Annotated in this window: 45 protein-coding genes (1 of these 45 running past the window's edge); 24 read left to right on the forward strand and 21 right to left on the reverse strand. The window is 69.3% G+C overall.

Translation table 11 applies throughout. The features are described from left to right. Positions 1-1,452 (forward strand): L,D-transpeptidase (locus tag E8A74_RS25055; protein WP_136931594.1); only part of this gene is annotated, 1,452 nt, incomplete at its 5' end. Positions 1,453-2,396: 944 nt separating this feature from the next. Here the strand turns inward: E8A74_RS25055 and E8A74_RS25060 are convergent. The 3 genes from E8A74_RS25060 to E8A74_RS25070 all read right to left on the reverse strand — a co-directional run bounded on the left by E8A74_RS25060 (position 2,397) and on the right by E8A74_RS25070 (position 8,285). Continuing rightward, complete coding sequence (locus tag E8A74_RS25060; protein WP_136931595.1) at positions 2,397-4,118, reverse strand: reverse transcriptase domain-containing protein; 1,722 nt, start codon at positions 4,116-4,118, stop codon at positions 2,397-2,399. A 355-nt stretch (positions 4,119-4,473) separates the two neighbouring features. Continuing rightward, entirely contained in the window at positions 4,474-6,582 is a 2,109-nt protein-coding gene (locus tag E8A74_RS25065; protein ID WP_136931596.1) for an SWIM zinc finger family protein, read from the reverse strand. Then, a complete protein-coding gene (locus tag E8A74_RS25070) occupies positions 6,579-8,285 on the reverse strand; it encodes a hypothetical protein (RefSeq protein ID WP_136931597.1) in 1,707 nt (568 codons plus the stop codon). The genes E8A74_RS25065 and E8A74_RS25070 overlap by 4 nt, the downstream gene beginning before the upstream one ends. Positions 8,286-8,460: 175 nt before the next feature. Here E8A74_RS25070 and E8A74_RS25075 point away from each other — a divergent pair, with 175 nt between their 5' ends. From E8A74_RS25075 to E8A74_RS25095, 5 genes are all read left to right on the forward strand, one after another. Next, positions 8,461-9,810: a pectin acetylesterase-family hydrolase gene (locus tag E8A74_RS25075; RefSeq protein WP_170229352.1), complete on the forward strand. Its 1,350-nt coding sequence runs from the start codon at positions 8,461-8,463 to the stop codon at positions 9,808-9,810. An 82-nt stretch (positions 9,811-9,892) separates the two neighbouring features. Continuing rightward, the gene (locus tag E8A74_RS25080) at positions 9,893-10,489 is read left to right on the forward strand and encodes an LOG family protein (RefSeq protein WP_136931598.1); all 597 of its coding nucleotides are present in this window, start codon (positions 9,893-9,895) and stop codon (positions 10,487-10,489) included. Between the two features lie 34 nt (positions 10,490-10,523). Next, on the forward strand, positions 10,524-11,810 hold the full coding sequence (locus E8A74_RS25085; protein ID WP_136931599.1) for an ABC1 kinase family protein: 1,287 nt from the start codon (positions 10,524-10,526) through the stop codon (positions 11,808-11,810). Positions 11,811-11,863: 53 nt separating this feature from the next. After that, a complete protein-coding gene (locus tag E8A74_RS25090; protein ID WP_136931600.1) occupies positions 11,864-12,448 on the forward strand; it encodes a hypothetical protein in 585 nt (194 codons plus the stop codon). Between the two features lie 166 nt (positions 12,449-12,614). Further along, on the forward strand, positions 12,615-13,919 hold the full coding sequence (locus E8A74_RS25095; protein WP_136931601.1) for a sigma-70 family RNA polymerase sigma factor: 1,305 nt from the start codon (positions 12,615-12,617) through the stop codon (positions 13,917-13,919). Positions 13,920-13,949: 30 nt separating this feature from the next. Here the strand turns inward: E8A74_RS25095 and E8A74_RS25100 are convergent, their stop codons facing one another. Both E8A74_RS25100 and E8A74_RS25105 read right to left on the reverse strand, forming a co-directional pair. After that, complete coding sequence (locus tag E8A74_RS25100; RefSeq protein ID WP_136931602.1) at positions 13,950-14,753, reverse strand: SDR family NAD(P)-dependent oxidoreductase; 804 nt, start codon at positions 14,751-14,753, stop codon at positions 13,950-13,952. A gap of 75 nt (positions 14,754-14,828) precedes the next feature. Then, positions 14,829-16,310, reverse strand: coding sequence for a flavin-containing monooxygenase (locus E8A74_RS25105; protein ID WP_136931603.1), 1,482 nt, complete (start codon positions 16,308-16,310; stop codon positions 14,829-14,831). Positions 16,311-16,421: 111 nt separating this feature from the next. Between E8A74_RS25105 and E8A74_RS25110 the strand changes: the two genes are divergently transcribed. After that, positions 16,422-17,120 carry a TetR/AcrR family transcriptional regulator gene (locus tag E8A74_RS25110; protein WP_136931604.1) on the forward strand — a complete coding sequence of 233 codons (699 nt, stop codon included), beginning with the start codon at positions 16,422-16,424 and terminating at the stop codon, positions 17,118-17,120. Here E8A74_RS25110 and E8A74_RS25115 read toward each other — a convergent pair whose 3' ends face one another. From E8A74_RS25115 to E8A74_RS25130, 4 genes are all read right to left on the reverse strand, one after another. Next, positions 17,121-20,963 (reverse strand): serine/threonine-protein kinase, encoded by a 3,843-nt coding sequence (locus E8A74_RS25115; protein ID WP_136931605.1) that lies wholly within the window; start codon positions 20,961-20,963, stop codon positions 17,121-17,123. A gap of 120 nt (positions 20,964-21,083) precedes the next feature. Further along, positions 21,084-21,995: a hypothetical protein gene (locus E8A74_RS25120; RefSeq protein ID WP_136931606.1), complete on the reverse strand. Its 912-nt coding sequence runs from the start codon at positions 21,993-21,995 to the stop codon at positions 21,084-21,086. Positions 21,996-22,141: 146 nt separating this feature from the next. Continuing rightward, entirely contained in the window at positions 22,142-23,140 is a 999-nt protein-coding gene (locus E8A74_RS25125; RefSeq protein ID WP_232379735.1) for a flippase-like domain-containing protein, read from the reverse strand. 192 nt (positions 23,141-23,332) lie between these two features. Then, positions 23,333-24,004, reverse strand: a complete 672-nt coding sequence (locus E8A74_RS25130; protein WP_136931607.1) for a hypothetical protein — start codon at positions 24,002-24,004, stop codon at positions 23,333-23,335. 185 nt (positions 24,005-24,189) lie between these two features. Between E8A74_RS25130 and E8A74_RS25135 the strand changes: the two genes are divergently transcribed. Further along, the gene (locus tag E8A74_RS25135) at positions 24,190-24,969 is read left to right on the forward strand and encodes a YgaP-like transmembrane domain (RefSeq protein ID WP_136931608.1); all 780 of its coding nucleotides are present in this window, start codon (positions 24,190-24,192) and stop codon (positions 24,967-24,969) included. A gap of 35 nt (positions 24,970-25,004) precedes the next feature. Further along, positions 25,005-26,180: a zinc-dependent alcohol dehydrogenase gene (locus E8A74_RS25140; RefSeq protein ID WP_136931702.1), complete on the forward strand. Its 1,176-nt coding sequence runs from the start codon at positions 25,005-25,007 to the stop codon at positions 26,178-26,180. Positions 26,181-26,193: 13 nt separating this feature from the next. Here E8A74_RS25140 and E8A74_RS25145 read toward each other — a convergent pair whose 3' ends face one another. Further along, on the reverse strand, positions 26,194-26,775 hold the full coding sequence (locus E8A74_RS25145; RefSeq protein ID WP_136931609.1) for a hypothetical protein: 582 nt from the start codon (positions 26,773-26,775) through the stop codon (positions 26,194-26,196). Positions 26,776-27,024: 249 nt separating this feature from the next. Here E8A74_RS25145 and E8A74_RS25150 point away from each other — a divergent pair, with 249 nt between their 5' ends. Continuing rightward, the gene (locus E8A74_RS25150; protein ID WP_136931610.1) at positions 27,025-27,486 is read left to right on the forward strand and encodes a hypothetical protein; all 462 of its coding nucleotides are present in this window, start codon (positions 27,025-27,027) and stop codon (positions 27,484-27,486) included. Positions 27,487-27,512: 26 nt separating this feature from the next. On the opposite strand, the gene E8A74_RS25155 is transcribed toward E8A74_RS25150, so the two are convergent. Continuing rightward, positions 27,513-29,207, reverse strand: coding sequence for a mechanosensitive ion channel family protein (locus E8A74_RS25155; RefSeq protein ID WP_136931611.1), 1,695 nt, complete (start codon positions 29,205-29,207; stop codon positions 27,513-27,515). 107 nt (positions 29,208-29,314) lie between these two features. Here E8A74_RS25155 and E8A74_RS25160 point away from each other — a divergent pair, with 107 nt between their 5' ends. Together E8A74_RS25160 and E8A74_RS25165 are read left to right on the forward strand one after the other, a co-directional pair. Beyond that, the gene (locus E8A74_RS25160; protein WP_136931612.1) at positions 29,315-30,001 is read left to right on the forward strand and encodes a thioredoxin family protein; all 687 of its coding nucleotides are present in this window, start codon (positions 29,315-29,317) and stop codon (positions 29,999-30,001) included. A 78-nt stretch (positions 30,002-30,079) separates the two neighbouring features. Beyond that, entirely contained in the window at positions 30,080-31,954 is a 1,875-nt protein-coding gene (locus E8A74_RS25165) for a serine/threonine-protein kinase (RefSeq protein ID WP_211365444.1), read from the forward strand. Between the two features lie 9 nt (positions 31,955-31,963). Here E8A74_RS25165 and E8A74_RS25170 read toward each other — a convergent pair whose 3' ends face one another. Continuing rightward, on the reverse strand, positions 31,964-33,607 hold the full coding sequence (locus tag E8A74_RS25170; protein ID WP_136931613.1) for an AMP-binding protein: 1,644 nt from the start codon (positions 33,605-33,607) through the stop codon (positions 31,964-31,966). Positions 33,608-33,751: 144 nt separating this feature from the next. On the opposite strand from E8A74_RS25170, the gene E8A74_RS25175 reads away from it, so the two are divergent. Further along, the gene (locus tag E8A74_RS25175; protein WP_136931614.1) at positions 33,752-34,534 is read left to right on the forward strand and encodes an SDR family NAD(P)-dependent oxidoreductase; all 783 of its coding nucleotides are present in this window, start codon (positions 33,752-33,754) and stop codon (positions 34,532-34,534) included. Positions 34,535-34,550: 16 nt separating this feature from the next. Here the strand turns inward: E8A74_RS25175 and E8A74_RS25180 are convergent, their stop codons facing one another. Beyond that, entirely contained in the window at positions 34,551-35,996 is a 1,446-nt protein-coding gene (locus E8A74_RS25180) for a hypothetical protein (protein WP_136931615.1), read from the reverse strand. A gap of 76 nt (positions 35,997-36,072) precedes the next feature. Beyond that, the gene (locus E8A74_RS25185; RefSeq protein ID WP_136931616.1) at positions 36,073-36,675 is read right to left on the reverse strand and encodes an NUDIX hydrolase; all 603 of its coding nucleotides are present in this window, start codon (positions 36,673-36,675) and stop codon (positions 36,073-36,075) included. 88 nt (positions 36,676-36,763) lie between these two features. On the opposite strand from E8A74_RS25185, the gene E8A74_RS25195 reads away from it, so the two are divergent. Next, the gene (locus E8A74_RS25195; protein WP_170229353.1) at positions 36,764-38,245 is read left to right on the forward strand and encodes a DUF7305 domain-containing protein; all 1,482 of its coding nucleotides are present in this window, start codon (positions 36,764-36,766) and stop codon (positions 38,243-38,245) included. Positions 38,246-38,255: 10 nt separating this feature from the next. Here the strand turns inward: E8A74_RS25195 and E8A74_RS25200 are convergent, their stop codons facing one another. Further along, the gene (locus E8A74_RS25200) at positions 38,256-39,476 is read right to left on the reverse strand and encodes a methyltransferase (protein WP_136931618.1); all 1,221 of its coding nucleotides are present in this window, start codon (positions 39,474-39,476) and stop codon (positions 38,256-38,258) included. Positions 39,477-39,583: 107 nt separating this feature from the next. Between E8A74_RS25200 and E8A74_RS25205 the strand changes: the two genes are divergently transcribed. From E8A74_RS25205 to E8A74_RS25215, 3 genes are read left to right on the forward strand one after another with little or no spacing between them, the layout of a single operon-like run. Then, a complete protein-coding gene (locus tag E8A74_RS25205) occupies positions 39,584-41,233 on the forward strand; it encodes a serine/threonine-protein kinase (protein WP_136931619.1) in 1,650 nt (549 codons plus the stop codon). Between the two features lie 49 nt (positions 41,234-41,282). After that, positions 41,283-44,066, forward strand: coding sequence for an FG-GAP repeat domain-containing protein (locus tag E8A74_RS25210; protein ID WP_136931620.1), 2,784 nt, complete (start codon positions 41,283-41,285; stop codon positions 44,064-44,066). Further along, positions 44,063-45,298, forward strand: coding sequence for a PEGA domain-containing protein (locus E8A74_RS25215; protein WP_136931621.1), 1,236 nt, complete (start codon positions 44,063-44,065; stop codon positions 45,296-45,298). The genes E8A74_RS25210 and E8A74_RS25215 overlap by 4 nt, the downstream gene beginning before the upstream one ends. A 9-nt stretch (positions 45,299-45,307) precedes the next feature. Here the strand turns inward: E8A74_RS25215 and E8A74_RS25220 are convergent, their stop codons facing one another. Next, positions 45,308-45,985 (reverse strand): hypothetical protein, encoded by a 678-nt coding sequence (locus E8A74_RS25220; RefSeq protein ID WP_136931622.1) that lies wholly within the window; start codon positions 45,983-45,985, stop codon positions 45,308-45,310. A gap of 85 nt (positions 45,986-46,070) precedes the next feature. Between E8A74_RS25220 and E8A74_RS52660 the strand changes: the two genes are divergently transcribed. Further along, positions 46,071-47,345: a hypothetical protein gene (locus E8A74_RS52660; RefSeq protein ID WP_211365445.1), complete on the forward strand. Its 1,275-nt coding sequence runs from the start codon at positions 46,071-46,073 to the stop codon at positions 47,343-47,345. On the opposite strand, the gene E8A74_RS25230 is transcribed toward E8A74_RS52660, so the two are convergent. Further along, entirely contained in the window at positions 47,346-47,975 is a 630-nt protein-coding gene (locus E8A74_RS25230) for a phenylalanine--tRNA ligase beta subunit-related protein (protein WP_136931623.1), read from the reverse strand. A gap of 251 nt (positions 47,976-48,226) precedes the next feature. Between E8A74_RS25230 and E8A74_RS25235 the strand changes: the two genes are divergently transcribed. The 3 genes from E8A74_RS25235 to E8A74_RS25250 all read left to right on the forward strand — a co-directional run bounded on the left by E8A74_RS25235 (position 48,227) and on the right by E8A74_RS25250 (position 51,351). Further along, positions 48,227-49,690 (forward strand): pyridoxal phosphate-dependent decarboxylase family protein, encoded by a 1,464-nt coding sequence (locus E8A74_RS25235; protein WP_136931624.1) that lies wholly within the window; start codon positions 48,227-48,229, stop codon positions 49,688-49,690. A gap of 95 nt (positions 49,691-49,785) precedes the next feature. Next, on the forward strand, positions 49,786-50,535 hold the full coding sequence (locus E8A74_RS25240; protein ID WP_232379736.1) for an alpha/beta hydrolase: 750 nt from the start codon (positions 49,786-49,788) through the stop codon (positions 50,533-50,535). Positions 50,536-50,574: 39 nt separating this feature from the next. After that, positions 50,575-51,351 carry a hypothetical protein gene (locus tag E8A74_RS25250; RefSeq protein ID WP_170229355.1) on the forward strand — a complete coding sequence of 259 codons (777 nt, stop codon included), beginning with the start codon at positions 50,575-50,577 and terminating at the stop codon, positions 51,349-51,351. A 6-nt stretch (positions 51,352-51,357) separates the two neighbouring features. Here the strand turns inward: E8A74_RS25250 and E8A74_RS25255 are convergent, their stop codons facing one another. Continuing rightward, positions 51,358-52,263, reverse strand: a complete 906-nt coding sequence (locus tag E8A74_RS25255) for a hypothetical protein (RefSeq protein WP_136931627.1) — start codon at positions 52,261-52,263, stop codon at positions 51,358-51,360. Between the two features lie 41 nt (positions 52,264-52,304). On the opposite strand from E8A74_RS25255, the gene E8A74_RS25260 reads away from it, so the two are divergent. Then, positions 52,305-52,604: a hypothetical protein gene (locus E8A74_RS25260; protein WP_136931628.1), complete on the forward strand. Its 300-nt coding sequence runs from the start codon at positions 52,305-52,307 to the stop codon at positions 52,602-52,604. 119 nt (positions 52,605-52,723) lie between these two features. Here the strand turns inward: E8A74_RS25260 and E8A74_RS25265 are convergent, their stop codons facing one another. Beyond that, a complete protein-coding gene (locus E8A74_RS25265) occupies positions 52,724-53,644 on the reverse strand; it encodes a LysR family transcriptional regulator (protein WP_136931629.1) in 921 nt (306 codons plus the stop codon). Positions 53,645-53,760: 116 nt separating this feature from the next. Between E8A74_RS25265 and E8A74_RS25270 the strand changes: the two genes are divergently transcribed. Both E8A74_RS25270 and E8A74_RS25275 read left to right on the forward strand, forming a co-directional pair. After that, a complete protein-coding gene (locus E8A74_RS25270; RefSeq protein WP_136931630.1) occupies positions 53,761-54,633 on the forward strand; it encodes an SDR family oxidoreductase in 873 nt (290 codons plus the stop codon). Between the two features lie 208 nt (positions 54,634-54,841). Further along, the gene (locus E8A74_RS25275; protein WP_136931631.1) at positions 54,842-55,882 is read left to right on the forward strand and encodes a trypsin-like peptidase domain-containing protein; all 1,041 of its coding nucleotides are present in this window, start codon (positions 54,842-54,844) and stop codon (positions 55,880-55,882) included. Positions 55,883-56,085: 203 nt separating this feature from the next. Here E8A74_RS25275 and E8A74_RS25280 read toward each other — a convergent pair whose 3' ends face one another. Both E8A74_RS25280 and E8A74_RS25285 read right to left on the reverse strand, forming a co-directional pair. Next, positions 56,086-56,538, reverse strand: a complete 453-nt coding sequence (locus E8A74_RS25280; RefSeq protein WP_136931632.1) for a hypothetical protein — start codon at positions 56,536-56,538, stop codon at positions 56,086-56,088. Positions 56,539-56,617: 79 nt separating this feature from the next. Continuing rightward, positions 56,618-57,671 carry the end of an Lhr family helicase gene (locus tag E8A74_RS25285; protein WP_136931633.1) on the reverse strand. Its footprint extends 3,695 nt past the window's final position, so the window shows 1,054 of its 4,749 coding nt (coding positions 3,696-4,749); its start codon lies off the right edge, out of view — the gene reads right to left on this strand; the stop codon is at positions 56,618-56,620.

A 57,671-nucleotide genomic window follows, 5' to 3' on the forward strand; every position in this document is an offset into this window, starting at 1 on the left:
GCCGCCGCCCCCGCGACGGCCGCCGCGCCCACAGCCGCGCCCGCCGCCGCTCCCGCGCCCACAACCGCGCCCGCTGCGCCGCGCATCTGGTCGAAGGGGCGGTTTGCCTGGATCCACCCCGAGCCCGGCGCAAGCCGCGCCTGGATCGGATACCTCGCGCTCGGCAGCTCCGTGCCGCTCAAAGGCGGCAGCGTCGAAGCCGCGCACATCAAGGGGTATGGTGGCTGCGACGCCTGGTACGCCGTCGAACCACGCGGCTACGTCTGCGCAGGCGCCACCGCGACGATCGACGAAAAAGACCCGGCGATCGTCATCCTGCGGCGCGACGCAGCCGATGTGAGTTCGCCCTGGCCGTACCAGTACGGCGAATCCATTGGCGCTCCGCGTTATGACCACATCCCCACGCGCGCCGAGCAACACGAGGCGGAATGGGACCTCGAAAAACACGAGGCCAAGGTCGAAAAAGCACGCGCCGCCGCAGGGGACACGGCCGCGATCGCCGCGATCGACAAAGCCCTCGTCGGCGTCGACCTCGCCCCCTCCGGCGAGGGCCCGCCCGAGCTCGTGCCCTTTGGCCCGCTCGTCCGGGAAAACCGCAAGTTCGTCCAGCTCGGCTCGACGATCGCCTTCGTGCGGGCCTTCGAGTCCGGCGGTCGCACGTTCGTCCTCACGGCCGACCAGGCGATCCTCCCGAAGGATCGCCTCAAGCCTTACCCGCGCTCCACGTTCCACGGCGTGTCGCTCGGCGACGACGTGAAGCTCCCGCTCGCGTTCTTCCGCCAGAAGCCACGCCCGAAATGGAAACGCGAAGCCGAAGGCAAGCTCGTGCAGACCGACGAGACGTTCCCGCGGCTCGGCTGGGTCGGCCTCACCGGCACGCGGATCGAGCAAGACGGCAAGGCGTTCGTCGAGACGAAGGAGAGCGGCATCTACGTCCTCGCCGAGGACGCGCAGATCGTCGAGGCCGTCCCCGAGGCGCCCTGGCTCGCCGACAAAGATCCGACGAAGAGCAAATGGGTCGACGTGCGCGTCTTGAATGGCACGCTCGTCGCCTACGAGGGCCTACGCCCAGTCTATGCGACGATGATCTCCCCGGGCCGCGGCGGCGTGCCGTACCCAGGCATCGAACCGCTCAAGACCGCCTCCACGCCCGTCGGCCTCTTCCGCGTCGACGGCAAGTTCCGCACGGCGTCGATGGTGTCGAGCTCGGACGAGAACCTCGTACATGCCGAGGTGAACTGGGTCCTGAACTTCAGCGGCCCCCACGCGCTGCACGGCGCCTACTGGCACGACGCCTGGGGCGAGCCAAAGAGCGGCGGCTGCGTGAACATGGCGCCGATCGACGCCAAATGGGTCTTCGACTGGACCGACCCGACCGTGCCCGAAGGCTGGCACGGCATGCGCGCCGTGCAGGCCTTCGGCCAGAGCACGATCGTGCGGATCCGGCGGTAGAGCCGGCACGGCGTTGCGCCGGGGTTTCACCCCGGACCCCGACCAGGGGTTGTCCACCCCTGGACCCGGACCAGCCAGGGGCTGGACCCAGGCTCGATGAACTGCGCTCCGCGCAGTTCATCGAACAGGCCCGGTCAAGACCAGCAACGACCCTGCCAACCAAACCAGCCGCGTGGCGGGTTCGGCTGGCACCCTGGGTTCTTCGTCGGCCTGTTTGAAAAACTGCGCACCGCGCAGTTTTTCAACCCTGGGTCCAGCGCCTCGCTGGTCCGGGGTCGAGGGGGCGGACAGCCCCCCGCGGGGACCGGGGCAGCGCCCCGGGGCGGACAGGGCTCGCCTGGCCCCGTGCGCTTCGTCGAGGGGCTTGGATCACGGCTCGCCTGGCCCCGCGCGCGTCGTGACCACGGGAGGGACGGGGCGTCCTGCCAGGGAACATGGCGTGACCACCGGAGGATCACGGCTCGGCTTGGTGGGTACGGGGGCAGCGCGGGGGAGGATCGGAGCGTCCTTCGTGTGGGATGGACGCGGAGTGGGAGAGGGACGGGGTCACCTGGCCGCTATCGGTCGCGGAGCGGGGGTGGATCACGGCTCTGTGCATCGGTCTCCTCTCGAAGCCGCCTCGCTGGGGCTTTGCCCCAGGCCCCAGCAGGGGCTGTCCGCCCCTGCACCCGGACCAGCCAGAGGCTGGACCCAAGCTCGATGAACTGCGCGATGCGCAGTTCATCGAACAGGCCCGGTCAAGACCGGCAGCGGCGTTCCCCACCAAGACAGCCGCGCTGCTGGCTCGGCTGGCACCCTGGGTTCTTCGTCGGCCTGTTTGAAAAACTGCGCTCCGCGCAGTTTTTCAACCCTGGGTCCAGCGCCTCGCTGGTCCGGGGTCGAGGGGGCGGACAGCCCCCTGCGGGGTCCGGGGCAGCGCCCCGGGTGCGGCGCTTCCTCGCGTGTCAGCGCGGAATTTCGAGGAATGCCTTTGCGAGTTGCATCGCTCGCTCGGGGTCGACCATGTTCAGGTAGGCGATCTTCCCCTGCAGATACGCTTCGAAGTGGGGGATGTTCTCGCGGTTTTGCGCGGCGAGCCCGGTCTTCTTTGCGGCGTGCAGGATTGCGCGGAGCTTGCGGACCTCCTCGCGTGGCATCCCGAGTTTGTCGTTCACCACGATCCCGGTGACCTCTTGCCGCCCGCCTGCGTGCTGCACGCGCCCCTTCTTCGGGTTGATGGCAAACCCCTCCTCTTGCACGATGTGCCGCACCCGCGCGAGCAGGATTCCGAGGTCGCCCCGACCCTTCTTCTGGCCGCCCTTGCCGTCGTCCACGACCTCGTTTGCCGCGGAGAATGTGAGGTCGTCTGCGTACCGCGTGTACGTCCAGCCCATCTTGCGCGTCATGCCTGTGAGACGCCGATCGAGCTTGCGCGCGACCAGGTTCGAGATTGCTGGGCTCGTGCATGCGCCTTGCGGCAATCCCCGCTCGCCCACGGCCACCCAGTATGTCGTCCCGTCGTACACGACCTTCCGGCGCGGCGACTCCGTGCAGAGCAGCGCGAAGATCGTGGCCACTGCGGGCGAGTACCCGATCGACTCGAAGAGCCCGCGCACGCGGCCGAACGTGATCGTCGGGAAGAAGTCCGAGAGATCGAGGTTCACCACGATCCCGCGGCCGAGGTGGGCTCGCGCGTTCGTCACCGTCGAGCGGCCCTTCACGAACCCGTGTGCCTCGGCCTCGATCGAGAGCTTTGCGAGCACGTTCTGGAGGATCCACTGCTGCGCCTTCGAGAGCGCCTCGTGCGGCGCCGAGAGCAAGCGCATGCCGCCCGAGCGCTTGGGTACCTCGAAGTACACGTAATGCGGCTTCTCGACCGCGTCGTTGTGGTAGCAGAGCCAGCGCAGACGCGGGATCGGCAGGCCCAGCGCCTTCGCGACCTCCGCCGGCGTCGAGAGCAAGGGCAACCCCTGCTTCTGCAACGACTCGACGTTCGCGCGCCGATCGCCGAGGCTGCCGGACACGCCGCGGCCGAGGAAGATGATGTCTTCGGCGCGACGCTTGGCGACGGCTTCCGCGTGCTTCTTCTTGCGCTCGGCCGCGAGGCGCTTCTTCTCCGCCTTGCGCTCGGCCTTCTGGCGGCGCAGCTCCTCGATCGCCTCGTCGGCCTTCTTCCGGGCCACGGTGGACGCCAGGCTCGTGGCCTCGTTGTGCTTGAGCCAGAGATCACCGACGCGGTGGATCTCCTCGATCTGCGCCTCCGTGAGCAAACCGCGCAGGATGAGGCCCCGATCGATCAGCGCCGTGCGCTCGTCGCTCTGCGGCGGGATCGTGTCCACGCGCCCGATCCACGCCGTCTGGTACGGGTTGATCTTGAGCGCGCGCTTGCGCATCTCGTCCGCCGACAACCCGAGGATCCCCGACGTGTCGTACGGGTCCTTCGGCTTCGGTTTGTCCTTCTTCTTCGCCGCAGGCGCGGGGCTCGTCGAGGTAAACGTCGCGACGGCGGTCGTCGCGCTCCCCGTCGCAGCTCCCGTCGTCGTCGACTTGGTCGACGATGACGATGAGGACGAGGTCGTCGAAGCCGATGCCGCCTTCGGTTTGTCGTCCGGCTCGTTTTTCCCGGGCTCGCCCTCGCCGGGTTTGCCGGTGCCGATGAAGGACTTGACTTTGTCCCAGAAGCCCACGGCAACTCCCGCTAGATCGAGGTTGCGATGCGCATCGCCCGAGAGCTCGGGCGAGCGACCCTTGATGCACCGTTCGACGCGCCGTCCAGCCCTCCAAGGAAGCCCGTCCGCCCGACTACTCGCCTAGGACCACGTCCGATCACCGAGGCCCTAGGCCCCCTACCGGCATCCAGACCCAAGGGTCCGCTGAGTGGATGCTGGTAGGGGGCTTTAGGGCCAAAAGAACATCGGGCGCGGGGACGCATGGGGGAACGAACTCCGCCACGGCGGAACGCCGCAGCATGGTGGGCTCGGGCGGACGGACCTCCTTGCAAGGCTGGACGCGAGCGCGTCGAACGAGACGACAAGACCATTCCTACAACGACTTCCTACCCAGAAGCCAGGCCAGACAGAGGACGGATGCGCGCTCGGCGCGGAACCGATCCGCGACGCGCTTCACCTCGGCGAGCACGTCGGGCGGGAGCGCGAGCCGCTCCTCCACGGCGTCCGCCGGTACACGTGTGGCAAGGGAACGCGCGAGCGTGACATCCGCGAGCGCGAGCGCCGTGGTCCACGATCGCTCCGCCTGGATCCGCGGCATCGCCACGTCCCACGCCTCCTCCAGCACCCGCGACACCGTGGTGTTTTTCCGGTTCGCCACCTTGCGGATGTCGTCGAGGATCTGGCGGGGGATCGGGAAGCTCTCGCCCGACGACCACTTCGACGCCTTCGGCGCCTCGGGCGCGGGCTCGGGCTTCGGCGCCTGCGGCAGGGCGCGGCTCGAGAGCACCATCTTGAGCGCGAGCAAATGCCGGCAAGGCCCGGCCCGAAGGCCACTCTTGTAGAAGTACGAGCACGAGCACTTCGCCTTCTTGATCGCGAGGTCCTCGTCGAAGATCGCCTCGCACGCCGTGCCCTTCGCCTTGCCGACGACCGCGCGCCGGCCGTCGGAGAGGAGCTCGTCCCGATCGATCGTCACCGCGTTGCTCCGGGCCATCGCGCGGCCCTCGACGAGCTCCGGGTGCTCCGGCCCGAGGAAGGCCTCGCTCAGCACGGCGGGCATCACCTGCCGGTAGCGATACACCTGATCGGCGTGGTCGAAGATGAGCTGTCCGCGCTTCGCGAGCAGGTGCAGCGCGGGCACGAGGCTCTCCTCGGACGCACCCGTCGCCGCGGCGATCGCGGGCAACGTCGCGCGCTGCTCGTTCTGGAGGAACCGATCCGCCTGCAGCATCGTGCGCGCATCCGGCTCGGTCGCGCCCGCGAGCAGGTCGAGCCCTGAGCCGCTCGTCCAGTCGTTGGTGGTCCACCCGCTCAGCGCGAGCACGAGCCGCATGTCGCCCATGTGCGCGATCCAGATGCTCGGCAGGCCCGATCCGAGCAGCCGCACCTCGACGCGATCCGTGAGCGGCAGGACGCGGGCGAGCGCGAAGAGCCGCCGCCGGCCCCAGATCTTGACCTCCTCGGTGATCTCGCGACCCGCGGGCGCCGAGCGATACGGGCCCAGCTTGCCGCCCGCGCTGCTCCCGCCGATCTCGAGCCCGCCGTCGTACACCGGCCCGCGCGACGGGATCTCGATCCCCCACGGATCGAGGATGATCTTCGGCGCCTTGCCCGGCGTGAGCACGAACCGGATGCTGCGCGGCCCGGTCTTCTCGCGGTGGCGCTTCAAATGCGCGAGGATCGCGTACACGACCTCGACGGGCAGATCCACGCGGCGGCTCGGCAGGCACGTCGAGGCCTGGATCTGACCGAATCCACGCAGCCACGAGGGCGGCAGATCGATCTTCTCTTCGCGGTAGTCCGCCACGCCCTCGACCTTCACGTCGAAGCCGGTCGGGTCCACGGACAGGCGCGTCTTCCGGTAGCTCCGCAGCGTCTGGAAATGCTCGTAGAGCGCGATCGAGTAATCGACGTTCGTCGTGCCGAGCCCCGCCTCCTGCGCGCCCACGAACGAGTCGCGGTCCACGGACAAACAGCCGTAGCTCGACTCGTCCTTGGAGAAACACTCGAAGAAGACCACGTCGGGCGCGACGGTCACGACCGGGTCGCACGGCACGAGGTGGCGGAAGAGCTCCGGATCGTGCCGCGCCAGCTCGTTCGCCCACTTGACGCGCGCGTCCCAGTAGAGGCGATGCATCTTGCGGAAGTCGCGATCGAGGTTCGGCGGGATCGGCTCCTTCGCGAGCCGCGCGAGCTCGGCGCGCTTCGCCTGATCGAAGAGCTGCGCCTTGAGCTGCGCCTCGCGCTCTTCTTCGGCCTTCTTCCACGCCTGGTACGCGGTCTTGTCTTTCTTCCGGAACTTGAGGTCGCCGACGACCACGTCGTGCAGCGCGCTCATGGCCTCGCGAAAGCGGATCGCGTCCTTGAGCTCGGCGTCGAAGAAGGTCTTCGGCCGCGCGAGGTTCGGGGAAAAACGCACGAGCAGGCTCTGCGCCGCCCCGAGCACGCCGCTCTTGCCCAGATAACGGAGGTCGACGTTCACGCCCTCTCCTCCTGGAAAAGCGAGAGCTCCGGCAACTTGCGCCCGATCGCGCTGCGAAGCGCCGGCGCCTGGAACGCCGCGCGCGAGACGGCCGCGAGCGCCGCGCGCCGCTCCGGCGGCCGCACGCTGCGCAGCGCATACCCGAGCAGCCCCACGAGCGGCTCCGCCTCGGCCGGATGTTCCACGATACGCGCCGCGATCTGCGAGAGCGCCGTGCGCTTCTGCTTCGAGCCGCGGTGCACCGCGAGGATCGTCGTCGCCCAGATCCGCTCGAGCGTCGCCGGACCGAGCGCCTTCTCCCGCTGCACGAGGTGCGCGAGCAAGAACGCGCGCACGTCGTCGTAGGGGCTCTCCGAGAGCGCCGACCAGAGCGCCGGATCATCCTTGAAGCGCACGTCGCGCTCGAAGAGCTGCAGGGCCTCGCGGCGCACGTCGTCGTAGCGCGCGTCCACGAGATCCCGGACGTGTGTCATGCGCGCCTCCTTGGCGGTCGAGAGGATCGACACGACCCACTTCGCCGCGGCCTCACGCACGCGCGGCGCGCGCGCCGTCGCGAGGCGCAACGTCGCCTCGATCGCCTTGATCCCAGCCGCCTTCTTGGTCATCGCCCAGTCGAGCCCGAGCTCGGCGACGGGCGCGACCGGCGAACACGCGAGGTCCACGCACTGATCGAGCGTGAGCCGCGCGGGCGAGACGTGCTTCTTGATGGCCTCGCAGAGGAAGCCGAGCGCCGTCGGGTTGTCGATCTGGAGCAGCTCCAGCCACTCGGCCACCGTGAGGCTCGAAATGCCCTCGGCCGTGCGCAGGAGATCGGCCGCGAAGATCTGCACCTCTTCGTTCGGGTTCGCGATGAGCGGGCGCAGGCGCGCCATCGTCAGCGCGCCGAGCTCACGCGCGTACCCGGCCTTGAGGAGCTCCACCGCGAACACGCGCACCGTGCGGCCCTTCGCGCTCGTCACGAGCGCGAGCACGTCCTCGAAGCAGCCCTGCCACGCCTCGGGCCAGAGCGGCGCGGGGGCGAGCTCGGCGAGCGAGTGATCCTTCGCGACGCGGATGCCATCCGGGAGCCGATCGAGCGCGGCCGCGCCGTGGTAGAGCACGTGGAGCAAGCTCCACGCGTCGAGCAGGCGCTCGGGTTTGTCCAGATGATCGTCGCGGTAGAGCACGAGCGCCTTGCGGATCGCCTTGCCGTACCGGACGGGGTCCTTGCGCCCGACGTCGCGGAAGTAGCGCAGGACGCGGCGGCGCAGGTAGTTGCGCGTGGCCTTCGAGAAGTGCGGCGCGCTGTCGTTGCGGCCCCCGAAGTGGGCCGGGTGGTTGCCCGTGCCCACGAGGACACGCACCTTGCGCGACTGCTGGCTCGACCCGTCGTAGCGCGACTTCTCCACGAGCTTGCGCTGCACGAGCCTGTCGAAGGCGACCATGAAGTGGCCGAGGAGCTCGTCGTCGTGCGCCTTCTCGGCGAGCTTGAAGAGGCTCTTCACGAGCGGCCGGTGGTGCGGCCTGTCGCAGCCGTCGGCGATGTACGCGAGCAGCGTGCGGCGCGCGAAGGGCCGGCTGTCCTTGAGCCACCGTTCGGCGAGCGATTTGAGCTTCTTGCCGGCCGTGAGCGAGAGGACCTCGTCGACGAAACGGTCGTCCCCCGACTCCCAGTATTCGTCGAGGAGCAGGTTCGATCCGGCCCTCGTGCGCGCGTTCGCCATGCGAGGGTCGAGACGATAGGCAAGTCGGGCGCGCGAGGTCAAGGGGCACGGCCTTCGGGGCTCCACACCACGGACGCCGCCCCGCCCCTTTCCACCCCCGCTTTTAATCTTCCACCCGAACGGTTCGTCCACGATCCGCGTTGAGCGCGCGCGATCAATCCTTTACCGTGGCTCCATGAGAGCGCTTCGATTCTCACCCAGCACGCTTGCCATTCCTCTCGTCTCGCTCCTCGCCGCGGCCGGCTGCGGCGGCGGAGACGGCGATGCCGATCAACTCTTCACGAGCACGTCGAGCTCGAGCGGCGGCACGTCCGTGGGCGGCTCGGGCGGCGCCGGCGGGGACGGCGGCGGAATGGGCGGCACGGGCGGAGACGGCGGGAGCGGCGGCGCCGGCGGGGACGCCGGGGCGGGCGCCGGTGGAATGGGCGGCTCCGGTGGGACGGGCGGCTCCGGCGGCGGCGGGCCCGCGTGCGCGCCCGAGGGGCCGTTCGACGGCGCGCCCGTCGAGGCGCAGGCCGGGCAATGGACGTGGGTGCCGGTCCCCGAGGCGAAATGCCGGGGCGGCAGCTCCACCGGCTTCGGCGTCCGCATCAACCCGCAATCGACGAAGCTCGTCATTTTCCTCGAGGGCGGCGGCGCGTGCTTCAACGGCACGACGTGCAACCTGAACCCGAGCTCCTACGGGCAGAACAACTTCGACAACTGGAAAAACGGCGGCGGGAAGAACGGCATCTTCAGCACGGTGGAGGAAGAAAACGCCGTGAAGGACTGGAGCTTCGTCTACGTCCCCTATTGCACGGGCGACGTGCACGCCGGCAATGCCCCGGGCGCCGACGTGCCGGGCGGGCTCTCCCCCAAGGGCCAGCAGTTCGTCGGGTACGCGAACATCGGCCATTACCTGAAGCGCATCATCCCCACGTTCAAGAACGTGACCGAGGTCCTGCTCACCGGCGTGAGCGCGGGCGGGTTCGGCGCGTTCTACAATTACGACCGCGTGGCGCAGGCGTTTTGCCCCACGCCCGTCGCGCTGATCGACGACTCGGGCCCCCCGATGGGCGACACCTACATGGCGCCCTGCCTCCAGAAGCGCTGGCGCGATCTCTACAACTTCCCGGACACGCTCCCCGCCGACTGCGTCGAATGCACGCTCCCGAACGGCGGCGGCCTCGCCAATGCCTGGAAGCTCCTCGGGAAGAAATACCCCGAGGCCTCGCTCGGGCTCATCTCGTCCGACAAGGACAACACGATCTCGCAGTTTTACGGCTACGGGAAAAACGACTGCCAGAACATCGACGGCCTCTTCCCGACGGCGCTCTCCGGCGCCGAATACACCGCGGGCCTCGAGGAGATCCGCGAGAGCTTCCTCCAGCAATCACCCGCGTGGAGCAGCTATTACGTGAGCGCCACGACCCACACCTATCTCGGCGGCAACGGCTATTACAACACCAACGTGGATGGAACGCCCATGTCCGAGTGGGTGAAGGGCATCGTCGACGGCGCCGCGGCCACCCACATCGGGCCGTAGCGAAACGACACGCGGAGCAACTTTCCGCCCTTACCGAATTTTCCGGATGCCAGGGCCGGCGCCCTGGACTATGTTCCGCGGCATGAACAGCACGCGCACCTATTTCCGCCGCGTCGCGGTCTACTGCGGGTCCTCCGGCGGCGTCGGGACCCATTACCTCGACGCCGCCCGCGCAGCCGGCGCCTTCCTCGCCGAGCGCGGCATCGACCTCGTCTACGGCGGCGGCCGCGTCGGCATGATGGGCGCCGTCGCCGAAGGCGCGCTCATGAAGGGCGGCCGGGTTTACGGCGTGATCCCCGAGAAGCTCAAAGCCCGCGAGCTCGCGCACGAGGGGCTGACGGAGCTCTTCATCGTCGATAGCATGCACGCCCGCAAGACCATGATGGCCTCCATGGCCGACGCCTTCGTCGCCCTGCCCGGCGGCTGGGGCACGCTCGAGGAGGTGTTCGAGGTCGTGACGTGGTCCCAGCTCAACTATCACAAGAAGCCGGTCGGCCTGCTCAACGTGCGCGGCTACTACGACCACCTCGTCGCGTTCCTCGATCACGCCATGACCGAGGGCTTCATCCGCCCCATTCACCGCCCGCTCTGCGCGTCGGCCGATACGATGGACGCGTTGCTCGACCGCCTCTCGAAGCTCCAGATCCCCGATATCGGCCGGTGGATCGACAAACCTTGAACCACCCCCGCCCGCGCCCCACACCTCCGCCCCGATGACCGACGAACGAAAGATCCCGGAAGGACGCCTGGGAAGGCTCGCGCGGCTCGCCGCCGTCGGGGCGCGCACGGGCGCGAGCTTGATCCGCGGGACATCGGCCGCCGACGCCGCCGCGAGCAAGGCCGCGGAGATGCTCGGCACGCTGCGTGGCCTCGCCGCCAAGGCCGGCCAGATGGCGAGTTACGTGGACGGCATGGTCCCCGAGGGGCAACGCGAGGCCTACGAGACGGCCATGCGCAAGCTCCGGAACGCCGCGCCGACCTCGTCCCCCGCCGCCATCCGCGCGCGGGTCGAGGAGGACCTCGGGGCGCCGATCGACAAACTCTTCGCCGAATGGGACGAGCAGCCGTTCGCGAGCGCCTCGATCGGCCAGGTGCACCGCGCGCGGCTCGACGACGGGCGCGAGGTCGCCGTGAAGGTGCAGCACCCGGGCATCGAAAAGGCCGTCGAGAGCGACCTCGAGAATGCCGATGTCCTCGGCGGCATGGTCGCGGTGCTCGGGCCGAAGCGCCTGGAGCCCAAGGCCGTGCTCGCCGAGCTCCGGGCGCGCTTCCTGGAGGAGCTCGATTACGAGCTCGAAGCCCGGAGGCAACGCGCGTTCACGGCGCTGCACGCAGGTGATCCGGCGATCCGTATTCCCGAGGTCATCCTCGAACGATCGAGCAAGCGCGTGCTCACGAGCGAGCTCGTGCACGGAAAAGCCCTGGAAGAGGCCTGCGAGGCGGACCTCGTGATCCGGGAGCGGTATGCCGACACGCTCTGGCGGTTCGTCTTCAAGGGCAACCTCGTCGGCGGCATGTTCAACGCCGACCCGCACCCGGGCAATTACCTGTTCCAGGACGACGGCTCGATCATCTTCCTCGATTTCGGCTGCGTGCAGCCCATCGAGGGCGAGCGGCTCACGCTCGCGCGAAACCTCCACCTCGCGGCCTTGCGCCGGGACGAAGAGGCGTTCGGCGAGATCGCCACGAAGATCCTGCTCACGGAGGGCGGGGTCTACGAGCGAATGGCGGTCGCGTACTCGCGCCGCTGCTTCGAGCCGATCTTCGGCTCGCCCTACCGGATCACGCGGGCGTACGCGGCGAGCCTGGTCGAGGGCATCAAGGAGATGAAAAACGAGGTGCTGTTCAAGAAGGACGGCAACTTCGTGCAGCTCCCGCCCGGCATGCTCTTCATGAACCGGCTGCAGTTCGGCTTTTATTCGGTCCTCGCGCGCCTCGACGTGAGCCTCGATTACGCGGCCGTGGAGGAGACGTTCCTGCGCGAGGCGGGGTTCGTCTGATGCTGGGCCGTTGCGAGACGCGCCCTTTGGCTTATCCTCCGCCGAGGTCCGTGATGCCCAGGCTCTCCCTCTCCTTCGTCGCGCTCGCCCTCCTCGCGCCGGCCTCCTGCGGGTACGAGGAGCCGAACATGCCCTCCCAGGAGGCGCTCTACGACGAGCCCGGGAGGCCGAACGACTTCTTCCTGCAGGGCTCGGGCGGGCACGTCGTCCACGCGACGATCGGCGAGGGGACGGCGATCGGGCCGGTCGTGAACGTCGGCCTCTACGCCGAGGACGACGGCAAGGCCCTGCGCGGCCTCGTGCTCGGCAAGACGCTGAGCGCCTCCGTCCGCGGCGCCGAGGTCGAGGGGCTGTGGGGCGCGGAGCCCCTGCGGCTCCGCGTGACGCGCGTGGAGAAGCGGCAGCACGTCGAGGGGCTGCTCCGCGGACGCATCACCGATCTCTGGATCGGGTCCGAGGCGCTCACCGGGACCGTCGGCCTCTGCGGGTTCGATCTCGCGCGGCGCGGGCACATTTACGAAGGGTCGCTACGTTGTGGGGGTTCGATGGAGCTCGTGAGCGTCCGGATCCCCGAGACGTTCGCCGGCTGGGGCGAGACCGCCTCGGCCGTGATGGTGGCCATGCTCCTGACTGGCTGAACGCCCGCACATCATTCGTATTCGACGGCTGGGATGGTTCCCTCGCCCGCGATTCTTTTGTGCGCCCCCCTTTCGGAGGCGCGAGGGATGCTTATGTTCCCCAATCCCGGCGAGCACCACCCTCCGCCGCGTCTTCGCCGGGCAGGACGCGGGTCTGGAGACCACATTGAACAAACTCAGGATCGCGGGCCCCGCGAAGGAGCCCGCACGCACGCGTCGTCCGCGCACGCGCAAGGCCCCCACGCCCCCGGCGCCTCGCGCGGCTCCGATCCAGGACGCGACCGATCTCTATCTGCGGGGGCTCGAAGCAAGCCAGCCGCTCACGCGCGAGGCCGAGGCCGAGCTCGGGCGTCGTATCGTGGACGCCGAGCGCGACGCGCTGTCCGCGCTCGTACGCTCCTCCGCGAGCGTGCACGCGCTCGCCGCGATGGCGGCGGAAATTCAGTCTGGCCAGACAAACCCGCGGGATCTCCTCCTCAACGGGGAGGCCCCGGACGCGGCGGACAGCACGCGCCGCCTCGTCGACGCGCTCGAACGGGCGCGCGCGCTCGCCGAAGGGCCGGAGAGCGACGCCGCGCTGCCCACGGATCTCGCGGATGCCTTCGACGCGCTCCGGGTCGACCCGACGTTCGTCGAGCGCCTCGATCAGGCGCTCGTGGCCCGCGCGAAGGCCACCCACGCCGAGGAGCTGGCGCGCATCGAAGAGGCGCGTGATCGCTCCGCAAAGGCGCGGGCGCGGGCGGCGCACGAGAAGGGCGAGCTCGTCCGGGCGAACCTGCGCCTCGTCGTCGCGACGGCGCGCCATTATTCGAACCGCGGCGTCCCCCTGCTCGACCTCGTGCAGGAGGGCAACCTTGGCCTCATCCGGGCCGCCGACAAGTTCGACTATTCACGCGGGTATCGGTTCGGCACGTATGCGGCGTGGTGGATCCGGCAATCCATCGAGCGGGCGCTCCTCTACCAAGGCAAGGACGTGCGCATGCCGGTGCACCTCACGGCGAGCCGGCGGCGGGTCCTCGGCGCGGAGCGGGCGCTCTCGCAGAAAAACGCGCGATTGCCCTCGCAGGAGGAGATCGCGGAGAGTTCGGGCGTGCCGCTCGACAAGGTCCAGGCGGTCCGCGCGCTCTCGTTCATGCCGGTCAGCCTCGACGCGCCCATGGGCGATGAGGGCGATTTCCGCTTCGGCGACACCCTGGCGAGCGAGACGGACGCGCCCGACGAGGCGCTCGCGCGGACGCGCATGCGCGAGGCCACGAGCGAGATGCTGGAGACGCTCACGCCCCGCGAGCGTGAGGTCCTGCGGCTCCGTTATGGGCTGACGGGCGAGGACGACCATACCTTGGAGCAGATCGGCCGCTCGTTCTCGCTGAGCCGCGAGCGAATTCGGCAGATCGAGTCGAAGGCGCTGGAAAAACTCCGCACCTGGTCCGAGGAGCGGGGGCTCGGTTCTTATCTCGAAGGTTTGCGCTGAAGGCCGAGCTCGTCCATCGAGGGCGGGCCTTCAGCGCTTCGCCCGCAGATTCACGCCGAAGCTGATGAGCTTGCGGAACGAGCTCGGCAACGCGCGCTTCATCCTCCAGAGCCAGCGCGCGTCGGCCATGGGCACCGCATACAGCTCGTCGTGCTCCACGGCCGCGAGCGCCGCGAGGACCACCTCCTCGACCGGGCGCCCGCCCGCCATGAGCTGGTCTGCCATGGTGCGGGTCTCTTGATCCGCGAAGCGACCCGAATTCACGATGTCTGTCTTGAAAAACGTCGGACAGAGGACGGTCACGCCCACGCCCGTGCCGTCGAGCTCCACGGCCAAGGTCTCCGAGATCGCGATGACGCCCGCCTTCGCGGCGTTGTAGGCGGCCATGCGCGGCGCGCACAAAAGGCCTGCGGCGGAGGCGACATTGAGGATGTGGCCGGCGCCCTGCTTTTTCATGCGGGGAACGAAGGTGTGGCAGCCGTGGATCACGCCGAAGAGATCGACCTCGATCGTCCAGCGCCAATCCGCGAGCGAGAGGTCCCCGACGAGCCCGCCGCTGCTGACGCCGGCGTTGTTGACCAGGAGGTCGACGGGGCCCTCGCAAGCGTTCGCGAGCGCCTCCACGTCCTCGATTTTCGTCACGTCGCAGCCGAGCGCCGTGGCCGAGGCGACGCCGCGGGCGCGGGCGAGGCGGGCCGTCTCCTCCGCCGCGCCGGGCTGAATGTCGGAGAGCACGAGCCGCCCGCCGCGCGCCGCGAGCTCCAGCGCGAGCGCGCGGCCGAAGCCGCCCCCTGCCCCGGTGATGACGCTGCATCCCGATGATCGAAGTCCCATGAAGTTCTCCTCGTCCTCGTCTCGTGATCTCGTGCCCGCATGAAAACCCGACCCGCGCCGATCCGTCAATGGCGCTCACGCCATCGGGACCACCTCGTAGGGTGCGGGATCGAAGCGCCGCGTCCGCAGGCGATACTCGAACGTGAAGCCCGGCCAAAGCGTGGTGTTCTTGCCGCTCCGGGTCTGGTACCAGCTCACGCATCCGGTCGACCAGACCGTGCGCGGAAAACGCGCCTGGAGCTTGCGGTTCTCCTCGGCCTGCGCCTCCGGCCGCACGTCGACGAACTTCCAGCGCCGCGCCCGCATCGCCTCGATGCAGCTCATGACGTAGGCCGCCTGGGACTCGATCATGAAGACCATCGAGCTGTGGCCGAGGCCGACGTTGGGCCCGACGATCAGGAAAAAATTGGGAAACCCCGCGATCGTCGTCCCGAGATACGCCTCGGGCCCGTCGCGCCACGCGTCGTTCAAATCACGCCCGCCGCGCCCGCGAATCTCGAACGGCGCGACGGCCTCCGCCGCCTGGAACCCGGTCGCGAGGATGAGCGTATCGACCTCGCGGACCCCCCCGTCGCTCGTCCGCACGCCCTCCGCCTCGATCGCCTCGATGGGATCGGTGACGAGCTCGACGTTCGATCGAAGGAGCGCGGGGTAATAATCGTTCGAGAGCAGGACGCGCTTGCAGCCCATCGTATATCGCGGCGTGAGTTTTTCCCGTAACACGGGATCGGGCACACTCTTCGCGAGGTACATCCGCGCGAGCCGCTCGGCGAGCTTCATGATGCGCGGCTCGGCGACGAACCCGAGCGCGAAGAGCTCGTGCCACCAGTATTGCCGCAGGCGGGCCATCCGCTGGAGGAGCGGCACACGGGCGAACCATTGGCGCTCGCGGGGCGTGATCGCCCGGTCTTGTTTCGGCAGGATCCACGGCGGCGTGCGCTGAAAGAGGTGGAGACGCCCGACCTTCGGCGCGATGGCTGGCACGATCTGGATCGCGCTCGCCCCGGTGCCGATGACCGGCACCGTCTTGCCGTCGAGATCCGCATGTTCGTCCCAGCGCGCCGAATGGAAGGTTTTCCCGCCGAACGCGCCGAGGCCGGGGATGTCCGGGAGCGCGGGGCGGTTGAGGCCGCCGCAGGCCGAGACGACCACGCGCGCCATCGTCGTGCCGCCGTCGCTCGTCTCGACCCGCCAAACCCCTGCCCGCTCGTCGAACGTGGCGCGTCGGACCTCGGTGTTCAGGCGAATGTGGGGGAGCAAGCCGTACTTGCGGGCGCAGGCTTCGAGGTAGTCGAGAATCTCGGCCTGCGGCGCGAAGCTGCGCGTCCAGCGCGGGTTCGGCTCGAACGAGAACGAGTAGAGGTGCGATTCGACGTCGCACGCCGCGCCGGGGTAATGGTTGTCGCGCCAGGTGCCGCCGACGCGCCCCGCCTGCTCGAAGAGGATGAAATCGTGGATGCCGGCCTGCTTGAGCCGGATCGCCATGGCCAGGCCCGCGAAGCCGCTGCCGACGATGACGATGGGGCTGACCGAGCCCGAAACGCGCGCGCGCTGCATGGCTGTTGACTCCGGTTCAGTAGTGCATCCGAAGATACCGCCTGTTGAACTGAAGTCAACAAGAAAGCCGACGATTGAACATCCGAGGCGCCGGAGGTATAGGCTCGCCTCATGAAGAGCCGAGCAAGGCCGAGGCCGGCGGCGCGGCCCCCGGCGGACGCCGAACGAGGGCCCGCCCCGCGCGCGCGGCTCGAGGTCGACGAGCGCCGCGCCCAGCTCCTCGCGCTCGGCCTGTCGATCTTCAGCGAGCGGTCCTACGACGAGATCTCGATCGACGACATCGCGCGCGCCGCGGGGGTCTCGAAGGGGCTGCTTTATCATTATTTCCCGACGAAGCGCGATTTTTACGTGGCGGCCCTGCGCGCGGCGTCGAAGGAGCTGCTCGACGAGACCCTCGGCACGGCGCCGGACGCCTCGCCCGAGGAGAAAGTCGAAGAGGGCGTGCGGACGTACCTCGCGTACGTGGAGCGACGCGGGGCCGCCTACGTCGCCCTGATGCGGGGCGGAATCGGCTCGGATCCGGAGGTCGCCGCGGTGCTGGAGGAGACGCGCGCGACGTTCCTCGGCCGCATCGTCGCGGACCTGCCCCCCGAAGCCACGGGCCCGCTCGTCCACACCACGATGCGCGGCTGGATCGGCTTCGTGGAGGCCGCCTCGATCGACTGGGTGGCGCGGAGATCCGTGCCGATCGAGCAGATCGTCGCGCTCGCGAAGGTGCTGCTCTTCGACGCGCTGCGCGCCGCGACGGCGTTTTCCCTGGCGAACGAGCCCGCCCCGCCCAAGAAAAAGCGGCCCGCGAAGGCGCGCTGATCAGAGCCACGCGGTCGCGAGCGAGCGGGCGCGGACGTTCTCGGGCACGGCCTGGAGGTAATGCGAGCGCAGCGCCTCGTCCGGGATCTCCGCGGCGCGGGCCTCGATCCGATGCACCACGTCGCGCAGGGCCCGCGAGGCTTCTTCCATCTCGCCCTCCTCGGCACACGCCTCGGCCATAACGAGCCGCGCCTCAATCTCGACGTACCCACCGCCGTCCTTGCCGAGCGCAGCGCCGATCTCCCGGGCGAGCGCGCGCGCCTCGTCCGCCTTTCGCAAAAGGAAAAGGCAACGCACGAGGAGCGTGGTGATCCAGAGCTTGCGCAGCGGGACCCGCTGGCAAAGGGCGAGGGCCACGCGCGCCTCGCGGACGGCGTCCTCGTACACGCCGCGGTGGAGCAGGATCTGCGCCCGAAGGCCACGCGCCCAGCCGCGATATCCGTCGCTCACGCCCGCGGCCCCGAGCACGCGCTCGGCGATGCTCTCCGCCTCGGCCCATTTCGCCGGTTCGCCGAAGCCGACGAGCAGCGCCGCGAGGTGGAGCTCCGATTGCAGGAGCGCAAACGGCCCACGAATGCGGCGCGCGTGATCGACGGCGGCCCGCAACGCGCGCTCACCGGCCTCGCGTTCGCCGATCTCGCCGAGGGCCTGGCCGAGCCGGTTCAACGCGGTGATGTGGTTGCGCGCGTCACCGATGGCCTCGAACGCGGTGACGGCCCGGCGCGTGAGCTCGAGCTGGCGGAACGGGGCGCGCTCGAAGGCGCGGAGCTCGTCGCTCTGCCCGATCGCCAAGGAGCCGGCGAGGTCGAGGTCGAGCGCGGGCATCGAAGCAGCGAGCCGCTCGGCCCGGTCGAGCAGGGCGCGGCAGAGCTCGCGACGCCCGTACGACGTGAGCAAGGAGGCGGCGAGCGGGGCCCATAACAGGTAATCCCGGCGCGCGTCGGGCTCGGGCTCGAAGTGGACGAATCGGCCGGCCATGCGGAGAAAATCCTCCTCCGCGCCGACGACGAGCGAGGCCCACGTGCCGTGAAAGAGGAGCAAGCACGCCCAGCGGCTGCCGTGCGCGACGAGCGGCAACGCCGAGACGCTCGCCCGGTGCGCGGCGTCGAGCTCCGAGCGCCAGCAATGCGCCATCGCCGAGAGCGCCTGCAAGTTGCCGAGGACCTCGCCCGAGGCGCCACAGGAGATCCCGCGCTGCGCGCAGAGGAGCGCGCCGGAAAAGTCGTCGCGGTCGAACGACTGGCCGCCGGCGCGGAGGTAATGGGCCGCGGCGTTCTCGGGGTCGCGGCCGCGCTGGAAATGCTCGGCGAGGACGAGCGCGTCGGGCTCGCCGGCGCGCTTCAACCACGCCCCGGCGAGCCGGTGGCCGAGGTGCCGGTCTTGATCGGTGAGCATGGCGTACGCGCCCTCGCGGATGATCGCGTGGCGGAACGCGTACTCCTCCTGTCCGGCGAACCTCGAATGCAGCCGCCGCGTGACGAGCTCGCGCGCGCAGAGCTCCGCGAGCGAACCGGCGAGCGGCTCGCCGTCGCCGAGCAGCTCGCGGAGGCCGCTCTCCCAGAACGCCTCGCCGAAGATGCTCGCGGCCCGGAGCAGCCGCCGCGACTCGGGCGCGAGCGCGGAGAGGCGCGCCTCCACCATGCCGAGCACCGTGTCCGGCAGCTCTCCGCCCCGACCGTCCGCGACCGCGCGGATGAGCTCTTCCAGGAAAAACGCATTTCCTTCCGCGCGCTCCACGAGCGCCGCGCCGCGCTCCGCCGCGACGTCGCCGCCGAGCACGGCCGACACGAGCTCCGTCGCGGCGCGCCGTGGCAGCGGTCCGAGCCGGATCTCCTGCACGTTCCGGCCCGCCCACAGGCGCGGGAAGACCTCGTGCACCGCGGGTCGCGCGAACGCGAGCACGACGAACGGCACATCCGTGAGATCACGCAGCGCGGCGTCGAGGATCTTGAGCGACGGCGCGTCTCCCCAGTGCAGATCCTCGAGCACCACGAGGATCGGCCGCGTGGCCCCGACCGCCGCCGTGAGCGCGCGGTACGCCGCCTCGATCTGGTCGGCCATGAGCTGCGGGTTTTGACGCGCCGCGCGCAGGCGTGGCCTGCCCTCGTCGGGGAAGGGCGCGCCCGCGAGTTCGCCGAGGAACTCCATGATCGTGCGTCGCTCCGCCTCGTCGGCGAGGACCGACGCGAGCAGCTCGATCTTGCGGCGCTGCGCCTCGATCGGCTCGCCCGCCGAGATCTGCAGGATGTCGCGCAGCGCGCCCGAGAGCAGCGAGAAGGCCGATCCGGCGCCGATCGCGTCGGGCCGCGCGAAGGTGCACACGACGTTCGTGTGGCGCTCCTTGACCACCCGCAAAAGCTCTTGCCGGAGGCGCGATTTGCCCATCCCCGGCGGCGCCGTCACCAGCACGGCCGAGGGGCATCGTTCGTCGAAGCTCTCGTCCACGAGGTCGAGGACGTTCCGAAGCTCGCGGTCGCGGCCCACGAAGGGGCTCGGCCGGCCGAGCAAGGTGCGGCTCTCCTGCCCCGTCCGGCGCTCGCCACGCAGCGCGATCCGCCCCTCTTGCTCGACCAGATCAAAGCGGGCGTCGAGCAGCGCGCGTGTGTTGTCGTCGATCCGGACGGGCGCGCCGTCCTCTTGCGCCGAGAGCGCCTCGTCGAGCAGCGCCGCCGCGCGTTCGAGCGCCTCGCCCACGGGCAGGCGGTTCGTCGACTCGCCGCGCCCGGTCACCAGGACGACGGCCGCCTCGGGCGCCGCGAGCTTCATCCACGTCGCGCAACGCGCCGCGTTCGCCGCTTGGTCCACCACGCTGCCCTCGCCGAGCAGCACGGCCACGACCGCGCCGGACGAGAGCTCCTCGACCCGCGCGCCGAGCGGCAGCGCCACGCGCCGCACCGCCGCCACGAGGTCCCGCGGCGCCTCGCGATCGAGCGGCGGCGAGACCGCCACGATCGAGACGAGCCGCCGCTCCGTGCCCGTGAGCGACGCCCGCCAAGGCTCGCCGGTCGAGACGGGCAGCCTCGCGGTCGCGTCGATGCGGTCGAGCATCTCGCGCACCGCCGCGCCGTCCTCGGGGCGCACCTCCGGATCCTTGGACAACAAACGATGGACGAGCGCCGCGAGCGGCTCGGGCGCGTCCGGGCGCAGATCCCGAAGGCGCGGAGGATCTTCGAGCAGGAGCTTCGCGAGCAGGGCCATCGGGTGCGCGCCCTGGAACGCGGGTTTTCCCGACAAACATTCGAACAGGACACACCCGAGGGCGAACACGTCGGCCCGCGCGTCGGCCTCGCGATCGCCGCGCGCCTGCTCCGGGGCCATGTATCCCAGCGTCCCCAGGATCGAGCCCGTCCGGGTGAGCGCGTCCGTCCCGCCGCTCTGCGCGATGCCGAAATCGACGATCTTCACGCGATCGGGCGCGCCGCCCACGAGGAACAAGTTGCTCGGCTTGACGTCCCGGTGGACGATCCGCCGCGCGTGCGCCGCGCCGAGCGCATCCGCGATGTTGCGGGCGAGGGACCAACTCTCCTCGATGCCGAGCGCGCCCCGTTCGAGGCGCGCGAGCAGGCTCTCGCCTTCGAGCCATTCCATCGCGAGATAAGGTTCACCCGACGCGGCAATGCCATGCGCCACGTAACGCACGACGTGCGGGTGCTCGAACGTCGAGAGGATACGCGCCTCCTTCAGGAAACGCGGGCCCGACTCCCCCTCGGGGTCACGCAGGACCTTGAGCGCCACGGGCTCCCCCGTGATCCGGTCGACGGCGCGCCACACCGTCCCCATCCCTCCAGATCCGGCCCGCCTCCCGAGCACGAACCGATCGTCCAGCACCTCACCGGATCGCATTGGGATTCAGGATACCCCGGAGAACCGGCGTATACAAGTTCGCTCGCCGGGCGGACGAGCGAACTATCGCTCCCATTCCATTCTTTTTTCCGTCGGGAGGCGGCCGCGCGACCAGGACGTTCAGGGCAGGCTCGCCATTTCAATCGGCTTGCGGCACGCGGCGAATCCGCCCGCGCAATGCCCCGACTGGAACATCGGGCCCCGCGGCGCGCTCGTGCCCGGCCAAAAGCCGGCCGCGCCCCAGCGGCCGTCGAAGCGAAACGCCCGCCCCGCGAGCGCGCTCTCGGGCACGTCGTCGAGCCGCGAGAGCCCGCCGCCCTCCCACGTCCGCCACGGCCGATCGGCGCACGCGGCGAGATCGTCACACGACGAGGCGGCCGATTCGAACCACGCGAGGTCCGAGCGGTCGGCATACGTCGCGTGGGTCCCGCGCGCGGACAAAACGACGGGATGCTCCCCCTCCTTCCGGAGCCGGGACCATGCGAAATAAGGCCCGGGATTGTTGTCCTCGTGCCGGGCGAGATACGCGCCGAGCGGGCGGCCCGCCTCGTCGAGGCGCACGGTCATGTGCTCCCAGTCGCTCTCGTGCTGGAAAATCAGCGGACCGTCGTTGTACGGGTAATAAAACCAGTATTCGAGGTGAATCCCGCCGCTCGCCCGCGGATAGACGTCGACGTAGGTCACCCAGTCCTCAGGGCGCTCGCTCCCTTGGCGCACGTCGTCGTCGAACGCCCTGCGCGCGCGGCGCACGCGCGCGGCGCCCTCCACGAAATCGGACCGTTCCATGACCCACGGCACCGACGCCGGGCGCGCGCGATCCTCGCGGTCGAGGAGGACAATGGGAGCGAACGTGCGTGCGAGCTCGGCCTCCCGCTCGTCCGAGAGCCCATCGCCGTCGCGATCACCCGACGCGAGCGGCGCGGGCGGCGTGCCGACGGCGGCGTAGACCGGATCCATCCACGCCTCGCGCAAATCGCGCGCGCGCCCGCTGCCGAGCTCGCAGCCGGCGAGAGCGAGAAAGAGGACGGACACGGCCGCGAGCCGGGGATGGCGGCGCGCCCTCCGGGGCGAGAAAACAAGCGGGACGAACGGCATGAGGCGGGCAACCTTTGCACGCACCTCCCCCTCGTCGCAAGACCGGCCTGGACGTTATCGCGAAGGGATTGCACGTTTTGATTTCAATGCTCGGGCTGCTCGTCCGGCGGCGCGGGCGCTCTCCATAAAAGTGGCACGAGCGCGCCCACCGCCACGAAGAAGGCCTCGAGCGCGTGCCCGAGCAGCGCGATGGCGAGGGCCTGGGGCACCGTCGCTCCGAGCACGTCGGCGCTCCACGCGAACGCCCCCTCACTCACGCCCACCTGCGCGGGGACGAACGCGCCCACGGCGAGCGCGACCATGCTCGCCCCCTCGGCCACGAGCGCGCGCGAAACGCCCGTCGCCGCGCCCACCGCGCGAGCCAGGATTGCATATTGCGCGACCTGGATCACGCGGCCGAGGAGCATCGCGGCGATCGGCCCGGGCGGCAGGAGGCTCGTCTCGCGGGCCCGCGCCTGCATGGCATGGACATGCGCGCCCGCTCGCCGCGACAAACGCCCGGCGATCGCGCCGAGCCACGGCGCGCGCATCGCCACCCGGATGCCCGTCCCGGCCGTGATAAGCAGCCCGGCGTGGAGGACGAGCGCCATCGTGATCGGCGAGGCCCCCGAAATCACGTACGCCGCGGCCGCGCAAGGCACCGAGAGGATCCCTCCGCTCACGAGGGTCACGGCTTGCCCCGTCGCGGCCGCCGCCGTCGCCGCCGCCGGACCTGCCCACGGCGCGAGCAAGGCCGCCTTCGTGGCCTCGGCCGCCGTCCGTCCGGCGGGCGCGATCGACGAGACGGCCCGCGCCACGAGCGCCGCGCGCACGAGGACCCGAACGGGCAGGCATTTCCCTGCGGCCGGACCATAGGCCGCGTACGTCGCGAGCGCGTCCGTCCCGATGCGCGCCGCTTCGAGCCCCACGACGAGCGGCAGCCACGGCGCCGCGTCGCGCAGAATCTGGCAAAGCGCCTCCGCGCCCACCTGCCGCACGAGCGCGCCCACGATCCCGATCCCGAGGGCCGCGAACGCGAGGCGCACGCCCCAGCGGAGCGCGGAGAGCGCCGCCGTCCGCTCCAGCCTTTCGTGTCGCTCCACGTTCCCCCCGCGAAACCAGGCGAGGCGCTCGCGCGGCCTCGTCCTTGGCTCTCGCTACGGACGTGCCAGCGCCGCGCGCCTTCGTCATCGCGACGAAAGAGGAAATGGTGCAGCGAAACGAAAACAGCGCGCAACGTGGAGTTCCGGGAGGCCCCACGCTGCGCGCCCATGGGATTCGATCCGGCGGAGGTATCAGCGGCCCTGGCCGCCCGTCCGTCCGCCTTGCGTACCTTGCGTGCCCTGGTGCTGGCCGCCCTGCGTGCCCTGCTGCTGGCCGCCTTGCGTCCCCTGCGGCTGGCCGCTCTTCGGACCTGGCTGCTCGCCAATGAGGATCCGATTCGCGAGCAGGTAGACCTGCCCGCCGCTCAGCTCATTGGCCTCCTGGGAGGACAGCGCCCACTGCTGCTGCAAGAGCTGCACGTTCGGCGCCTGCCGGAGCTCGCCCACCAGCGCCACCTGATCCCCCTTCTGCAGCTTGTGCTGGCCCTGCTGCAGCGAGCTCCGGGCCTGGTCGTCCAGGTAGACCGGCACGACCCGCTCGGCGTTCGGGCCAATCCAGAAGACCCGATCGTTCGAGACCCGCTGCACCTGCGCCCCGACGAGGTCGAACTGCCGATTGAAGAGCGTCGGGCGGTCGGGCGTCACGAGCACGATCGTCAAATCACGAATGGGCTCCGGCGCGGCGGGCTGCGCGAGCTGCTGCCCCCCGGGGGGAGGCGTCGCCGGCTGCTGGACCGCCGCCCCTTCGCCGCCCTTCCGCACCTCGGCCCCGGCCTGCCCGCCGCGGTCCCGCTCCTGGCACCCCGCCACCGCGAGCGCCGCGAAGAGGCCGGCCACGCTCACCAAACGAAAAGATCTGCGCATCGCGCTCCTCCCGTCGTTCATTGCAGAGCTCCTCTCGCCCTCGATTTTCCGCCGAGGACGCCGCCCCCATTTCGCTGCAAGTCCCGATCCCGAGGATCCCGCTCCCTTCGTCGACCACGCCCGGCCGGGAGGAGGTCTCTTCCTTGCATTCTCTGCCTCGCACCCGACGCCCCAGAGGAGACCGCATGCCATCCAATACACCCAAGCTCGACGACATCCACGGCATTCCTGCGCGCGCGCGCAGGATGAAACCGCTGAACGTGGGCCCGAGCGAGCGTGTCGTCTCCGCGGCGCTCGGCAGTGGCCTCGTCGCCTGGGGCCTCTGGCGCCGGGGCGCGCTCGGCCTCCTCGCGGGCGCGGTCGGCGGCGCGCTCGCCCATCGCGGCGTCCGCGGCCATTGCCCTGCGTATGCGGCCCTCGGCATGAGCTCCCGCAAGGCCCCGAAGCCCACGTACATGCCCTTGCTCGAGACCGAAACGTTCACGCGCATCGAGCGCAGTGTCACCGTCGCCCGCCCCGCGAACGAGGTCTACTCCTTTTTGCGGGATCCGGCCCACGTCCCCCATTTCGCGCCGCACGTCGAGCGCGTGGAGGACCTCGGCGACGGACGCATCCGGGTATGGACGGCGGTCCATGGGGAGCGCTCCTCGTGGGAGGCCCATATCGATCTCGACCACGAGGCCCGCGCGATCGTGCTCGGCCACGCGGAGGGTCCGCCGGAGCGGCTCGCCATTCTCCTGGGGAATGCGCCCGGCGGGCGCGGGACGGAGATCCGGCTCGTGCTCGAGCTCTCGAAGACGCGTGGCATCTTGCTCCGCGCCCTCGCCGCCGTGGCAGGCGCGGATCCGGACGCCTGGGCCCGCGCCGGCCTGCGCCGCCTCAAGATGCTGCTCGAAGCCGGCGAAATCGTCACGACCGAGGGACAACCCTCCGGGCGGCACCTCCCTGTGATGCACGCGGCCTAGCGCCGAGACAACCGGACGACGAAGGAGACATGACCATGCAGGCGCTCTGTTATCAAGGCGTGAACCGCGTCGGGGTCGAGACCGTCCCCGATCCCCAGATCCTCGGCCCGCACGACGCCATCCTGCGCGTCACCATGTCGAGCGTATGCGGCTCGGATCTGCACCTGCTCGATGGATACGTGCCCACGATGCGGCAAGGCGACATCATCGGCCACGAGTTCATCGGCGAGGTCGTCGAGGTCGCGACCGAAGTGAAAAAACTCCGCCCCGGCATGCGGGTCGTCGTCGACTCGATCATCGGCTGCGGCCATTGCTTCTTCTGCCAGACCGAGCAGTACTCGCTCTGCGACAACACGAACCCGAAGCCCGAGCTCCTCGACAAACTCTACGGCTACGCGACCGCGGGCATCTATGGCTATTCGCACGCCTTCGGCGGCTTCGCGGGCAGCCACGCGACCTACGTGCGCGTGCCGTTCGCCGACACGAACGCATTCGAGGTGCCCGAGGGCCTGCCCGACGAGCGTGTCCTCTTCGCCTCGGACGCCCTGCCCACGGGGTACATGGGCGCCGACCTCTGCAACATCCAGCGCGGCGACGTCGTGGCTGTATGGGGCTGCGGCGGCGTCGGGCAAATGGCCATCCTCAGCGCCTACCTGCTCGGCGCCGAGCGCGTCATCGCGATCGACCGCTTCCCCGAGCGCCTCGCCATGGCTCGGGACCGGGCGGGCGCGGAGATCCTCGATTACGAGCAGGTCGACGTGCGTGAGGCGCTGCGCGAGATGACCGGCGGCCGCGGCCCCGACGCGTGCATCGATTGCGTCGGCATGGAGGCGCACGGGACGGGGATTGACTACGCGTACGATCGGGTCAAGCAGGCCGTTCGCCTGGAGACCGACCGTCCGACCGTCCTGCGCCAGGCCATCCTCGCGTGCCGCAAAGGCGGCACCGTCTCGATCATGGGCGTCTACGGCGGATTCGTGGACAAATTCCCCATGGGCGCCGCGATGAACAAGGGGCTCACGCTGAAGATGGGCCAGCAGCACGGCCAGCGGTACATTCCGCGCCTGCTCGAGCACATCCGAAAAGGCGAGATCGACCCGAGTTATCTCCTCACCCACCGCGCCCGCCTCGCGGACGGGCAAGCGGCGTACGACACGTTCAAGGAGAAACGGGACGGTTGCATGCGCGTCGTCTTCACACCGGAAGCGTGAGCGCGCGCCGGGATCAGATATCGTTCACGCAGGCAGCGAACTCGTTGCCGCAGCCGTTCACGTCGGTCGCGCAAGTGATGCACGACGCCGCGGGCTCGGCGCCGACGCAGAGGTTCGCGCTGCAGGAGACGGCGCAGGTCCCGGCGCAGAGGCAACCAAAGAGCTCCTTGTACAACTCCTGGGAATTGGGGCAAAGGACGAGGGAGGGATCCGAGGTGTACTCGGCGCAACCAACGCAATTTCCATTGCAAACCGCAGGGTCGTCCACGGCGCCGTTGCAATCCTCGTCGAGGCCATTGCCGCAGACCTCGGTGGACGGCAGCGTCTCCCCCTGGCATGCCCCGAACGTACCGCTCGCCGAGCAGATACGAATGCCGCTCTGGCAAACCCCCACACCGATCACGCCCGCGGGACCCGAATAACACGACTCCACCTCGCCGGACGTGCACGTCGAGGGCCCCGAGCTCGACGAATTCCCGCCGCCGACGCCGCTGCCCCCGCCCTCGCCGGGTGTATCCACGACGACCTTCGCCCCACAGGCCGATCCGGCGAAGCACAACAAAAAGATGACGCTCACCCCAAAGACCGTTCGCATGGATCGCATGTCTAAGCCGCTGCCCCTGTGCCTGTCATCCGTTTTCCATCACCCAGAACAACGCGTCGCGTCAAGCCGTTGATTGCATCCTCGCAAGGGCCGCGGGGGCCCGTTTCCCCGGTGCAACGGCAGACGCGCGAAGGCCGACGCCACAACTCCATGAAAGGATTCGATTCACCATGGGCGCAAGGGGCTGGATCGGTCGTTGCAAAGGGGATTGCGGAGTCGGTCGAACCGGGGAGGCGCGTCATGAGCACATCGTCGTCATTCGAGGAGCGGTTCGGGCCGCACCGCTTGCGTTTCGAGGCCCCAAACCAGATCTGCACCGTGCTCGATGGCTCCCTCTCCGTCGACGAGGCCCAGGGGATCATCGACCGGATCTACGAGATCGGTCGGAAGCACGGCCCGCTGCTCTCGATGCTCGACGTCACGCGGTACAAGACCTCGGGCGAGCGCGTGCGGCAGGTCTTCTTGCGGGGCTCGACCGAGCGTATTCCGGTCGTCGCCGGCGCCATTTTCGGTGCGTCGTTCCCGATTCGTATTGCGATGTCGATGGTCCTCACCGCCGGCGCCCACATCCTGCCGAGCCGCTTCTCCTTCCCCGTGACGTTCGTCGCGACCGAGGCGGAGGCCCGCGCGTGGCTCGCCTCCCACCGCCCGGCGGACTCCGAGCGCACCGGCCCCGGCGAGCTCCTGCCCACCGGAACCTGAAACGGCCCCATGCGCGCGCCCGTTCGTCAGGGCGCGGGCGGCAGCGCCTCGAATTCGATCCCCGCGCGGCGCGGCTTCCCGGGCGCTCGACCGGCCTCGGCGGCGTCGTTCGTCAGCACGACGGCGAGCTGCGTCGCATTCGCGAGCTGGATTCCTCGCTCGTCAAACACCTCCTTGATGAACTTGCGCAGGATCCGCGGCATGGGATCCGGATCCCCGGGCGTGAGCTTGACGGCGACGCGAACCACGATGCCATTCTGCGCGATTTGCGTCACGCCACGGACGACCAGCTTGTCGAGGACGCGATCGGGGTGCGCCTCCCCGAGGCGCCTCCCGGCCTCCACCAGCGCTTCGAATACCTGGTTCAGGTTCGCCTGGAGCTCCACGATCACGTCCACGACCGCGTGCACGTACTCGCGTGAAAAATTGATGATCGTGCCGATGTCGCCATTCCGGAACGTGAACATCCGGCCGAAGCCGTCGCGGATCATCGTGACCCGGAGCTGGACCGAGTCGATCGTCCCTTCGCAGTCCCCGATGCGCACGTAATCGCCCTTGAGCAAGTGCCCCTCGAACAGGATGAAGAAGCCGCTCACCATGTCGTTGACGAGCTTCTGCGCGCCGAGCCCCACCGCCAGCCCCACGATGCCCGCGCCGGCCAGGAACGGCTTCGTGTCGATGCCGAGCTGATCCATCATGATCAGCGCCGAGCCGAAATAGATGACGTACGTGACGATGCTCTGGAGGAGATAGACCAGCGTCACGCGGTGCTTCGAGGTCTCGTCCTCCGCGCTCTTCTCGCCTGCGAACGCCTCGACCAGGACCACACGCGCGAGCTCGACGAAGACGCGGGCCGCGAAGAAGGTCCCGAGGAGCCGGATGATGCGCGGACCATAAGGCGCGAAGGCCTCGAGCGTCTGGAACTGCCGCACGATGAGCGTCGCCGCCGCGAGGTGGATGATGGCCTCCAGGGTACGCTTGGCGAGCGGCAGCAGCTTGCGGATGCCGGCGTAGTAGACGTGCAGCGCCGATTTCTCGAGGCGGGCCGCGCCCACGTTGTCGATCCCTTCGAGGCTCAGGACGCCGATCCCCGCGAGCGTCCGCGCCGCGCACACCACGAGGAGCACGTAGAGAATCGTGTCGAGCAGCCAGTGGACGCTCCACGGTAGCCCCAGCGATTCGCTGCCGAGGCGGTGCAGGCCGTAGAGGAACGCGACGCTCCCCAGGCTCGCGGCCCGCTGCCGCAGGACCGGGATCTCCTCTTTCTGGCCCTCGAGCGCCGCGACGGAGAGCAGCTTCGCTTGGATGCGATCGAGCAGCGACTTGAAGAAGATGCGCAGCGCGAGCCAGCCGACCGCGACCGCGACCACGATCGTCGCGCCGTGGAGGAGGTCCTGGCCCGTGCGGACGCTCGTGTATGCGACGAACCGGTTCGCCCACGGATGAAGATCGATGTCCCGAATGATGGCAATGGCGAGCGTCGCGCAGCCTCCCACCACGACGAGCAGCGCAAGGACCGTCGCCACGAGGCGCAGCGACTTCTGGACCTGCTCGGCAGCGCTCTCAACGGACTTCGAGCGAACCGACTGCGTCGCCTGGCGCACGACCCACCGCAAGAAGATGGCCAGCGCGAGCGGCGCGAGAAGCAGGATGGCGGTGGCCGCAGCGGTCAGCGCTACGTTGTTCAGGACTGGATCGGGAAAAAACCGGGGCAAGGGCATGTTGTCATCATCACTCTACACCAGAGCCCTGAAAAAATGGCGCTCCCCGGGAGAGAGCGCCTCCGGACATCCTTGCCCCCCCGCCCGGGCGTGGAAAGATGCCCCGCATGACCCTACGTCACGTCCTGCTCCTTCCGCTCTTCCTCCTCGCCTGCAACAAAGAAGCCCCTGCCCCGGCGCCGGAGGCGAAGGCCCCGGAAGGAAAAACCTCCGCGGCGGCGGCGGCAGCCTCGGACAAACCGGCCGCGGGCGCCGAGATCGGCAAGCCCGCCCCCGATTTCACGCTCACCGACTACGAGGGCAAGACGCACCACCTCGCCGACTACCGCGGCAAGATCGTGGTCCTCGAGTGGTTCAACCCCGAGTGCCCGTTCGTCAAGGCCTCCCACACGAAGGGATCGCTCAAGGGGTATTCGAAGCGCGCCGTCGAGAAGGGCGTCGTCTGGCTCGGGATCAACTCGGGCGCGCCCGGCAAGCAGGGCCACGGAGCGGAGCGCGTCGCCGAGGGGCGAAAGGCGTTTGGCATGGAAAACCCCGTGCTCGCCGACGAGACGGGCAAGGTCGGGCACCTGTATGGCGCGACGAACACCCCCCACATGTTCGTGATCGACGCGCAGGGCACGCTCGTCTACCGCGGCGCCATCGACAACTCGCCCGACGGCGAGGGCGAGTCGCCGAAGGATGGCAAGCTCGTGAACCACGTCGACGTGGCCCTCGAAGACCTCGCCGCCGGCAAGCCCGTGCGCACGCCCGACACCCGCGCCTACGGCTGCAGCGTCAAGTACGGCTCCTGAAATCCCTCCGGCGCCGTACGAATCCCGACCGCTCGCCGTCCATTGTCCGGACCGCTCGACCTCAGGTAGTCTCGGCGCATGTCGAAGTCCACGCCGCCGGACGGGCCTTCCCCTTCGGTCCTCGACGAAGCCGTCACCGTGCCGCGCGCGCAGCCGGCGGCCGCGGCGGACGGCGAGCCGAGCGCCCTTCTGATCTCGAGCTCGGCGCTTTCGGAGCGGGGGCCCGGCTCGCTGCTCCAGGACGAGCTCGCGTCGCTCGTGGGCAAGCTCATCTCGGATCGGTACGTCGTGCACGAGCTCATCGGGCACGGCGGCATGGGGGCGGTCTACCGCGGCGAGCAGGTCCACCTGCGCAAGCGCGTGGCGATCAAGGTCCTCCGGCCGGACATGGCCCGCATGGTCGAGCTCTCGGTGCGGTTCGAGCGCGAGGCCATCGCGGGCGCGCACGTGAGCCACCCGAACGTCGTCGCCGCCACCGATTTCGGCAAGCTCGACGACGGCTCGCAGTTCCTGATCCTGGAGTTCGTCGAGGGGACGGCGCTGAAAGACCTCATCGACGAGGGGACGCTCGCCCTCGATCGCGCCCTCTCCATCAGCCGGCAGCTCGCCATGGCCCTCGGGGCCGTGCACGAAAAGAGCATCGTGCACCGCGACGTGAAGCCGCAGAACATCCTCGTCGATAACCGAGGGACCGTAAAACTCCTCGACTTTGGCCTCGCCAAGGTGCGCGTCGAGCTGCTCTCGGACCAGGGGCGGAACGCGAAGCCGAGCCCGGCCCTGACGGGCGTGGGCATGGTCATGGGGACGTTCGCGTACATGGCGCCCGAGGCGGCGCGCGGCATGGAAGGCGTCGACGCGCGCTCGGATCTGTATGCGCTCGGCGTCGTGATGTACGAGATGCTCACGGGCAAACGCCCGTTCGAGGAGAACGATCCGGGGCTCCACCTGAAGAGGATCCGCAGCGAGGATCCGCCGCCGATGCGGGCGCGCGCGCCGGAGATCCAGGTGCCGCCGCGGATCGAGGCCGTCGTGATGCGCCTCCTCGCGCGGCAGCCGGATCAAAGGTTCGCCTCGGCGAACGAGGTGCTCGCGGCGCTCGACGAGGCGGCCGCGGCGCCCGCGAAGGCCCCGGACAAGGCGCTCGGGAGCGCGCTCGACGAGGCGCCGGAGAAGGCCCCCGAGGCCCCGCCCGCGAAGGCGGCCGCCTCGCCTGCGACGAAGCTCCCGAAGCGCTCGCTCATTCTGATCGCCTCGGGCCTCTCGGCGCTCGCGGTGCTCCTGCTCGTCGTGGTCCTCCTCCGCGGGGGATCGTCCGAGCCCAAAGAAACCCCCACGGCGAGCGCCGAGCCGACGTCGACGAGCGCGGCAGCCCCGGCGAGCGTGCCGACCGACATCGAAGGCGCGGACGCCACGGAATGGGCCGAGCGCCTCCGGCGAGCGGCCTCCCGCAAGGAATGGCGGCCGGGGGCCAAGGCTTTTCTCGCGCTCGCGAAGCTCGATCCTTCGCGCCTCACCGGCAGCGAGCTCCGTGGCGACGTCGGCGCGGTCGTCGCCGGCATTGGCTTCGAGACGAGCTTCACCGAGTCGGATCAGGTCTTCGACGCGCTCGAAAATGAGCTTGGCAGCGGCGGCCTCGACGTCCTCTTCCACGTGGTGCGCACCCGCGGCGGCACGAAGGCGAGCCGCCGCGCCCAGGACATCCTCGGAAAGCCGGGCATCCTGGACCGCGCCACGCCCGCGTTGCGCGTCGCGTACGAGCTGCGCAAGGCTGCTTGTCCCGACAAGCGCGCGCTCTTCGCCCGCGCGGTCGAGGAGGGCGACGGACTCGCCCTCGACGAGCTCTTGATCGTGAAGGACGCCCCCTGCTCGGCCAAACGGGATCCGTGTTGTTATCGTGAGGACACGGAGCTCAAGGACGCGATCAGCAAGCTCCGGGCGAAGCTCGGCGGCTGACCCCGCGGCTCAGGCGGTCTCGACCCGCGAAACGAGCTCGAGCCCGAGCTCGCCCACGGCCACCTCGCGCATCCGGAACTTTTGCACCTTCCCCGTCACCGTCATGGGGAACTCGTCCACGATCTTCCAGTACCGGGGGATCTTGAAGGTCGCGATCTTCCCTTTGCAAAACTCGACGAGCTCGGCCTCGCTCACCGTGTCGCCCGGCTTCGGCCGGATCCAGGCCATGATCTCCTCGCCGTATTTCGCGCTCGGTACGCCGATCACCTGCGCCTCGCTCACGCGCGGGTGGAGGTGCAAGTACTCCTCGATCTCGCGTGGATACACGTTCTCTCCGCCGCGAATGATCATGTCCTTGATGCGGCCGACGATGTTCACGTATCCCGCCGCGTCGATCGTCGCGAGATCCCCGGTATGCATCCAGCGGCCCGCGTCGATCGACACGCGCGTGGCCTCCTCGTCGCCCCAATAGCCGAGCATCACGCTGTAGCCGCGCGTGCAGAGCTCGCCGGCGACCCCGCGCGGCAGCACCGTGCCCGTCTTCGGGTCGACGATCTTGACCTCCACGTGCGGGTGCACGCGGCCCACGGTGCCGACGCGTTTGTCCTCGGGATCGTCCATCGCGCTTTGCGTGGAGACGGGCGAGGTCTCGGTCATCCCGTAACAGATCGTCACCTCGCGCATGTGCATCTGCGAGACCACGCGCCGCATGACCTCCACCGGACACGGCGAGCCCGCCATGATCCCGGTGCGGAGCGAGCGCAGGTCGAACTCCTTGAACCGCGGATGATCGAGCTCCGCGATGAACATCGTCGGCACGCCGTAGAGCGACGTGCACTTCTCGGCCTCGACCGCTTCCAGCACGGCGAGCGGATCGAACGCCTCGCCCGGGATCACCATCGTCGACCCGTGCGACGTACACGCGAGGTTTCCCATCACCATGCCGAAGCAATGGTAAAACGGCACGGGAATGCAGACCCGATCGTCCGGGCCGTAGCCGAGGGCCTCGCCCACGAAAAACCCGTTGTTCAGCACGTTGTGGTGCGAGAGCGTCGCGCCCTTGGGAAACCCCGTCGTGCCCGAGGTGTACTGGATGTTGATCGGGTCGTCGAACGAGAGCTCCGCCTCGCGCTCGGCGAGCGCGTCGTCGCTCACGTGCCCGCCCGCCTCGACGATCATCTTCCAGTCGTCGTCGAGGATCAGGACGAGCCGGAGCTCGGCGAGGCGCGGGCGGACCTCGGCGATCATCTCCACGTAACTCGTGGTCCGGAACCTGCGCGCCGCGAACAGCACCGACACGCCCGATTTCCGCAATGCGTATTCGAGTTCCGCCGTCTTGTACGCGGGATTCACGTTCACGAGAATGGCGCCGACGCGCGCCGCGGCGTACTGGAGCACGACCCATTCGAACCGGTTCGGCGACCAGAGCCCCACGCGATCGCCCCGCTTCACGCCGAACGCGACGAGGCCCCGCGCCACGCGCGTCGTCGCCTCCCACAGCTCGGCGTACGTCCACCGCACGCCCTGCGCGCGGACGACGAGGGCCTCCCGATCCGGGTACCGCGACGCCGTGCGGCGCAGGTTTTCCCCAATGGTCTCGCCGAGCAGCGGCGTCGCGCTCGTGCCGTGCGTGTACGAGAGAGCGGCGGTCATGACGCGGCATGGTGCCACGAGACAGGCGCGCCCGGGAGATGAATCGCGCGCACGAAACGTGCGTCCCGGGCGTACCGCGAGGGTGCCCGGGATGCTCGGCGGTTGACGAGACGCGTGGGGCCGCGGATGATGGCTCGGGGCACCATGGCAGGACGCATCGCAGGCAAAGTGGCGCTCGTGACGGGCGCGGGGTCGGGCATCGGGCAGGCGACGGCGGAGCTCTTCGCGGAGGAGGGCGCGCGGGTGGTCGTCACCGATATCGACGTCGCGGCGGCGGAGGCGGCGGCCACGCGCATCGCGACGCGCGGCGGCCAGGCGCTCGCGCTGGAGCTCGACGCGACGGACGAGGCGGACTGGGAGTCGGTCATGGACCGCGTGCTCGCGGGCTGGGGCAGGATCGACATCCTGGTGAACAACGCGGGCGTCGCGTCGAGCGGCACGCTCGCCGACAGCACGCTCGCCGATTTCCGGCGCGTCGTCGCGGTGAACCTCGACAGCGTTTTTCTCGGCACGCAGCGGGGGATCCGCGTGATGCGCAGCGGAGGCGGGGGCAGCATCGTCAATGTGGCGAGCGCCTCGGGCAAGAAGGCGAGCGCGGGCGCGGGCGCGTATTGCGCGAGCAAGGCCGCCGTGGTGATGCTGACGAAGGTGGCGGCGCTCGAAGGCGCGCCGCACCGGATCCGGGTGAACGCCGTGCTGCCCGCGGGCGTGGAGACGCCGATGTGGGAGAAGCAGCCGTTTTTCCAGGCGCTCGTGAAGGAGCTCGGCGACGTGCGGGACGCCTACGCGGCGCTCGCGAAGACCTCGCCGTTCGAGCGCTTCGCGACGCCGCGGGAGGTCGCGGCGGCCATTTTGATGTGCGCTTCGGACGAGAGCTCGTACGTGACGGGCGCCGAGATCGTGGTCGACGGCGGGTACACGGCCTGAGCGCCCGGCGCCGGATTCAAGGCGTGTTCAGGATGCGAAGCACACGCACCTTGAGCCCCTTTTCGTCTTCGAGCCGCACGCCCACGGCCACGTCGGCCCCGAATGCGCGGATGTCGAGCAGCCGCACGTCCGTCCACAGGTCGGAGAACAGATCGTAGGCCGCCGGCGCGTCGATCGGGAGCGTGAGCAAGGGATCCACGGCAAGGTTTCCGGGCTCGTACCGCGCGATCACGAGATCGTTCGTGGTCTTCACATCCTCGGCCACGCCGCTGCAGATGCACATGAATTCGCTGTCGAAGCATTGCTTCTGGTAGACGCGCATGTAATCGAGGTGGCTCACGATCCAGGCGAGCCAGACCTTGCCGTCCGCGGTCCGCGTGATCGCGAAGGCGCCGTTCTCGATGCCTGTCGTGGTCTCGTGGCAGGGAGCCGGGCATGTCCCGTTCTGCGAATCGTACTCGGTGGTGGCGGGACAAACGTACGGCGGGACGTTCGTGTCGGGGATCTCGATCTCGTCGGATGCCTGGCCCTCCGGCCACACCACGTGCAGGCCGACGTCGTGCTGGAGGACGGCGACGAACGGCTCGATGCCCGCGCCGAGCACGCTCGCCGGGGCCTGGGTCACGCGGTATTTCGTGATCACCGAGGGCACGGAGACGCCGGTCAGGACCTCCGGCGGATCGCCGTACGCGAGATCGTAAAAGGAGCCGTTGGGGATGAACCCGAGCGAGACCGGCGCGCCCGAGGCGTCGATCGTGAATCGACTCCCCTCGCCGACGGTCTTCACGGCCGACGACGAGAAGCTCCCGTCCACCGTGCGCTTGGCGACCGAAACGCCGCTCGGCGGCTCGCTCGCGTACCACACGTGCGCGACGCCCGCCGGATCAATCTCGAAATCGTGGACGGGCACGTACCGGTCGTCCCTGTCGGCGACCGCCTCTTTCACGAACCCGCTCCCCTCCGGGCGCACGAGCACGAGGCCGTTTGGATATCCGACCGGCGAGGTGCTGCCGTCGATCGTCGTCTCGTCGCCGACGGCGTATACCTCGCCGGTCGGCCCCTGCGCGAGCACCATCGCGGTCGCGTCGAGCCGCATCGGAAATGCGTCGAACCGGCTGCCGCCCGTGGGCGTGATCTCGAAGAGATAGGTCCCGTCGTGGCTCGACGTGCCGAGGAACGTCCCCGTGGGCCCCGGCGCGACGCGCACCCCGGCCGCGCCGAATTCGCGTTCGGTGCAGCGCACCTCCACGTCGGCCGTGATGGGGCAGCTCCCGCCGGGGCATCCCACGTCGTGTGACGCCACCTCGAACGAGCACGTGATGGGATCACCGCCCGATCCGCCGCTGCCGCCGGCCCCTCCCCCACCCGCGCCCGGCAGCTCGTCGGACCCGCCGCAGCCCACCGCGACGTGCACGATCCCGACGAACATAGCCCCGACAAACGATCCGCGGAATGCCCTCATGACGTCTCCACCTCGCGCAAAAAGGAAGGCGAAGACACCATCAGAATGGCAGCCGCCTGTCAAGCCCTGTCGGGGCTCAACGCTGGTGGAGGACCTCGAACAGCATTTCGAGCATGCGGTACGTCAATCCCCACACGATTCGTTGCTCGACGGCGAACGCCGGCATATCGAGCACGTTTCCCTCGTGGTTGTATGCATATTTCGATGCGCTCTGGCCACGCGCCATCGGGCCGATCGGCGCCCATACCACCTCGGCCACCTCGGCGCTCAATGTGAACGGCGGCGGATCGGGGTCGTCGAGCGCGAAGACGAACGGCGTGATGTTCATTCCGACGCGCCGCGCCCGGGCCACGGCGGGCAGGTCCGCGAGCCGCGCCAGAAAGCGGCCGTGCTGGGCGAGATCGAGCCCGATTTCTTCCTCCGTCTCGCGCAAGGCCGTGTAATAGAGGCTCGGATCCGCGGGCTCCCGCCGCCCGCCCGGGAACGCCATCTGCCCGGACCACGGATCTCCCTGGCGCTCGGAGCGCCGGATCAAAAGGACCTCGGCCTCGTTCCCCTCCCGTGGCGTGCGCAGGATCGCAGCGACGGCCGCTTGTCGCTCCGTCGTGGCGGCCTCGGACACGAGATCGAGAATGGCGAGCCGGGCGGCGATGGCGGCGAGATCATACGAGGTGGACACGGCGTTTCCCCCACAGGGCTAGCGGCGTGCGCGCGAGACGTCAAGGGAAGGGGCTTGACGTGTTGTGTCCCCATCGTGGTATCCGGTCATGATGGGACACAAGCAGCTTTTTTCTCTCCTCGTCCTGGTGGCATTGCCCACGGCCCTCGTCGCTGCCTGCGGATCAGGCGGAGCGGGAGGCGCGGGCGCGGGATCGGCTTCGGGCACGGGCGGAGCGGGTGGACAGGCCGGCGCGGGCGGCGTGGGCGGGCAGGCCGGCGCGGGCGTGGGCGGCGAATTCGTGGGCTCCGGCGGATCCGGCGGCGCGGGCGGGATGGGCGGCGCGCCGTCGTCGTCCTCCTCGGGCACGGGCGGAAACCCGCTCGACGCGGGGCTCGAGGATTTCTGCATGGGCAATGGCGCGATCCCGATCCCGGGGTCCGGGGAATGCACGGGCGACATCGGCAAAAAGACGTTCCTCTTCGCCGCCTGCTCCTGCACGGGCTTCGACGCGAACAACACCATCCAGACCGACTCGTTCTCCTCGATCGACCCGAACAAACCGCTCGCGGGCGGCTCGATCGGCGTCAATGGCAACTACAGCGCGCAGGCCGCGGCGAGCATCAAGGGCGCGCTGCTCGTGAAGGGCTCGATGAACACGACGAACCAGCACGACGTCGTGCAGGACATGCAATGCGGCGGCAATGCCACGATCTCGCACGTGGCCTCCGCCCAGAGCAACGCGACGATCGGCGGCGTCGTGAACAGCAGCAACAAGGAGCTCACGATCCAGGGCAAGCTCTTCACCCCGATCGCCGACAACACGGCGAAGGTGAATGCGCTCGGCGGCTCCGTCGTCGGCCCGGTCGACATCGAGACGCCCTGCAACTGCGACGATCCCGTCGACGTCGCCGGCATCGTCCAGGCGTTCGGCGGGACGAACGACAACGACGAAAATGACGTCGCCCCGGACGTGCTCGTGTCGACCCCCAGCATGCCCACCGAGATCACCCTGCCCTGCGGCCGCTATTTCCTCACGGGCATCAAGTCCAACAGCACCGTCACCGTGCACCTCACGGGCCGCACGGTGCTCGCGATCGACGGCGACATCGCGGTCGCCGGCAAGCTCACGATCGACCTCACCGACACGGCCGAGCTCGATCTCTTCGTGAAAGGCAACGTGGCCCTGACGAACCAGGCGGCGATCGGCGCGATCACGCGCCCCGCGGCCACACGTGTCTACATCGGCGGCACGCAGGTCGCGCTCGCCGGCGCATTCGTGCTCGGGGCGAACCTCTACATGCCGAACGCGGCGCTCCAGGCGAGCAACGCACTCGAGATCTTCGGCGCCGTCTTCGCGAAGAGCATCGCCACGGCCCACCAGTTCAAGGTCCATTACGACGAGGCGATCATCACGATCGACGGCTGCCAGCCGCCGGGCAGCGCGTGCACCGATTGCCACGATTGCGTGAACCCGACCCCCGCCTGCGGCCCCGGCGGCCAATGCGGCCCGTGCAGCACGGACAAGGATTGTTGCCCGCCGCTCGTCTGCACCCCGAACGGGACGTGCGTGCTGCCTCCGCCCAAATAAAACGTGTTTCTCATCCCCGCGGCGCCTCGCCGAGAATGGCGAGGTTTCGCGGCGTCGCCTCCGCCGCGAACACCTCCGCGACCCGCGCCGTATACCCACGCTCTTCGAGCGCCACCGCGCGGTCCAGCACGACCGTGATCTCCAGCGGCCGCGCGAGCATCGCGCGCGGCAACGTCCAGCGTCGAATCCGGTCGAACTCGATCGCCCCTTCCGCCTCGTGCTCCCGGATCTCCGCCGTGGTCGCAGGCGCGAGCCCGCGGAGCGCGAGCGCTCGCGCCGCGAGCTCGCCGAGCCCTTCGCGCGCCCGCCGCCGGTTGATGCCGCGCATCTCCTCGCCCGGCGCGATCGCGACGCCCCGCGCCCGCAAGAGCCGCGCGAGCGCGTGCCGGTGTTTCCGCGCCGCAAGCATCTCCGCAAGGCTCGCCTCCACGCCCACGAGCCGCGACGTCAGGTTCGAAAGCCCGAGCGCCTCGCGCGGCAGCACGAGCCCCGCCGCCTGCGCCGCGGCCGAGAGCGGCTCGCGCGAAGGTCCGTCGATCTTCTGCAGGCAACACGAAACGAGCGCCACGTCGCACGGCGCCCTCGATGCTTCGAGCACCAACCGATCGCCGAGCGAGCCACACGCGTGCAGCCCCACCGCGAGATCGTCGGGCGAGAACACGATCGAATCCCGAAGCGCGTCGAGCACGACGAACCGCGCGCGCGTGCCCCGCCCGAGGATCGAAGCCGCCTCCACGCGCTGCGGCTCGCGCTCGATGCCCACCGCGTCGCGATCGAACATCTCGGCCGCGAGGCGCGTGAAGTGCCCTCGCCCCGCGCCCACGTCCACGATCCTCCGCGCCCTCCGCGCCATGGGCTCGACCGCGTCGAGCAACGCTTCGAGCTGCCGCGTCTTGCGCTCCGAGATCGATCGGGGCCGATCGAGCCGCGTCCCCGGCGTCGCCGCGAGCCGCTCGGGCAGCGCCGACACCTCGCGCGCCGCGCGCCCGAGCTCCACGAGTGACGGCGGCGCGCCCGCGAGCATCGGCAAACGCGCCGCGAGCCCCTCGGCCTCGCAACGAGCGAGCTCGTCGTCGGCAAGCGCGCGCAGGAAGGCCGCATAGCCGCGCGCCTCGCAAAAGTCGGGTGACTCCTTGGAATCCGGCCGCTCGCGCAGGATGTCGAGCGCCGGCACGACGAGCGCGAGCGCTCGCGCGAGGCTCTCCGAGACGAACCGGGACGCCGCTTCCATGCCCGGCGAAGCGAACGACCCCACATGCCTCCTGTCAAGCTGTACGTTTCGTGCCTTCGGGCTTCTACTCGCGCCCCTGCGTGGTGTAGGCTGCCGCCGAGCGCCGCATGGCCACCTGTCCTACTTGCCTTGCCACCTACTCGGGCGACGTCGCCACCTGCCCCAGCGACGGCACGTCTCTCGTCCCGGACGACGCGATCCCGGCCGCAGCGCTCCAGCTCGAGCCCGGCCGGATCGTCGGGGAATACCGCATCGAGCGCAAAATCGGCGAGGGCGGGTTCGGCGCGGTGTACGCCGCGGTCCACCCGGTCATCGGCAAATTCGCGGCGATCAAGGTCCTGAACCCGCAATACTCGCACAACCCGGTGATGGTCTCGCGGTTCGTCGCCGAGGCCCGCGCGGTCAACCAGATCCGCCACCGCGGCATCATCGACATCTTCTCGTTCGGCAAGCTCGACGACGGACGGCAGTATTACATCATGGAACTGCTCGAGGGCATGACCCTCGAAGCATACCTGCGCGAACGCGGCCGGCTCCGCCCCTCCGAGGCATTGCCCATCCTGCGGCAGATCGCGCGCGCCCTCGACGCGGCGCACGCCGCCGGCATCGCGCACCGCGATCTCAAGCCGGAGAACGTCTATCTGGTCTTCGACGAGGACCGCTCCGTCTTCCCGAAGCTCCTCGATTTTGGCATCGCGAAGCTCCTTGGCGACTCGCAGAGCCACAAGACGCGCACCGGCACGCCCATGGGCACGCCGCTCTACATGTCGCCCGAGCAATGCCGCGGCAAGCAGGTCGATCACCGGACGGACATCTATTCGTTCGGCGTGATGACCCACGCCGTGCTCACGGGCCAGCCGCCGTTCCTGGGCGACGACGTGATGGACGTGCTCATGCAGCAGGTCCAGTCTCCGCCCCCCGCCCTGTCGTCGGTTTGTCCGGACCTCGGCACGACCCTCGACGCGCCCGTGCTCCGGATGCTCGCGAAGGATCCGGCCGAACGCCCGGCCTCGGTGACGGCCGCGATCGACGCGGTCGTCGATGCGGCCCGCGCGGCGGGAATCGAGGTGCCCGCCGTCGCCACGCGCTCGAGCGAAAAACTCCCGCGCCTCGACGTGCCGGCGGGCCTCACGCCCGCCGAGCAAGCCGTCTTCGGGCAGGCGACCACCATGATGCAGCCGGACGCCGCGCCGGCGACCACGGGCTCGACCTCGCCCTCGGGGGAGCAGCCGAAGGCCACGCTCAGGTCTACGCCGGACGCCGCGCCGAGCCGCCGCTCCAACGTTCTCTTCGTGGCCCTCGGCGCGGGCCTCTTCGTCGCGGGAATCGGCGTGGCGACGCTTTATGCTTCCCGGGGCGGGCCCGACGCCGTGGCTGCGCACCCGCCGCCTCCGCCTCCCCCGCCGCCCACGCTCCCCGCGCTCCCCCCGGAGAAGCCGAGCGCGCCGGAGCCCACGGTCGTGCCGGATGTGCCGCTCGAAATCGAGCTTCGCGTCCAGGCGACCCCGGAGAACGTCGAAATCCACCTCGGCGAGCGCAAGCTCGGCGTCGCGCCCGGCCCCATCAAGATCCCGCGCGGCGATGCGCCGGTCGAGCTCACCTTCTCGGCGAAGGGCCATCAATCGAAATCGGTCACCGTCGAGCCCAACCACAACCTCCTGATCCCGATCACGCTGGAGAAGGAGAAGGCGACCTCCCAGCCGCGGACGAGCGGGACGGCGAAGACGGTGAAGAATCGTGGGGACCTCGAGTACTAGCTTCCGGCGTCGCGCGGCGCTGATCGGCCTCGCTGCATTCCTTGGGGCTGTGGCGGTCGCGAGCTGCGAGCCCCTCGACAACGTCGACAAGAACGTCTGTGGCAACCGCGTCTTCGAACCCGACACGGGCGAAGATTGTGATGGCAACCCGGAAACCGATCCCGTCGACACGGTCGACGCGGGGGACGCGGGGGACGCGGGGGACACGAGCGCGAAGCGCAAGACCCGCTGCGGCTCGGCCTGCCGCTACGTCTGCAACCTCGCCGACGATCCGACCGTGGCGTGCCCGGCCGAGTTCGGCTGCGGGATTGACGGCACATGCCGCAAGCCCGGCGGGCTCTCCGCCTCTCCGCTCTCGATCGCGGGCGGCGGCGTGCGACGCTTGCTCTCCGGCGATTTCGACGGTGACGGCCGGCAGGACGCCGTGGCGATCGACGACAGCTCGCTCGACATCCTGTTTTTTGAGACGAACGGCCTCATCGACCAATCGCTCAACGTGCCAAACGATCGACGTTTGCCTGGAATCGGCGATATCGACGGGGACGGCACCTCCGATCTCATCCTGAACCTCGGCAACGCGCTCGGCGTCCTGACGGGGCAGGACAACCGCACGCTCCTGCCGAGGAGTTATCCTTCGGGGGACGTGGACCTCGGCACGGTGCGGCTCTTGCCCCTCGGCCGGCTCGATGAAGACAATATGCTGCTCGCGTTCGTCACGAATGCGGGACAAACCACCCTCGAAGCGCGGGTCATCGGGGAAAGCGACGAAGCAGATTCCACGCCTCCCCCCAAGCAGGTCGGCCCCTCGTTCTCGGGGACGCTCGCCGGCGTCGCCTTCGCCCCGGCGAAGACCCCCACCGCGTGCCCCCTCATCGCCTTCGCGCTCGCGGCCCCGACACCTGCGATGTACGTTCTCACGTGCCAGGCTCCGAAAAAGCTCGCCGAGGAACCGACGTTCATCCCCATTTCGCTCCCCGCAGGCGCCTCCCTGTGGACCGGCGTCTTTTTCGCGGACGCCGACGGCGACGGCGACGACGATCTGCTCGTCGGACTCGTGGATTCGACGAAGACCGAGGGCCTGCATCTCTACCGGAACGAGGGCAATGGTACCTTCCTCGCGCCCATGCCCGCGCCGACCTACCTCGAGCCGCTCAGCGTCTTCGATCCCGAGAGTTGCCTCGGGCGTACCCTCGGCGGCCCGCCCCTCGCTGTGGGTGACTTTGATGTCAATGGGGCGCTCGACGTGATCGATGCTCGTGGGGTCCTCTACAACCCGTTCCAGCCCAGTCCCGATGACACGTACACGCGGGATTGCATGAAGATCCCGGCAGGCGTGAAATGGGGGCGCGCCGTGTTCGGAGACTTCAATGGCGACAAGCTCCCGGATCTCCTCGCGGCGCGCGAAAAGCAGACGCTCCTCGACGTGTGGAGTCGCGTCGAAGGGGGCGAACTCAAGACGTTCACGATTCCGGTGGAGGAGATCGTCGGCGAGTTCGCCGTTGGTGATTTCGACGGCGACTCCGTGGACGACGCCGTCCTACGGCTCGTGCCGCCCGCCGCGCCGAATGGCCAGATGTCCTCGGGCCCGAGCGAGCTCCTCATGCTCTTCGGCCGCCCGCTGGCCGTGCCCGAGGCCCCCCTCTCCCTCGGCGTCTTCGAGGGCCTCGAGCACATCGCCGCGGGCCGCGTGAAAGGGAAAAACGCCGTCGGTGCCCCCGATCTGCTCGACGATCTCGTGGTCCTCTCCGTGCGCACGTCGGACATGGCGGGCATGCCGGGCATGCCGGGCATGACCTCGCCCACCAAGCATTTCACGATCGTCGAAGGAAACGTCGGTCGAAGGCTTCTCGCGCCGCTCACCATCAAGCCCCCTCCGGGGCAGGGAATGGAACTATCGAACTCCGCCGATGGACCGACCCAGATCGTCGTGTCGCGCTTCGGCGTCGAGGAATGCAAGGCGCCTTCGCCGCCGGACGAGACCGAGGAGGAGGAGACGGTGACCCCGTCGACGATCGTGGCGCGGACGGCCAGCAAGATCTGGCTCGCGGGTTGTTCCTCGGATGGTTCGTCCCTGCCGGTCCTCGAAGGCTTGGATGCGATGAACGGCAGCATGCTGATCGCGCCCGTGAATTACGACCAGCGGTACGACGCGGTGCATGACGCGCTGGCGATCTTCATGGATGCCCCGGGGGAAAGCCAGGGCCTCTGGGTCAACGATTACCGGGCCGGTCAATTCGATCCGCTCCCGAACCCCATCCCCGCCGTGGCTCACAATCTCGTCTTGCCGGACCCCGATCCGTTCAACGTGCCGTCGCTCGTCGTCGACGTCGACGGCAATGGCCAGCGCGACGTCGTCGTCCTCGTGCAAAAGCGCGTGCCCCAGGAGAACGGGAATCCGATCACGGTCCGGTCCGCCGTCGCGATCTTCTGGAACGACGGCTCGGGCAAGGATCCCGTCAACGCGAAAAACATGACCCTCGCCGCCGATCTGTCGGACGATTATTTCGGCCCCGACATGGCGACGAGCAACGCAGACACCGAGGAGCTGCGGGGGATCATCGACATCGCATTGCTGAACACCAATGCGACAGCGGACAAGGAGCTCGCGGTGCTCACGCGGGGCGGGCTCTACGTGTTCTCGTTCGACGCGAAGACCCGCAAGTTCATCGTCCCCGAGCGATTGCCCGGACAACAGCCGCCGGCGCCGTTCTCCCGGCTCTTCGGCGGCCAAGCGCTGCTCGCGATCGACGCGAACAGCGACGGCGTCGACGATCTGCTGGTCGCCGAGGGCCAGAAGCTGCTCCTCTTCCTCGGCAAGGAGATCGCCCGATGAAGCGTTTCTTCGCGGCGCTCGTGGCGCTCGCGCTCGCGACCGGGGCGGGGCCTTCGCTCGCGGGCCCTGCGGACGTCGATTCCCCCGAGGCGCGCGCCTACTTCGAGACCGGCGCGCGTGAATACGAGAAGGGCAATTACGCGAACGCCGTCCGCGCCTTCGAGCAGGCTTACGCGCTCACGACGCGCCCCGGCCTCCTCTTCTCCATCGCGCAGGCCTACCGCAAGCAATACGGCAACGATGGCAAGCCGCAGAACCTGCGCCAGGCCGTGGATTATTATCGCCGGTACCTGGCCACGGACACGACGGGCAAGCGCCGCGGCGAGGCCGACGCGGGCATCAAGGACATCGAGGAGATCCTCTCGCGTTTGCCCCCCGAGGTGCAGAGCACACCCGCGCCCGAGGAGGCGCCCTCGACCCAGATCTCCATCACGACGCAGGTCGAGGACGCGACGATTTCGATCGACGGCGCAGCGCCGCGGCCGCTCGAGGCGATCGACGTCACGCCGGGCAAACACAAAGTCCTGGTGCAGGCGCCCGGATATTTCCCCGAAGAGCGCGAAGTGCCGGCCAAGCAAGGCCAGATGACGGCGCTCGACGTGCCGCTGCGTGAAATGCCGGCGTACGTCTCGATCACGGGCCCGGCCGGCGCCTCGGTCACGGTGGATGGTTTGCCCAAGGGCGCGTTGCCGCTCCAGGCGCCGCTCCAGATCGAGGCGGGCGTCCGGACCCTCCATGTGAGCCTGAACGGCTTCAATACGTTCACCACGGAGCTCGATCTCGGGCGCGGCAAGTCGGAGGACCTGAAGGCCACGCTCGACCGCACGCGACAAAGGATGACCTCGTTCGTCCTCATCGGCGGGGCGGCGACCTGCGTCGCCGGGGGCATCGTCATGGCGTTCCTCGCGGCCGATTCCGGCGAGGAGGCGAAGAAGCTCAACGAGAAGCGCAAAAAAGAGACGATCAGCGATACGGAGCTCGACGATTACCTGACGTATCGGGACGGGCAGACGGCGTTTCGCAACGGCGCGACGGCGGCGCTGAACGTGGCCGCCGGCTTTGGGGCCCTCGCGTTCTTGTTGTATTACTTCGACGAACCACGGCTCACCCCCCCGCGCAAGAAGGACGACAAGAAGCCCCAGAGCCCGGGTCCCTCGCGCCTGCGCGAGATCGCGGTCGTGCCCGCCGTCGGCCCCGGCCTCGTGGGCCTCTCGTTCGGCGCGCGCTTCTGATTCGCCCGCCTACCGCCGTTTCCGCCGCATCACCGCCGCCGCGACGAGCATCCCGATCATCGCGCCCATGCCTCCGAGGCTCCGGGCCGATCCCGGCGCCGCGGCGCACGTTCCGGGCTGGGTCGTGTTTCCGTCTCCGCTGAGGTCGGGCACCGAGCCGGGCGGCTCGCTGCATTGCGAAAGGTCGAGCTTGCAATCGTCCGTGCAGGCGAGCGGCCCTTCCCCCGCGCCTGCCTCGGCGCAATCGTTCACCAGGAAAAGATCCCCGTCGCACGCCTCGCCGGCTTCGAGTTTGCCGCTCCCGCAGACGGGCGGCGGATGCACGTCGGGGTCGCCGGGGTTGTACACGAACCCCTTCGGATCCGCGTCGCCCTTCGTCCAGGCGCAATCCGGGTCGCCGAGCTCCAGCCCGTTCGTCCAGCCGTCCCGATCCGAATCGAGCGGACAAAGCGCCGCCCAGTTCACGTTTTGCTCTTGCACCGGCACGGCGCCGACGAGATAGAGGCGTGCGTCACTGCCGAAATCCGTGTTGTAGCTGGCCTTCGTGTCGCCGTGGCAGTTCAAGCAGCCGTATTTGGTGCCGTTCGGAATGTCATTCACCCGGAATGGACGTGCGGATGCGGCCGTGGCGAAGACGAACGAGGCGAGACCGAGGAGGAGACCCAAAGATCGCGAAGGGAACGTCATTCGCCGAGCCTAAGGACCACGGGCCCGAGACGTCAAGCGCGTGGAGGTACGCAAGCTCTGCCCGGAACGTGTTATAGCTACGCCCATGGTTCCCTGCCCTCGCCGCCCGGATCTCGCGCGCACGTCGGTCACCGCCGCCGTCCTCGCCGCGACCTGCGTCACGCTCGGCCTTGCCGTCGCCTGCACCCCGACCGAGCCACGAACGGGGCAATGGCAGCCGACGGAGGGAACCTTCGAGGACCCGCAGCCCGAGGGCACCACGAAGGCCACGTCGGAGCCCACGACGAAGCCGACGGGGAACAAGCCGCCGCCGCCGCCGCCGCCTCCGCCGCCGCCGCCGCCGCCGCCGCCGCCTCCTCCGCCGCCTCCTCCGCCGCCTCCTCCGCCGCCTCCTCCCCCGCCTCCTCCTCCGCCGCCCACCGCGACGATTGGCGTGACCGGTCCGAACTGCATCCTCAAAGGGTCGTCCCCGCTCGCGAAGGGCATCGTGCTTTACGACGCGCCCCAGGGCGGCCGCGCCATTGCGAGCTTCCAGGGCGGCTACGTCCCCCTGTCGATGAGCGAGGTCCCGCCGGATCCGGCCATTCAACGCTCGAAGATCACCACACGCACGAGCGAGCCTTCCTTCCGGCTCGAAGGCTACGTCGCGACAACCGCGATTCCGGTCTGGAGCGGCCGCGACATCCCGATCGTCTCGGGCAACGTGTGGATCGCGACCGCGCAGAAGCTCAAGATTACCGGGGCAAAGCTCGGGTTCGTCACGGTCGAGATGCCCATTGCCGGCACGAATGGCCAGAACGCCACCGTCAGCGCGCCTTGTGACGCGCTCGCCTTGCAGCGCGGCACGCCCGTGCCCGTGGAGGTGCCCGGCAATGGCCGCGGCTACCTCGCCAAGGGCCAGGACATCGACATCCTCGACGGCCCCGCCGGCAACGTCGTCTACACGCTCCGCATGAGCGTCGCCGACATCAAGCTCTTCTGGAGCACCGAGACGAGCGGCTCGTTCGTCCACGGAAAGCTCCGCGCCGATCTCGCGATCGACGGCTGGATGCGCGGGTCCGATCTCACGGCCTTACCAAAGGGCGAGATGATGGATCAATACATCCCCCCCGAGACGAGCGTCGCGGGCGCGCAGCTCGTCATGGATCCGCCGCCCCGCGTCGCCCGGGCCTCGAAGGACATCCCCATCCGCTTCCGGCGCGACGAAAAAGAGCGGCCGATCGGCGTCATCGAGGCCGGCGCCGAGCTCCTCGTGCTGGAGACCGTCGCCGGCTGGACGAACGTGCTGCCGAAATCGGTGTTTGCCCTGCCCGACGAGAGCGGCGGCTTCTGGATCCCGGCCAGCGAGACGCCGCGCTGATCACGCCGCCACGACGTCCACCGTCGCCCCGGCCTCCTCCAGCAATCGCCGATACCACGCCGCGGCCTCGCGTGCGCGGCCAGGAAACACGCGCGTGCCCCATACCACGCTCAACGTGCGCCGCGTCCCCGCGTGCGTCTTCGTGCGTTGCGCGTCCTTCACCCCGTTCGCCGACGGCCCCTCCGCGTCGAACAGGCAAAGCAGCCCGCCGAGATCGATCTCCTGCCCCGAGGCATTAAAGACATATTTCTCGCCCGGCTTCGCGATCCCAAGCCGGAGCGGCGGCGTCGCCCGGTCGAGATCGATCACGCTGATGGGCAACCCGCTGTGCAACGAGACGGCGTTGCACGTATCCACGGCCGTGTTGATCGATCCGAGCGCGCCCTCGGCCACCGCGCGGACGAGGTACTCGGACGAGGGCTTGCCCCGCCCCGTCGGCTTGTACCCGCCGTGCCGCAAAAGATCCCGCACGGCCGAGCGGACCGCGTCGTCGGCCGCGAGCGGCGCCGCGGCGCCCGGCGTGAGCAGCACGCGGACGCTCTCCGGGACGGCGATTTCGCCGAGCGGCGCGGGAAACGTGGTCGTGAAGGCGGCGGCCTCGAGCAGCGGGTGGGGATCGATCGTCAGCATGGTCGGGCGCATCCTAGAACATCGAGCGGTTCAAGAACCGCTCGATGTTCTAGGATTCTTTCGTCCCGAGGGGGACGCCTCGCGTCCCCCTCTCGTCCGGGCAAAGCCCGGTCGATTCACCCCCCGAGGCGAGCTCGCTTCGCGATCTCGCAGAGCGCCGCACTGTTCGGCGCTCTAGCCCGGCGCGCCCCGCTTGACACGAGGGGGCCGCCGCGTGCCTCATGGCCCCGGAAAACGACCGAGGAGGCACGATGAAGATCCCCGCGAAGGGTCTCGGCACGGACGAGCTGTTCGGAAAACTCACCGCGTTCCGCGCCCACGACATGCCCTGGCGCGACGGACGCACCTTCGCGTACGTCTACGATGCCGGGCCCGAGGCCGAGGCCGTCATTCACCGCGCCTACACCCTGTACCTCGGGGAAAACGCGCTCGATCCCACCGTCTTTCCGAGCACGCTCGTGCTCGAAAACGACGTCGTCTCCATGGCCGCCGCGCACCTCGGCGGCGACGACGACGTCGCGGGCTCGTTCACGAGCGGCGGCACCGAGAGCATCCTGCTCGCCGTGAAGACCGCGCGCGACCACGCCCGCGAGGCGCGCGGCATTCGCGAGCCCGAGATCCTCGTCCCCGAGACGGCGCATGCCGCGTTTCACAAGGCCGCCCATTACCTCGACGTGAAGCTCGTCTCCGTGCCCGTCGACCGCGCGACCTTCAAGGCCGACGTCGCGGCCATGCGCGAGGCCATCGGCCCGAACACGATCCTGCTCGTCGGATCGGCTGTCTCCTACGCACACGGCGTCGTCGATCCGATTCGCGACCTCGGCGCGCTCGCGCTCGAAAAGAACCTCCTCCTCCACGTCGACGCGTGCATCGGCGGGTTTCTCCTGCCGTATTTCCGGCGCCTCGGCGCGCCCGTCCCCGATTTCGATTTCCAGGTCCCGGGCGTCACCAGCATCTCCATGGACTTCCACAAGTATGCCTTCGCCGCGAAGGGCGCGTCCGTGATCCTCCACAAGACGAAGGATCTCCGGCGCCACCAGTTTTATGCCTGCGCGGGCTGGTCGGGTTACACCGTCGTCAACTCGACCGTGCAGAGCACGAAATCGGCCGGGCCGCTCGCCGCCTGCTGGGCCGTGCTCCACCACTTCGGCGACGCCGGCTACCTCGAAATCGCGCGCGGCATGCTGGCCGCGACGCGCAAGATCGTCGACGGCATCGCGGAGATCCCGGGCCTCCGGCTCCTCGCGCGGCCCGAGATGAACCTCGTCGCCTTCACGTCCGACGAGGTCAGCGTCTTTCACGTCATCGACGAGATGAAGGCCCGCGGCTGGTTCGTCCAGCCGCAGCTCGGCTTTGGTTCGTCGAAAGAGAACATTCACCTCTCGCTCAACCCGAAGGCGCTTGGGCTCGCCGGCGATCTGCTCCGGGACCTCCGCGCCTGCGTGGAGATCGCCCGGACGCTCCCCCCGCCCGGCGGCGATCTTTCGGCGCTCCGCGGCGCGCTCGCCTCGCTCGACCTCACGAAGCTCGATCCGGCGGTGCTCGGCGGCATCCTGCGCGAGGCGATGGCGGCGACGGGCGTGGCCGGCGCAAACCTTCCCGATCGCATGGCCGCGGTGAGCGAGGTCCTGAACCACCTGCCGCCCCCGCTGCGCGAGCGGCTGCTCGTTGAATACATGAACGGCCTCTTCCAGACCCGCGTGGACGGACCCTGATCCCTCGCTGCGCCGGAAATCTCGAAAACTGATCCGCCGGTGAACCCCGCCGTTCCCCGATTGCGACGAGCGAGCGCCTCCCCCACGAAGCGGGCATGCAGCAGATGCTCCGCCGCCTCGGGCTCGTCGCATCCCTCGCCGCCGCCGCCGCGGGCTGCGGCCGGGACGAACACGTCCTCGCCGCGATCCGCCCCCTCGCCACCCAGAAACGCCTCGCGCTCCCGGTCGAGGTCTACACGCTGAACATCCCCGACGATCTGCCCGGATTCGCCGTGCCCGGCCCGGACGGCGCGAAACCGAAAATGCTCTTTTTGCACGGGATGTGCTCGGCCGGCGTCGGGGACGTGCAGGCCTTCCAGTTCGCCGCGAGCGAACACGGCGGCATCCTCGCGGTCCGCGGCGACACGCCTTGCGACGGCGGCGGCGTCCTGCGCAAACATTCGCTCGACCTCGACAAACTCGACGCCCGCATCCGGGCCGCGTTCGAGGTCAGCGGCGGGGAGGCGAAGGACCTCGTGCTGGTCGGCCACTCGCAGGGCGCTTATCTCGGCGAGCGGCTCGCCGAGCAATGGCCCGAGCGGTATTCGCGGCTCATCTTGATCGGCGCGCCCACGGAGCCCTCCGCGGCGCGGCTCCGGCACGTGCGCGGCGCGGTCATGGTGAGCGGCCAGTACGACGTGACGACGCGCATGAAGCAGGCCGCCGCGGAGCTCCAGGCAGCGGGAATCCCTTCCACGTACCTCGAAATGCCGGGCGCCAAGCACGGGCAGATGGGCGACGCCGAGCGGGTCTTCGGCCAGGCGTTCGCGTGGCTCGAAAAGAACGCGCTCCCGCGCAGGCCCTAGCCGTAGATGAAACGCCTGGATCCGGGGTATCCTCGGTCCATGGCTTCGAACAACCTGCTCGCCTTCGTGCTCGCTGCGTCCGGCGCCCTCCTCGCCCCCGCCTGTTACCTGACCTCTTCATTCGACGGCCTGACCGGCGCTCCGGACGGGGAAGCGGCGAGCGCGGCGAGCGCCAGCAGCGGCATGGGCGGCGCCGGGGGCACGGGCGGCGAGGGCGGCGGCGCGGGCGGCGACGGGGGCGCGGGCGGCGGCGTCAGCGCACCGGCGACGGGGATCCTCGACGACTTCGACCGCGCCGACGGTGTGCCCGGGGGCTCGTGGAAGCTCCGGTACCCGGGGGCGTACACGATTGACGGCGAGCGGCTCCAGACGGTCGGCAAGGACCCCGACGCGGCGATATGGGATCAGGTCTTTGGTCCCCGCCAGGAGGCGTACGTCACGATCGAGTCGATGGACGGGGACGAGACGGAGATCGAGCTCGTCCTGCGCAACCAGGGGGACCCGAGCGAATGCGAGTCGGTCGTGGTGAGCTGGAACCGCTTCAATGCGGTTCCCGGGATCCACGTCGCGTATTGCACGGGCGGGGAGTGGACCACGGTGGGCGAGCCGGTCCCGTACACGCTCGTGGAAGGCGACACGTTCTGGGGGCGCGGCTACGAGGATGGCCGCATCGAGGCGTACGTGAACGGCAAGCTCCTCGGGACGTGGGACGTCTCGGGCGCGCCGATGGGGACCTCGGGCGGCCGGATCGGCGTGTTCACCTATGGCATCCCGGACAAGGTCCGCTTCGAGGACTTCGGCGGCGGCTCTTTCTGAGCGCGATCAAAACGTGCCGACGAGCATCGCCGCGCCGCCGCCCGGCAGGGGCGCGACGACGGGGATCACGGCCGGGCGGCCGGCGGTCGCCTTCTTCTCGCCGCTGCCGCTCGTGAAAAACAGCGCCGTCGCGACGCCGAGCGACACGACCCCGACGCCGAGCGACACGTCCGCGAGGAGCAGCTTCGTCTTCACGGCGTCGACGTCCGCCTCGGCGCAGCTCTGCGTCCGGCCACAACCGTCCCGGAGCCCCGCGAGATCGCCCTTCCCCGTGATCCCGAGATAAGCAAACGCCCCGAGCGACACGACCCCGAGGCCACCGAGCACGTACGACGCCACGCGTTTTCCAGACGTACCCGACGCCGCGGGCTCGTCCGGGCCTCCGTTCGGGGACGCTGGGGCCGCCGCGCCCTTCGCCTCCAGATCCACGGTGATCACGCGATTCTTTTCGCCGACACGCACGACGACCTGCCGCTCGACCGGCGCGGCGTTCGGCGCGACGAACCGCAGCGTATGCGGGCCGGGGTTCACCGCGATGGGCTGGCCGTCGAGGGTCTTCGTGAGGACGGTGCCGTCGAGCGTCACCTCGGCCGACACGACGTCGTTGCCCTGGGCGTCGCGCAGGCCGGGCACGATCGTCGGCAGGCTCGACTCGACGCGCGGAAGCATGGTGGCGCATTCGTCGCGCACGACGGCCGGGCAGGCCTCGGCGCTGCAGAAGACGAACTTGCCGCGCGCCTCGACCAGGCGGCCGGCTTTTTCGAGCTCCTGCCCCTCCTCGAACGCGGCCGCGCACTGGGCCTTGCGCGCTGGATCGGGCGGCGGGGCGGCGTGCGAGGGCGGGGCGGAGAGCGCCGCGAGCGCGAAGAAGGCGGCGGGGAGGACGCGCGGGGCGGAGAGGGCTCTCGACATGGGCATGGCAATGCGGCTGAGCAGACCGAAGGAACAACAGCTTGCGTGGGGCGTCAACCGCGGGCGGCATGCTCGTGCTCCGTGCCGTCCTCGGCTCCTACCTCGGCGCCTCGTTCGAGCTCCGTGCCGTCCTCGGCTCCTACATCGAAGCTGCCCTTCGACCTCCGCGACGTCCTCGGCTCCTACATCGGCGCTGCCCTTCGAGTTCCGCGACGTCCTCGGCTCCTACATCGGAGCTGCCCTTCGAGCTCCGCGACGCCCTCGGCTCCTACATCGGCGCCTCCTTCGAGCTTCGCGACGTCCTCGGCTCGTACATCGAAGCTGCCCTTCGGGCTCCGTGACGTCCTCGGCTCCTACATCGGCGCCTCCTTCGAGCTTCGCGACGTCCTCGGCTCCTACATTGGCGCCTCCTTCGAGCTTCGCGACATCCTCGGCTCCTACCTGCCCCACGCCGCGCTCCTCAGAGCGCTGATGGGTCCTCGCTTCCCTTCGACCTCGGGGGGCGCTGGTGCGGGAAAGCAGCGCAGAGGTGCTCGACAAAGGCAGACACCTTCGGACTGAGCAACCTCCGCGATGTGTAGAGCACCCAGATCTCGGTCCGCCGCTCGGGGACGCGACCCCAGCATAAAAGCCTGCCCGAGAGCAGGTCCGCATCGACGAGCGAGCCTGGCAGCAGCGCGGCGCCCGCCCCGTTGCGAGCCGCCTGCCACGCCATCGACACCGAGGAGGACCTGAGGACAGGCACGGGCGTGAAGGCCTCGATCCCGTTCTTCCCTTCGACGCGCCACACCGGCATTCCTGCCGTCGTCGGCAGGAGGATCGCTGGCACGCCGATACTCGCCTCGTCGCCGGCTCGCCTTCGGGGCCTCTCGAGGGATGGCGGCGCGACGAGGAGGGTCTCCTCTCGCATGACGATCCTCCCGACGAGGCTCTCGTCGAGATGCGGATTGACGCGCACCACGAGATCGACGCCCTCGATCAGAGGATCGATCATCCGGTTCTCGCTCAGGACCTCGAGAGCGATCTCGGGATAACGAGCCACGAAGCCCGCAGCGATCCGGCCCATGTAGAGGTCTGCGAACAGCCCCGGCACGCTCACCCTCAGGGGTCCGCGCGGACGGGAGAGCCCGCCGGCGAGGGCTTGGCCCACGTCCTCGATCTCGGCCAGCAAGCCGCCGGTTTGCCGGTGGAGCATCGCGCCCTCCTCCGTGAGCCGGAACGTCTTGGGACCACGCTCGACGAGCCGGACCCCCAGCGCGTCCTCCAGCTCCCTCAGGCGACGCGACAACGTCGTCTTCGGCTGCCCCGTGGCACGGCTCGCGCGGCCAATGCCGCCGTGGCCGACGATCTCATGGAAGGCGACGAGAGCGAGGAGGTCCATAGGTGTGCCATCCGTGGAACGCCGAGCGCCAAAGCAGCCACTATCACGCGACGGCAGGAACATTCAACGTGCGACTCGGGACGCGGCGTGCGTCCTGAGATGTCACGGAGGAACGCATGGCGATTCTGGCGATCGGCGGTACGGGAATGATCGGCTCTCACGTGGTCGAGGAGCTGGCGAGGCGGGGTGCGGAAGTCCGCGCGTTCGGAAGTGAGCCGTCTCCACGTGGGGCGCCCGCCGGCGTCGAGGAGGTGATTGGCGATATCTTCGATCTTGAGCTCATGCGCCGTCTGCTCCGCGAGGCCAGCACGGTGTTCGTTTTGAACCCGGCCGTCGCGGACGAGCTCGCCCGGGTGCTCCTCACCCTCAGCCTGATCGACGAGGCGAAGATCCAGCGCGTCGTCTACCTCTCGATGATGGGGGTCGACCGCTTCACCGACGCATCGAGGGCGGCCGCAAAGCTCGCGGCCGAGCAGACGATCCGGCAGCTCGGCCTCCCCACCACGATTCTGAGGCCAAACGCGGTCTTTCAGAACGACGTTTCGTTGAAGGATGCGATTACCAGGCACCATCGTTACGCGACCCCGCTCGGCAGCGTCGGCATCACGATGGTGGACCTCGACGATGTCGCCGAGGTCGCGGCCCTCGAGCTCCTGCGACGCGAGCGATCGGCCGCGCCCCTCCCGACCGAGGTGATCGAGGTCGTCGGCCCGGAGGCGCATACGGGGCAGAGCATCGTTCGGGTGTGGTCCGACGTGCTCGGCGAGAACGTCACCTACGAGGGGGACGATCTCGATGCCGTGGAGCAACGGATGCGCGGCGTGATGCCGGCTGCGGGGGCGTATGATCTGAAGCTCGTGTTCCGTGGCATCCTTCGCGAAGGCGTGCTCGGCGCCCCTGGCGCCGCCGAGCGACTCGTCGCGATGCTCGGCCGCCCCTTGCGGACGTATCGCTCATTCGCCCTCACGATGGCCGGCGCGTCCTCGTAGCCGATCGAGGGGCCGAGCGTCACACTCCCATGACGAAACGCCCGCGCCGAGCATGCACGCGTGTCACACGCACATGACACCCGTCATGCGCGCGTCACAGCGCAGGCACGCCGGGGCGAAACGTTGATGCGCGAACCAGGCCATATCCGCGGCAGGGACGCCGTGGCATACGGGATGCTTGGGGACCGACACCACCCTGGAGGACACGATGGCTTCGAAAACGCACCTCTTCTTCTCGCTCCTGCTGCCCGCCCTTCTCGCCGCCTGCGGAGATCCCGGCGCGTCCCCCGACGACGATCAGGACGTCGTGACGAGCGAGGACGAGACCACGCTCGAGACGCCCCTCGAGACCTCGCCCCTCGATTTCACGCTCTGCCTGAACCAATGCGACGCCAGTCACATGATCATCGGGTGCGACGATCGCACCCAGCGCACGGCGTCGACGGAGGGCGTCAAGCCCTTTTCGCAGGTGGGCTGGTTCGGCAATGGTTGCACCGGGACGCTCATCGGCAGCAACGTGGTGCTCTCGGCGGCGCATTGTTTCTTCACCGCAGGGACCAACACCTTCAGGCAGGGCCCCATTTCGTTCTCGCTCGGGCAAACCAGCGTCCCGCCGTCGGGAGGGGGGGGCCTCGGGTTGCCCGGGGAAACGTGCAGGCGACCTTATGGAACGCAGTACATCAGCAGCGTGACGGTCCCGGGCGAGTACGACAACACGTCCATCGCCGTCGACAACAAGGCCTGGGATTACGCGGTGGTGATCCTGAACGACGCGCCCGTGGACGCGGAGCCGATGCCCTACGGGTACACCGATTGGAGTTATCTCCAGACCGAGGAGTCGCAATCCATTGGTTATCCGGGCACCGACAAGGTCTCCGGGACCCTCTGGGACACCGGCCGCAAGAACTTCCTCGGGCGCTGGCTGAACCCCTCCGACGCGAACCTGAGCGGCGTGCTCTACGTCGACAACGACGGCGAGGGAGGGCAGAGCGGATCCCCCGTGTTCTACGATTACCTGCAAATCTCGGGGGGTGGCACGATCTCGACCGCATACAAGCTCACGGGCGTCCTCATCGGCAGCCCGGTCGCGGAGTGCCAGGCCGGCCGAAGCTGGGCGGCGCGGATCCTGCCGAAGACGGTGGACCGCATCGACACCTGGAAGGTCGACCCCGACAGCCTGACCTATTCGCGCAAGTTCAAGTCCTTCACCGGCACGCAGATCCTGCCGGCCGATCAGGACGGCTGCTGACGCCGCTGCGCTCCTCGCCGTGCTGCTTGTCCCGAGGGCGCTAGAACATCGAGCGGTTCAAGAACCATTCGATGTTCTAGAAGTGGTCTCATAAACCGTTGGGAGCGCCCCGAAGCTAGGGAGGGCGAAGCGAGGAATCCTACGCGGATTTCGAGCGAGGCCGACCGACGATTCGGGGCGCGAGTAGGTTTATGAGACCACTTCTAGGCTTCCCGGGCGTTACGCTCGGCGCGGCAGGCGTCGAGGAACGCGCGCGCCTCGGCCTCGTGGGCGAAGAACTGCAAGGGGGGCAGCCAGGGCCGGAGCAAGGAGCCGGCCCGCGTGAGCATGTTCATGACCATCTGCTGCCGGAAGGTGCCGCCGTAGATGCCCGTCGCGGCGATGGTGCCCGTGGGATCGAGCGCCGTGGAGAGCTTGCGCCCCTCCGTGGAGAACTCGCCGAACTTCGTGATGTCGACGAGGAGGGAGATGGGCCGGCCGATCGTCGCGGCATACGCCGCCTGGAGGTCGTAGAAAGTTTCGATCGTGCTCCCATCGACGCTGCCCGCGAACCTGACATGGAAGATATCGGTCGATTCGATGCGGTACCCGTGTGTACCCAGCATCTTCCAGTCCGTGAAATCCCCCCCGGATATCCTCGGCGTGCTCGTGCTCATGGAATGCCGATACGTACAGCACGGGCGGCGTGAGGATCAACGCCTGATGAGGTCCGTTCCGTGCGCGCCGGCGCCGCCGTCAGCCGTCGAGCTCGTCGTCGATGTCGAGGAGATCACCGTCGTCGTCCTCAGAAACCGGCGCGTGTGCGCCGGCTTCCGGCGTGGGCGCTGCCGCGGCGCGCTGGCTCGACCACGGCCGCCCCCAGCCGCCGGGCGCGCCGAAGGGCCGCGCGGGGGACGCCTCGGCCGGGGCGCGTCGCTTGAGAAACCCTTGGCTCGTCGCGACGAATCCCGCTTCTTTCAAGGCGTCCGCGAGCGGCGAGCGGGCCGTGGGTTCGCCGTCGACCGTGGCGAGGAGGACGGTCCGCGCGCGGCCTTCGTCGATGAGGTCGGCGAGCGCGCGGGCAAGCGCGCGTCGTTCGGCGCGGAGCTCGGGCTCGTCGCGCGGGAGGAACGTGAGGAGCCCCCGCTCGCTTTTGCCCATCCAGGCGAGCAATCGGCCCTCGTGGAGGACGACACGCGCGCCGGCCGCTCGTTTGGGCCGCGCCGCGCCACGATTCCCGCTCTCCGGCTCGGCGTCGTCGCCCGGCCAGCGCACGGAGGCGCCAAAAGGATTCGCCGGGTCGGAGGCCGCGAGGACCAGCGTGGGGCCCTCGGCGGAAGGCTCACGGAAGGAGCGGAGCCTGTCGTCCGCGCCGGGGAGCGCGAATTGCGCGGCGCCGAGGCCCGCGACGAAATACCCCCGACGAACCCGCCCGGCCTCCTCCATGGCGCGGAGGACATCGTAGACGGCGGAAAAACCACCCACGAGGCCCTCGGCATGCGCGGCCTCGCGCGTGAGGACGCCGTGTCGATCGAGGAGGGTTCGCGCGAGCGCGGCGCGGCGCTCGGTCTCGCTGGGACCCTTTTCCCCAAGGGAAGGCAAAGGCAAAAGGGACCAGCGGCCTTCACTTCCGGGAGGCCCCGCGCGGCGCGCGCCAAAAAGCCCCCCGCGGCTCGGGTGCCGTCGTCCGCCACGTTTCTCCTCGCGGCCGAGGGAACGCAAAGGCGCGAGCGTGTCATTCGTGACCTCGCCCGCCCAGACGAGCTCCCACAAGGCCGCGAGCACGTCGTGCCCGAAGCCGCCCGTCTCG

This window comes from Polyangium fumosum (assembly GCF_005144585.1).
GTDB lineage: Bacteria > Myxococcota_A > Polyangia > Polyangiales > Polyangiaceae > Polyangium > Polyangium fumosum.

What these genes read in the sequence shown, in the direction of transcription:
- E8A74_RS25110 (WP_136931604.1), top strand. Translation starts at nt 16,422, where the DNA reads ATGAAGAGCCGAGCAAGGCCGAGGCCGGCGGCGCGGCCCCCGGCGGAC.
- E8A74_RS25240 (WP_232379736.1), top strand. Translation starts at nt 49,786, where the DNA reads ATGCAGCAGATGCTCCGCCGCCTCGGGCTCGTCGCATCCCTCGCCGCC.
- E8A74_RS25150 (WP_136931610.1), top strand. Translation starts at nt 27,025, where the DNA reads ATGAGCACATCGTCGTCATTCGAGGAGCGGTTCGGGCCGCACCGCTTG.
- E8A74_RS25265 (WP_136931629.1), bottom strand. Translation starts at nt 53,644, where the DNA reads ATGGACCTCCTCGCTCTCGTCGCCTTCCATGAGATCGTCGGCCACGGC.
- E8A74_RS25080 (WP_136931598.1), top strand. Translation starts at nt 9,893, where the DNA reads ATGAACAGCACGCGCACCTATTTCCGCCGCGTCGCGGTCTACTGCGGG.
- E8A74_RS25255 (WP_136931627.1), bottom strand. Translation starts at nt 52,263, where the DNA reads ATGTCGAGAGCCCTCTCCGCCCCGCGCGTCCTCCCCGCCGCCTTCTTC.
- E8A74_RS25145 (WP_136931609.1), bottom strand. Translation starts at nt 26,775, where the DNA reads ATGCGAACGGTCTTTGGGGTGAGCGTCATCTTTTTGTTGTGCTTCGCC.
- E8A74_RS25220 (WP_136931622.1), bottom strand. Translation starts at nt 45,985, where the DNA reads ATGACGTTCCCTTCGCGATCTTTGGGTCTCCTCCTCGGTCTCGCCTCG.
- E8A74_RS25235 (WP_136931624.1), top strand. Translation starts at nt 48,227, where the DNA reads ATGAAGATCCCCGCGAAGGGTCTCGGCACGGACGAGCTGTTCGGAAAA.
- E8A74_RS25070 (WP_136931597.1), bottom strand. Translation starts at nt 8,285, where the DNA reads ATGGCGAACGCGCGCACGAGGGCCGGATCGAACCTGCTCCTCGACGAA.
- E8A74_RS52660 (WP_211365445.1), top strand. Translation starts at nt 46,071, where the DNA reads ATGGTTCCCTGCCCTCGCCGCCCGGATCTCGCGCGCACGTCGGTCACC.
- E8A74_RS25115 (WP_136931605.1), bottom strand. Translation starts at nt 20,963, where the DNA reads ATGCGATCCGGTGAGGTGCTGGACGATCGGTTCGTGCTCGGGAGGCGG.
- E8A74_RS25175 (WP_136931614.1), top strand. Translation starts at nt 33,752, where the DNA reads ATGGCAGGACGCATCGCAGGCAAAGTGGCGCTCGTGACGGGCGCGGGG.
- E8A74_RS25195 (WP_170229353.1), top strand. Translation starts at nt 36,764, where the DNA reads ATGATGGGACACAAGCAGCTTTTTTCTCTCCTCGTCCTGGTGGCATTG.
- E8A74_RS25130 (WP_136931607.1), bottom strand. Translation starts at nt 24,004, where the DNA reads ATGCGCAGATCTTTTCGTTTGGTGAGCGTGGCCGGCCTCTTCGCGGCG.
- E8A74_RS25075 (WP_170229352.1), top strand. Translation starts at nt 8,461, where the DNA reads ATGAGAGCGCTTCGATTCTCACCCAGCACGCTTGCCATTCCTCTCGTC.
- E8A74_RS25155 (WP_136931611.1), bottom strand. Translation starts at nt 29,207, where the DNA reads ATGCCCTTGCCCCGGTTTTTTCCCGATCCAGTCCTGAACAACGTAGCG.
- E8A74_RS25250 (WP_170229355.1), top strand. Translation starts at nt 50,575, where the DNA reads ATGGCTTCGAACAACCTGCTCGCCTTCGTGCTCGCTGCGTCCGGCGCC.
- E8A74_RS25230 (WP_136931623.1), bottom strand. Translation starts at nt 47,975, where the DNA reads ATGCTGACGATCGATCCCCACCCGCTGCTCGAGGCCGCCGCCTTCACG.
- E8A74_RS25090 (WP_136931600.1), top strand. Translation starts at nt 11,864, where the DNA reads ATGCCCAGGCTCTCCCTCTCCTTCGTCGCGCTCGCCCTCCTCGCGCCG.
- E8A74_RS25205 (WP_136931619.1), top strand. Translation starts at nt 39,584, where the DNA reads ATGGCCACCTGTCCTACTTGCCTTGCCACCTACTCGGGCGACGTCGCC.
- E8A74_RS25160 (WP_136931612.1), top strand. Translation starts at nt 29,315, where the DNA reads ATGACCCTACGTCACGTCCTGCTCCTTCCGCTCTTCCTCCTCGCCTGC.
- E8A74_RS25135 (WP_136931608.1), top strand. Translation starts at nt 24,190, where the DNA reads ATGCCATCCAATACACCCAAGCTCGACGACATCCACGGCATTCCTGCG.
- E8A74_RS25200 (WP_136931618.1), bottom strand. Translation starts at nt 39,476, where the DNA reads ATGGAAGCGGCGTCCCGGTTCGTCTCGGAGAGCCTCGCGCGAGCGCTC.
- E8A74_RS25215 (WP_136931621.1), top strand. Translation starts at nt 44,063, where the DNA reads ATGAAGCGTTTCTTCGCGGCGCTCGTGGCGCTCGCGCTCGCGACCGGG.
- E8A74_RS25165 (WP_211365444.1), top strand. Translation starts at nt 30,080, where the DNA reads ATGTCGAAGTCCACGCCGCCGGACGGGCCTTCCCCTTCGGTCCTCGAC.
- E8A74_RS25275 (WP_136931631.1), top strand. Translation starts at nt 54,842, where the DNA reads ATGGCTTCGAAAACGCACCTCTTCTTCTCGCTCCTGCTGCCCGCCCTT.
- E8A74_RS25170 (WP_136931613.1), bottom strand. Translation starts at nt 33,607, where the DNA reads ATGACCGCCGCTCTCTCGTACACGCACGGCACGAGCGCGACGCCGCTG.
- E8A74_RS25085 (WP_136931599.1), top strand. Translation starts at nt 10,524, where the DNA reads ATGACCGACGAACGAAAGATCCCGGAAGGACGCCTGGGAAGGCTCGCG.
- E8A74_RS25270 (WP_136931630.1), top strand. Translation starts at nt 53,761, where the DNA reads ATGGCGATTCTGGCGATCGGCGGTACGGGAATGATCGGCTCTCACGTG.
- E8A74_RS25280 (WP_136931632.1), bottom strand. Translation starts at nt 56,538, where the DNA reads ATGAGCACGAGCACGCCGAGGATATCCGGGGGGGATTTCACGGACTGG.
- E8A74_RS25105 (WP_136931603.1), bottom strand. Translation starts at nt 16,310, where the DNA reads ATGCAGCGCGCGCGCGTTTCGGGCTCGGTCAGCCCCATCGTCATCGTC.
- E8A74_RS25100 (WP_136931602.1), bottom strand. Translation starts at nt 14,753, where the DNA reads ATGGGACTTCGATCATCGGGATGCAGCGTCATCACCGGGGCAGGGGGC.
- E8A74_RS25140 (WP_136931702.1), top strand. Translation starts at nt 25,005, where the DNA reads ATGCAGGCGCTCTGTTATCAAGGCGTGAACCGCGTCGGGGTCGAGACC.
- E8A74_RS25180 (WP_136931615.1), bottom strand. Translation starts at nt 35,996, where the DNA reads ATGAGGGCATTCCGCGGATCGTTTGTCGGGGCTATGTTCGTCGGGATC.